This is a genomic window from Sorangium sp. So ce1036, from assembly GCF_051369805.1.
GTDB lineage: Bacteria > Myxococcota_A > Polyangia > Polyangiales > Polyangiaceae > Sorangium > Sorangium cellulosum_F.
This window is the reverse complement of the sequence record NZ_JBBMOX010000001.1, coordinates 9374759-9431403: the sequence shown is the minus strand read 5'-3', so window position 1 is coordinate 9431403 and position 56645 is coordinate 9374759. Positions and strand designations below refer to the sequence as shown.

Annotated in this window: 52 protein-coding genes and 1 pseudogene (2 of these 53 running past the window's edge); 31 read left to right on the top strand and 22 right to left on the bottom strand. The window is 71.2% G+C overall.

The window, feature by feature from the left end; translation table 11 throughout:
• A protein-coding gene (locus tag WMF31_RS35465) for an ATP-binding protein (protein WP_436606176.1) crosses the window boundary here: on the top strand, nucleotides 1-1490 show its 3' portion. 304 nt of this gene lie to the left of the window's left edge; the window shows 1490 of its 1794 coding nt (coding positions 305-1794); its start codon lies beyond the left edge, outside the window; the stop codon is at nucleotides 1488-1490.
• Nucleotides 1491-1714: 224 nt separating this feature from the next.
• Here the strand turns inward: WMF31_RS35465 and WMF31_RS35460 are convergent, their stop codons facing one another.
• The 3 genes from WMF31_RS35460 to WMF31_RS35450 form a co-directional block, all read right to left on the bottom strand.
• Entirely contained in the window at nucleotides 1715-2365 is a 651-nt protein-coding gene (locus tag WMF31_RS35460) for a YIP1 family protein (RefSeq protein ID WP_436606175.1), read from the bottom strand.
• The gene (locus tag WMF31_RS35455) at nucleotides 2365-2730 is read right to left on the bottom strand and encodes a DUF2089 domain-containing protein (RefSeq protein ID WP_129344472.1); all 366 of its coding nucleotides are present in this window, start codon (nucleotides 2728-2730) and stop codon (nucleotides 2365-2367) included. Before WMF31_RS35455 ends, WMF31_RS35460 begins: the two co-directional genes overlap by 1 nt.
• Nucleotides 2731-2909: 179 nt before the next feature.
• Nucleotides 2910-4514, bottom strand: coding sequence for a hypothetical protein (locus WMF31_RS35450; protein WP_436606174.1), 1605 nt, complete (start codon nucleotides 4512-4514; stop codon nucleotides 2910-2912).
• 596 nt (nucleotides 4515-5110) lie between these two features.
• On the opposite strand from WMF31_RS35450, the gene WMF31_RS35445 reads away from it, so the two are divergent.
• A complete protein-coding gene (locus tag WMF31_RS35445; protein ID WP_436606173.1) occupies nucleotides 5111-6937 on the top strand; it encodes an ABC transporter ATP-binding protein in 1827 nt (608 codons plus the stop codon).
• A 475-nt stretch (nucleotides 6938-7412) separates the two neighbouring features.
• On the top strand, nucleotides 7413-8543 hold the full coding sequence (locus WMF31_RS35440) for a hypothetical protein (RefSeq protein WP_436606172.1): 1131 nt from the start codon (nucleotides 7413-7415) through the stop codon (nucleotides 8541-8543).
• A gap of 204 nt (nucleotides 8544-8747) precedes the next feature.
• Here WMF31_RS35440 and glgC read toward each other — a convergent pair whose 3' ends face one another.
• From glgC to WMF31_RS35425, 3 genes are all read right to left on the bottom strand, one after another.
• Nucleotides 8748-10010 (bottom strand): glucose-1-phosphate adenylyltransferase, encoded by a 1263-nt coding sequence (glgC, locus tag WMF31_RS35435; RefSeq protein WP_436606171.1) that lies wholly within the window; start codon nucleotides 10008-10010, stop codon nucleotides 8748-8750.
• Between the two features lie 321 nt (nucleotides 10011-10331).
• Nucleotides 10332-13889, bottom strand: coding sequence for a PD-(D/E)XK nuclease family protein (locus tag WMF31_RS35430; protein WP_436606170.1), 3558 nt, complete (start codon nucleotides 13887-13889; stop codon nucleotides 10332-10334).
• A gap of 432 nt (nucleotides 13890-14321) precedes the next feature.
• Nucleotides 14322-15011, bottom strand: a complete 690-nt coding sequence (locus WMF31_RS35425; protein ID WP_436606169.1) for a hypothetical protein — start codon at nucleotides 15009-15011, stop codon at nucleotides 14322-14324.
• Nucleotides 15012-15493: 482 nt separating this feature from the next.
• Between WMF31_RS35425 and WMF31_RS35420 the strand changes: the two genes are divergently transcribed.
• The 12 genes from WMF31_RS35420 (at nucleotide 15494) to WMF31_RS35365 (ending at nucleotide 22300) form a co-directional block, all read left to right on the top strand.
• Entirely contained in the window at nucleotides 15494-15730 is a 237-nt protein-coding gene (locus tag WMF31_RS35420) for a hypothetical protein (protein ID WP_436606168.1), read from the top strand.
• Nucleotides 15731-16049: 319 nt separating this feature from the next.
• Nucleotides 16050-16346: a BrnT family toxin gene (locus tag WMF31_RS35415; RefSeq protein WP_436606167.1), complete on the top strand. Its 297-nt coding sequence runs from the start codon at nucleotides 16050-16052 to the stop codon at nucleotides 16344-16346.
• Nucleotides 16343-16579 (top strand): BrnA antitoxin family protein, encoded by a 237-nt coding sequence (locus tag WMF31_RS35410; RefSeq protein ID WP_129344484.1) that lies wholly within the window; start codon nucleotides 16343-16345, stop codon nucleotides 16577-16579. The genes WMF31_RS35415 and WMF31_RS35410 overlap by 4 nt, the downstream gene beginning before the upstream one ends.
• 192 nt (nucleotides 16580-16771) lie before the next feature.
• Nucleotides 16772-17068: a hypothetical protein gene (locus WMF31_RS35405; protein WP_436606166.1), complete on the top strand. Its 297-nt coding sequence runs from the start codon at nucleotides 16772-16774 to the stop codon at nucleotides 17066-17068.
• Nucleotides 17069-17273: 205 nt separating this feature from the next.
• Complete coding sequence (locus tag WMF31_RS35400) at nucleotides 17274-17765, top strand: hypothetical protein (protein WP_436606165.1); 492 nt, start codon at nucleotides 17274-17276, stop codon at nucleotides 17763-17765.
• A gap of 11 nt (nucleotides 17766-17776) precedes the next feature.
• Entirely contained in the window at nucleotides 17777-18091 is a 315-nt protein-coding gene (locus WMF31_RS35395) for a hypothetical protein (RefSeq protein WP_129344488.1), read from the top strand.
• Nucleotides 18092-18432: 341 nt separating this feature from the next.
• On the top strand, nucleotides 18433-18729 hold the full coding sequence (locus tag WMF31_RS35390; protein WP_129344492.1) for a type II toxin-antitoxin system HigB family toxin: 297 nt from the start codon (nucleotides 18433-18435) through the stop codon (nucleotides 18727-18729).
• Between the two features lie 10 nt (nucleotides 18730-18739).
• Nucleotides 18740-19243, top strand: a complete 504-nt coding sequence (locus tag WMF31_RS35385) for a helix-turn-helix domain-containing protein (RefSeq protein ID WP_436606164.1) — start codon at nucleotides 18740-18742, stop codon at nucleotides 19241-19243.
• Between the two features lie 99 nt (nucleotides 19244-19342).
• Complete coding sequence (locus WMF31_RS35380; RefSeq protein WP_129344495.1) at nucleotides 19343-19765, top strand: hypothetical protein; 423 nt, start codon at nucleotides 19343-19345, stop codon at nucleotides 19763-19765.
• Complete coding sequence (locus WMF31_RS35375) at nucleotides 19728-20183, top strand: HNH endonuclease (RefSeq protein ID WP_436606163.1); 456 nt, start codon at nucleotides 19728-19730, stop codon at nucleotides 20181-20183. Before WMF31_RS35380 ends, WMF31_RS35375 begins: the two co-directional genes overlap by 38 nt.
• 329 nt (nucleotides 20184-20512) lie before the next feature.
• Nucleotides 20513-20986 carry a bifunctional diaminohydroxyphosphoribosylaminopyrimidine deaminase/5-amino-6-(5-phosphoribosylamino)uracil reductase RibD gene (gene ribD, locus WMF31_RS35370; protein WP_436606162.1) on the top strand — a complete coding sequence of 158 codons (474 nt, stop codon included), beginning with the start codon at nucleotides 20513-20515 and terminating at the stop codon, nucleotides 20984-20986.
• A gap of 360 nt (nucleotides 20987-21346) precedes the next feature.
• Entirely contained in the window at nucleotides 21347-22300 is a 954-nt protein-coding gene (locus WMF31_RS35365) for a S1 family peptidase (RefSeq protein WP_436606161.1), read from the top strand.
• A gap of 15 nt (nucleotides 22301-22315) precedes the next feature.
• On the opposite strand, the gene WMF31_RS35360 is transcribed toward WMF31_RS35365, so the two are convergent.
• Entirely contained in the window at nucleotides 22316-22942 is a 627-nt protein-coding gene (locus WMF31_RS35360) for an L-2-amino-thiazoline-4-carboxylic acid hydrolase (protein WP_436606160.1), read from the bottom strand.
• A gap of 645 nt (nucleotides 22943-23587) precedes the next feature.
• On the opposite strand from WMF31_RS35360, the gene WMF31_RS35355 reads away from it, so the two are divergent.
• The gene (locus WMF31_RS35355; RefSeq protein ID WP_436606159.1) at nucleotides 23588-24559 is read left to right on the top strand and encodes a glycoside hydrolase family 43 protein; all 972 of its coding nucleotides are present in this window, start codon (nucleotides 23588-23590) and stop codon (nucleotides 24557-24559) included.
• Nucleotides 24560-24617: 58 nt separating this feature from the next.
• Here the strand turns inward: WMF31_RS35355 and WMF31_RS35350 are convergent, their stop codons facing one another.
• From WMF31_RS35350 to WMF31_RS35340, 3 genes are all read right to left on the bottom strand, one after another.
• Entirely contained in the window at nucleotides 24618-25919 is a 1302-nt protein-coding gene (locus WMF31_RS35350) for a radical SAM protein (RefSeq protein ID WP_436606158.1), read from the bottom strand.
• An 89-nt stretch (nucleotides 25920-26008) separates the two neighbouring features.
• The gene (locus tag WMF31_RS35345) at nucleotides 26009-26437 is read right to left on the bottom strand and encodes a GAF domain-containing protein (RefSeq protein WP_436606157.1); all 429 of its coding nucleotides are present in this window, start codon (nucleotides 26435-26437) and stop codon (nucleotides 26009-26011) included.
• 93 nt (nucleotides 26438-26530) lie between these two features.
• Nucleotides 26531-27520 carry a C-type lectin domain-containing protein gene (locus WMF31_RS35340; RefSeq protein WP_165372981.1) on the bottom strand — a complete coding sequence of 330 codons (990 nt, stop codon included), beginning with the start codon at nucleotides 27518-27520 and terminating at the stop codon, nucleotides 26531-26533.
• A 625-nt stretch (nucleotides 27521-28145) separates the two neighbouring features.
• Between WMF31_RS35340 and WMF31_RS35335 the strand changes: the two genes are divergently transcribed.
• Nucleotides 28146-29747 carry a PAS domain-containing protein gene (locus WMF31_RS35335; RefSeq protein ID WP_436606156.1) on the top strand — a complete coding sequence of 534 codons (1602 nt, stop codon included), beginning with the start codon at nucleotides 28146-28148 and terminating at the stop codon, nucleotides 29745-29747.
• A gap of 38 nt (nucleotides 29748-29785) precedes the next feature.
• On the opposite strand, the gene WMF31_RS35330 is transcribed toward WMF31_RS35335, so the two are convergent.
• The 6 genes from WMF31_RS35330 to WMF31_RS35305 form a co-directional block, all read right to left on the bottom strand.
• On the bottom strand, nucleotides 29786-30460 hold the full coding sequence (locus tag WMF31_RS35330; RefSeq protein WP_436606155.1) for a regulatory protein RecX: 675 nt from the start codon (nucleotides 30458-30460) through the stop codon (nucleotides 29786-29788).
• Nucleotides 30461-30609: 149 nt separating this feature from the next.
• Nucleotides 30610-31656, bottom strand: a complete 1047-nt coding sequence (locus WMF31_RS35325) for a hypothetical protein (RefSeq protein ID WP_436606154.1) — start codon at nucleotides 31654-31656, stop codon at nucleotides 30610-30612.
• A gap of 603 nt (nucleotides 31657-32259) precedes the next feature.
• Entirely contained in the window at nucleotides 32260-32781 is a 522-nt protein-coding gene (locus WMF31_RS35320) for a hypothetical protein (RefSeq protein WP_436606153.1), read from the bottom strand.
• Nucleotides 32782-33212: 431 nt separating this feature from the next.
• Nucleotides 33213-34367, bottom strand: coding sequence for a hypothetical protein (locus tag WMF31_RS35315; protein ID WP_436606152.1), 1155 nt, complete (start codon nucleotides 34365-34367; stop codon nucleotides 33213-33215).
• Between the two features lie 141 nt (nucleotides 34368-34508).
• A complete protein-coding gene (locus WMF31_RS35310; RefSeq protein ID WP_436606151.1) occupies nucleotides 34509-35537 on the bottom strand; it encodes a hypothetical protein in 1029 nt (342 codons plus the stop codon).
• Between the two features lie 104 nt (nucleotides 35538-35641).
• Nucleotides 35642-36916 (bottom strand): RNA polymerase sigma factor, encoded by a 1275-nt coding sequence (locus tag WMF31_RS35305; RefSeq protein ID WP_436606150.1) that lies wholly within the window; start codon nucleotides 36914-36916, stop codon nucleotides 35642-35644.
• A gap of 106 nt (nucleotides 36917-37022) precedes the next feature.
• On the opposite strand from WMF31_RS35305, the gene WMF31_RS35300 reads away from it, so the two are divergent.
• From WMF31_RS35300 to WMF31_RS35275, 6 genes are all read left to right on the top strand, one after another.
• On the top strand, nucleotides 37023-37319 hold the full coding sequence (locus WMF31_RS35300) for a hypothetical protein (protein ID WP_436606149.1): 297 nt from the start codon (nucleotides 37023-37025) through the stop codon (nucleotides 37317-37319).
• Nucleotides 37320-37471: 152 nt separating this feature from the next.
• A complete protein-coding gene (locus tag WMF31_RS35295) occupies nucleotides 37472-37813 on the top strand; it encodes a transcriptional regulator (RefSeq protein ID WP_436606148.1) in 342 nt (113 codons plus the stop codon).
• The gene (locus tag WMF31_RS35290; protein ID WP_436606147.1) at nucleotides 37810-38355 is read left to right on the top strand and encodes an RNA polymerase sigma factor; all 546 of its coding nucleotides are present in this window, start codon (nucleotides 37810-37812) and stop codon (nucleotides 38353-38355) included. The genes WMF31_RS35295 and WMF31_RS35290 overlap by 4 nt, the downstream gene beginning before the upstream one ends.
• 11 nt (nucleotides 38356-38366) lie before the next feature.
• Nucleotides 38367-38630: a hypothetical protein gene (locus WMF31_RS35285; protein ID WP_436606146.1), complete on the top strand. Its 264-nt coding sequence runs from the start codon at nucleotides 38367-38369 to the stop codon at nucleotides 38628-38630.
• 179 nt (nucleotides 38631-38809) lie between these two features.
• Nucleotides 38810-39739, top strand: coding sequence for an STAS domain-containing protein (locus WMF31_RS35280; RefSeq protein WP_436606145.1), 930 nt, complete (start codon nucleotides 38810-38812; stop codon nucleotides 39737-39739).
• A gap of 2 nt (nucleotides 39740-39741) precedes the next feature.
• Nucleotides 39742-40047 (top strand): STAS-like domain-containing protein, encoded by a 306-nt coding sequence (locus WMF31_RS35275; protein ID WP_436606144.1) that lies wholly within the window; start codon nucleotides 39742-39744, stop codon nucleotides 40045-40047.
• Nucleotides 40048-40381: 334 nt separating this feature from the next.
• On the opposite strand, the gene WMF31_RS35270 is transcribed toward WMF31_RS35275, so the two are convergent.
• The gene (locus WMF31_RS35270) at nucleotides 40382-41215 is read right to left on the bottom strand and encodes a DUF3800 domain-containing protein (protein ID WP_436606143.1); all 834 of its coding nucleotides are present in this window, start codon (nucleotides 41213-41215) and stop codon (nucleotides 40382-40384) included.
• A gap of 104 nt (nucleotides 41216-41319) precedes the next feature.
• On the bottom strand, nucleotides 41320-42381 hold the full coding sequence (locus WMF31_RS35265) for an IS1 family transposase (RefSeq protein ID WP_436606142.1): 1062 nt from the start codon (nucleotides 42379-42381) through the stop codon (nucleotides 41320-41322).
• A 980-nt stretch (nucleotides 42382-43361) separates the two neighbouring features.
• Between WMF31_RS35265 and WMF31_RS35260 the strand changes: the two genes are divergently transcribed.
• From WMF31_RS35260 to WMF31_RS35250, 3 genes are all read left to right on the top strand, one after another.
• Nucleotides 43362-44378, top strand: a complete 1017-nt coding sequence (locus tag WMF31_RS35260; protein ID WP_436606141.1) for a hypothetical protein — start codon at nucleotides 43362-43364, stop codon at nucleotides 44376-44378.
• 288 nt (nucleotides 44379-44666) lie between these two features.
• Nucleotides 44667-44906, top strand: coding sequence for a hypothetical protein (locus WMF31_RS35255; RefSeq protein ID WP_165372982.1), 240 nt, complete (start codon nucleotides 44667-44669; stop codon nucleotides 44904-44906).
• A 32-nt stretch (nucleotides 44907-44938) separates the two neighbouring features.
• Nucleotides 44939-48841 carry an RHS repeat-associated core domain-containing protein gene (locus WMF31_RS35250; protein WP_436606140.1) on the top strand — a complete coding sequence of 1301 codons (3903 nt, stop codon included), beginning with the start codon at nucleotides 44939-44941 and terminating at the stop codon, nucleotides 48839-48841.
• A gap of 25 nt (nucleotides 48842-48866) precedes the next feature.
• Here the strand turns inward: WMF31_RS35250 and WMF31_RS35245 are convergent, their stop codons facing one another.
• Nucleotides 48867-49700, bottom strand: coding sequence for a formylglycine-generating enzyme family protein (locus WMF31_RS35245; RefSeq protein ID WP_436606139.1), 834 nt, complete (start codon nucleotides 49698-49700; stop codon nucleotides 48867-48869).
• 121 nt (nucleotides 49701-49821) lie between these two features.
• On the opposite strand from WMF31_RS35245, the gene WMF31_RS35240 reads away from it, so the two are divergent.
• Nucleotides 49822-51603 carry a hypothetical protein gene (locus WMF31_RS35240; RefSeq protein ID WP_436606138.1) on the top strand — a complete coding sequence of 594 codons (1782 nt, stop codon included), beginning with the start codon at nucleotides 49822-49824 and terminating at the stop codon, nucleotides 51601-51603.
• A 64-nt stretch (nucleotides 51604-51667) separates the two neighbouring features.
• Here the strand turns inward: WMF31_RS35240 and WMF31_RS35235 are convergent, their stop codons facing one another.
• The 3 genes from WMF31_RS35235 to WMF31_RS35225 form a co-directional block, all read right to left on the bottom strand.
• Complete coding sequence (locus WMF31_RS35235) at nucleotides 51668-52729, bottom strand: DUF1835 domain-containing protein (protein ID WP_436606137.1); 1062 nt, start codon at nucleotides 52727-52729, stop codon at nucleotides 51668-51670.
• A 165-nt stretch (nucleotides 52730-52894) separates the two neighbouring features.
• Nucleotides 52895-53086 (bottom strand): YgiT-type zinc finger protein, encoded by a 192-nt coding sequence (locus tag WMF31_RS35230; protein ID WP_436606136.1) that lies wholly within the window; start codon nucleotides 53084-53086, stop codon nucleotides 52895-52897.
• A gap of 11 nt (nucleotides 53087-53097) precedes the next feature.
• Nucleotides 53098-53415, bottom strand: coding sequence for a DUF4258 domain-containing protein (locus tag WMF31_RS35225; protein ID WP_436606135.1), 318 nt, complete (start codon nucleotides 53413-53415; stop codon nucleotides 53098-53100).
• A 781-nt stretch (nucleotides 53416-54196) separates the two neighbouring features.
• On the opposite strand from WMF31_RS35225, the pseudogene WMF31_RS35220 reads away from it, so the two are divergent.
• The 4 genes and pseudogenes from WMF31_RS35220 to WMF31_RS35205 all read left to right on the top strand — a co-directional run.
• Nucleotides 54197-54586 (top strand): annotated as a pseudogene (locus tag WMF31_RS35220) (type I restriction-modification system subunit M N-terminal domain-containing protein); the annotation flags it as partial.
• On the top strand, nucleotides 54510-54983 hold the full coding sequence (locus WMF31_RS35215; protein ID WP_436606635.1) for a M48 family metallopeptidase: 474 nt from the start codon (nucleotides 54510-54512) through the stop codon (nucleotides 54981-54983). The pseudogene WMF31_RS35220 and the gene WMF31_RS35215, both read left to right, overlap by 77 nt.
• 304 nt (nucleotides 54984-55287) lie before the next feature.
• Nucleotides 55288-56517 (top strand): AAA family ATPase, encoded by a 1230-nt coding sequence (locus WMF31_RS35210; RefSeq protein ID WP_436606134.1) that lies wholly within the window; start codon nucleotides 55288-55290, stop codon nucleotides 56515-56517.
• Nucleotides 56514-56645, top strand: the 5' portion of a protein-coding gene (locus tag WMF31_RS35205) for a hypothetical protein (protein WP_436606133.1). The gene runs 606 nt beyond the window's last position; the window shows 132 of its 738 coding nt (coding positions 1-132); it begins with the start codon at nucleotides 56514-56516; the stop codon falls past the right edge of the window. The genes WMF31_RS35210 and WMF31_RS35205 overlap by 4 nt, the downstream gene beginning before the upstream one ends.

Genomic DNA, 56645 nt, shown 5'->3' with positions numbered 1-56645 from the left:
CGGACTGGGCCATGGCCCGCGCCATGGCCTCCGGGCAGACCATCGAGAACGAGGAGACCCGGATCGTGCGGTTCGACGGCACGGAGGGCGTGCTCCTCGGCAGCGCCGCGCCGATCGTCGGGCCCTTGGGCGAGCTGGAGGGCGGGATCTCGGTGTTCGTCGACATCTCTCGCCTGAAGCAGGTCGAGGCGGAGCGCGTCGAGCTCGCCGAGCAGCTCAGGAGGCAGGTCGAGGAGCTCGATCGGGGCGCCCGCGTCATGCAGGCGCTGCTCGCGGTCAGCACGGCGCTGAGCGGCGCGGTCACGGTCGACCAGGTGGCCCACGCGGCCCTCCGCGACATCCACCGCGTCCTCGGCGCCTCGACGACGATGATGTACACGGCCGACGAGGCGGCGGGGGTCGCGACGCTGACAGGCCACCTCGGGCTGGAGGCGCAGCGCACGAGCGCTTACCTGACCGTGCGCCTCGACGCGCGATTGCCCCTCTCGGAGGCGCTCCGGGAGCGCCGCGCCATCTGGGTGAGCGACAAGCGGGGCTTGCACGCTGCGTATCCGGAGCTCGCGGCGCTCAGGCCGCCGCGCGACGACATCCAGGCGCTCGCGGTCCTGCCGATCATCGCCCACGCCCAGCTCCTCGGCGGGCTCGCGATCTCGTTCGCCGGCGAGCGGGCGTGGGGCGCGGAGGACCGCGAGCTCCTGCTGAGCGTGGCGGCGCAGTGCGCCTCGGCGCTGGACAGGGCGCGCCTCCTCGACCGCGAGCGCGAGGCGCGGGCGCGCGCGGAGACGCTGGCGGCCGAGCTCGAGCGGCAGCACGCCGAGCTCGACAAGTTCGCGTACGTGGCGAGCCATGATCTGAAGGCGCCGCTCCGCGGGATCGCGAACCTGGCCCAGTGGATCGAGGACGACCTGTCGGACAGGCTCACCGAGGGCACGCGCCACCAGATGGAGCTCTTGCGCGGGCGCGTGCGGCGCATGGAGGCCTTGATCGAGGGGATCCTGGCCTACTCCCGGGCGACGAGGCACCGGGAGGAGCCGGAGAGCGTGAGCCTCGAGAGGCTCGCGCGGGAGGTGGTGGAGCTCATCGCGCCGAGGCCTCCGGCGACGGTCGCGATCGACGTGCCGCCCGCGGTCCTGTGGACGCACAGGGTGCCGCTGCAGCAGGTGGTGATGAACCTGGTCACGAACGCGCTGAAGCACGCGGGCCGCGACGACGCGGCGGTGATCCTCTCCGCGCGCGAGCAGGGCGACTGGTACGAGGTCTCCGTGGCGGACAACGGGCCTGGCATCGCGCCGGCGTTTCAGGAGAAGGTGTGGGGCATGTTCCAGACGCTGCAGGCGAGGGACAAGGTGGAGAACACCGGGATCGGGCTCGCGATCGTGCGGAAGATCGTCGAGAGCCGCGGCGGGCGCGCTTGGGTGGAGTCGGACGGCAAGAGCGGGGCGACCTTCCGGTTCACGTGGCCCAGGCGGGAGGCGCAGGCGGCTGGCTGATCGCCGGCGCGGCGCGCCGGGACCAGGAGACATGATCGCAACGACATGACGGTCCTCCGATGCCAAGAAGTCCGACGCCAGGAAGCCAAGGAGAAGAAGGAGACAGGCGCACAAGAAAAGGAGACAGGCGCGCCGCGGCCCGGGCGTACCGGCGCGCGCCCGCGGCCTGGCGAGCAGGGATGAGCGCGCGCCCGCGCGGGCGGGCGGCCCGCCCGGGAGACCGATCAGCCGAGGAGCGCGAGCGCGACCTTCGAGACGATCTCCGAGGCGAGCACGAGGCCGATGAACCCCGCGATCAGGGCGGGGCCGCGCAGGCCCGAGGCGCTCTTGAACCCGTGATAGAGGAGCGCCAGGAACCACGCGAGGCACAGCGCCGCGACGACGGCGAAGACGGCCAGCTCGGGCGTGAGCGTGGGCACGCCCTGCGGCAGCTCCGGGGCCATGAGGCCGAGCACGAGCCCCGCGAGCGCGAGCGGCGCGCGCGAGAGCCCCGTGCCGCCGAGGAAATCGATGAGCCGCACGCGGCGCCCGAGGAGCCGCGCGTACGCAAAGAAGAGCAGGGCGGGCAGGGGCCACACGAGGACCTGCTCGGCGATCGCCGTCGCGTACGGGGCGACGTGCGGCGCCGTGTGCAGGTCGAGGAAGCCGTCGAAGCGAACGCCGAACCGCGTGATCGCGACGGAGAGCGCGGCGACGGCGAGCCCCGCCGCGGCGGCGACCCCCCCGCCGAAGCGCTCGAACGGGTCCAGCGCGAGCCGGAGGCCGCGCTGGGGGGCGCGCGGCGTCATCGTGGCCAGCAGCCGCTCGCCTTCCGCGGGGTTGATGACCTTGTCGCGCACCAGCGCGCGCACCCTCTCGTCGGGCGTGCTCATCATCACAATCCCACCTTTCGCAGCGCCTCCTCGGCCTCTCTCGCGGTGAGCCGTCCGTTCTCGAGCGCGTCCAGGATCTCGTGCCGGCGCTTCTGGACCCCCTGTTCCAGCGCCTCGATCCGGCCGATGATCTCGTCCAGCCGGTTGCGCACCGTCGGGTAGCTGGCCTGGAGGAGCTGGGCCATGGCCTTCAAGCTCCCCGACGAGCGCACGAACGCGGTCACGAAGGCGAGATCCTCCGGCGGAAGCTGGAGCAGCGCGGGGATCTCGAACTGCCCGTCCAGGTGGGTCCCGCACGCCGGGCAGCCGAGCCGCGTCGCGCGCAGCTCGCCGTCACAGCTCGGGCATCGAACGACAAATCTTGCCACGGGGATGATCGAATTATCGATCCCGCGCGAAATTTGTCAACGCGAGCTTGATGAAAATTGATCTATGAATCAATTTTATTGAGCCAGCAGGCCCAAGCGCCTCCCCGACCGGTGGATCGGGCGGTGCGAGCTCCTCGCGGGCGGCGAGGTCGCGGCGACCTCGCGGGCCCGCGCCGCGCTCAGTACATCAGGTTGCCCTGGCCGAGCACGAACGTGATGTTCTGGCCGAGCTCGGCCCGGGCGGTCGCCACCCGCGCGAGGGCGTTCACGATGCGGTTGCGGCGCTCGCTCACCGAGCCCGCCGCGAGGCCCTGGGCGATCTCGGCGCGCGCGAGGTCGAGCTGATCCTGCGCCGCGGGGTACAGCGGGGGCGTGTTGCTCGGGTCCCCCATCACGTCGATGGCGTCGTCGATCTCGACGCGGGCGAGCTCCATCAACCGCTGCTGGACGTCGGCGCGCGTGTCCGCGAACTGGTCGACGAGCGTCCGCGCGGCGTCCAGCCGTTGCCTGGCGATGTCGATGTTGAAGGCGGCGTTCAGCGCGCGCAGGAAGCGAGAGATGGCGCTGGAGTCCAGCGGCACGAGGTCGAGCGGCGTCCCGAAGCGCTGCTCGAGCTCCTGGGCGGCGGGAGAGAAGTTGAACGGCGCCGAGGCGTAGAACGTGACGGCATCGTTGATGCCCGGAGCTGCCTTGTCGTTGACCTGGAGGTTGTTGTGGAAGAAGGGCGGCGTGTCCGCGGCCTCGATCAGGGGCGGCGGGTTGAAGGTGCCGTTGCCGAAGGAGTTGGCGAAGCCGATGCCCGTGGCGTCGAAGTCGGGCTCCTCCAGGTCTCGCCCGCCGAAGCCGCCGTCCGCGAGGAACCCGCCCTCGAAGCTGCCCCCGTTGAGCGGCGAGCCCCCTGACGCGCGCGTCCCCGTGTCGAAGTTGCGGTTGTTGCCGGTGTCCTGGAAGTTCGCGCCGGCGTTGTGGTGGCACACGTTGCAGCGGCCGCGGTCCGGGTCCATGAACGCGAGCCGGCCGTCCTCGGCCCCCGCGTCGAACAGGCGAACGCTCGCCAGATCGAGCTCGTTCAGCCGGCCCAGGCTGAGCTGGAAGGCCAGGGCCACGTCCTCTTCCTCCGGCGTCGGCAGGCGGAAATCGACGCCCGGCTCGCGATCGAGCCGCTTCGGGAAGTGCTGGACGACCGCGTCCCGGAGGAAGCCGCGCAGCGTGCCGTCGCTCGAGCCGTCCCCACCCCAGCCCGTCCGCTCCGCGGGCGGGTTGGTGGTGCCATCCCCCGCGTCCGCCCGGATGCTGGTGCTGAGCGAGAGGACGTGGTTCACCCCGCGCGAGACGAACCGGTGCGTCGGATCGCTGAAGCCGTCCACGTTCTCGAGGATGGCCGCGTCGTCCAGCAGATCCGAGGTCTCGAGCGCGGCGAGCTCCGGCACGTTCCTGAAGACGAAGAGCGGATCATCGGGGTTGGTCTGGTCCAGGGCCGTGATGAACTCCACGTCGAGCGTCGTGTTGTTGTCCACGGGGTGGCACGTGCCGCAGGTGCGGCCGTTGCCGTCGAACGTCTCGTGGAAGAAGACGCCCGCGCCCGCGCAGACGTCCTGCGAGACGAGCCCGGCGACGACGCGCGGATCCTGCGCGCACTGGGCGAGCCGATCCGCCAGGGTGAGAGATTGCGCGACCTCGTCGAGGCGCTCCGGACTCTCCTCCTCCGCATCCGAGCACCCCGCGGCGAACAGGGCCACCCCGACCCCGCACGCCAGTAGCAGCCCCATCTTCGAGCTTCTCATCGACGTTTTCTCCATTGCAAGCGCGTGCGAGCGCGGCGCCCGACACGCGTGAGCGGCCACGAGCCGCCGGCGGCGCGCTCAATCCATCCTTCAGCATGGTCGCGGAGCGGCCCGAGCCGCCGGGCGGCGCCGCCCGGGCCTCGCGCTCCACTCCCCCGCGGGGACACCGCAAGGGAGGCCGCCTTCGCCGCTCCGCGCGCGACGCCCGCGCCCAGGTGGGTGCTCATGCGATGCTCGGAGCGGCCTCAGGCGAGCGATGATGTAGCGGAGCCAGGGGCCATGTTCAATCGTCCGCGCGGCGCGGGGCGTCATTTTAAATATTCTTTACAAACAAGCCCCGCTGGCGACATCGACACCCGCCGCCCCGGCGGCGCCGCCGCGGCAGGGGAGAGGGCGCCGGCGCCCCGGGATGGTTGGAGCCCACCTCACGTCGCGCGCTGTTCGCCGCGATCCACCGCGACTCCGCGCTCTCTCGGAGATATCGAATTCGCGGGAGCGCGCGGCCGACTTGACGGTTGCGCCTCAGGCGGTTCCCTGTTCCTATCGGGCCGCGCCCGGGCGCAGCCTGCGCTGGCGGCGTGATTCGAGCATTGGCAGTGAAGCGACATCTGTGGCGCGACCTGCGCCGAAGTCTGAATTACCTCTCTCCCCACCGCGGTCGAATCGCCCTTTGCGTCGGGCTCACGCTGGCGGCGAGCGTCCTGCCGGCGCTCGAGCCGCTCGCGCACCGCGCGATCTTCGATCGCATCGCGCAGGGCTCCGCCGCCCCCGTCGGCGAGGGCGTCCGCGCCGTCGCCCACGCGGCGCTCGCCCTCGGCGCGCTCGTCGTGGCGCGCCAGGTCCTCGAGGGCGCCGCCGCGGTCGTGCTCTGGCAGGTGCGGCTCCGCGTGAACCGCGCGCTGCTCGGGGACACGACCGAGCGCCTGCGCGCGCTCCCCATCGCCTACCACCAGGGGCACGGCGTCGGCGAGCTGATGACCCGCCTGGATCGGGGCATCACCTCGCTCATGGACGGCCTCTCGTCCGTCGCCTTTCAGCTCATCCCCGCCGCGGTGTACCTCCTCGCCTCGCTCGGGGTCATGCTGGCGCTGAGCCCCCTGCTCGCGCTCGTCGCGATCGCGTTCATCGTGCCGCCGCTCCTCCTCGGCAGGGCCACGGCGGCGCGCCTGCTCGCGCGCGAGCGCGACGTGCTCGACCGGTGGTGCGAGATCTACAACCGGTTTCACCAGGTGCTCTCCGGGATCAAGACGGTGAAGGTCTTTGGCCGCGAGGCGGACGAGCACGACCGGTTCATGACCTCGGTCGCCGGGGCGCAGGGCGAGGTGCTGGAGAGCGTCCGGCTCCAGACGCGCCTCTCGGTGGCGCGGGGTGTCTGCATCAACGCAGGCCGCGTGGCGCTGCTCGGCGTGGGCGGCGTCCTCGTGCTGCGCGGGCAGATCGGGGTCGGCACCCTCGTGGCGTTCCTCGGCTATGTCGGCGGGCTCTACGGCCCGGCGCAGACGCTGCTCGGCCTGTACGAGACCGCGCGCCGCGCCGAGCTCGGCCTGGAGGCCGTCTTCGACGTGCTCGACGCCGAGGACGACGTCCCCGATCCGCCCGGCGCCTCGGCCCCGGCGCGCGTCGAGGGCGCGATCGAGGTCGACCGGGTGAGCTTCTCGTACGCCCGCGCGGCCGACCGGGCCGTGCTGGAGGACGTCTCGCTCTCCATCCTTCCGGGGGAGCTCGTCGCCATCGTCGGGCCGAGCGGCGCGGGGAAGACCACGCTCGCCGACCTGCTCCTGCGCCTCTACGATCCCACGTGCGGGAGCATCCGGATCGACGGGCGCGACCTCCGGACGCTGCCGAAGCAGGCGCTCCGCCGGCACGTCGGGATCGTGACCCAGGAGGCGTTCCTCTTCGAGGACACGCTGGAGGCCAACATCCGTTACGGCTCCCCGGGCGCGACGCTCGACGAGGTCCGCGCGGCGGCCGGCGCCGCGAACGCCGCCCCGTTCATCGAGCGGCTGCCGCTCGGCTACGCGACGCGGGTCGGCCGCGGCGGCGTGCACCTCTCCGGCGGCGAGCGCCAGCGCGTCGCCATCGCGCGGACGCTGCTCAAGGAGCCCTCGATCGTGATCCTCGACGAGCCCACGAGCAGCCTCGACGTCGAGGGCGAGGCGGCCGTGCAGCGCGCCATCGAGCGGCTCGTCCGGGGCCGCACCACGCTGCTCATCGCGCACCGCCTCTCCACGACCGCGCGCGCCGATCGCGTGGTCGTGCTCGACCAGGGCCGCGTCGTCGAGCAGGGGCCGCCGGACGCGCTGCTCCGCCGCGGCGGCGCTTATCGTCGCATGATGGATCTCTGGCGCGCCCAGGCGGCTGCCCAGAAGGGGCACGACCGCGCGGCGGCGCTCGCCGCGCAACCGTCGCCCGAGTGCGCGTAGCGCAGCGCGCCAGGTACGTTGTCCCTCAGGGACGGAGTCGCGGGTGCGAACCGGGCCCCGAGGAGTCGTCCCTTCATGAGCTCGCTGGAGAGAGCCTGGAGTCGCGCCCCGCGCACGCCCGCGAGGCCAGCGAGCGGCCGCTGCCTCGGCACATGGAACAGGCATGTCGACAGGCATTTCGCGCCTCCCTGCGCTGCGGCGTCTGCGCACACGGCTCTCTCCGGTTTCATTGCGATGCGTGCGGTCAGGACCTCCTGTTCGCTCTCTCCTGCAAGGGCGCGGTGGGCCCCTGACGCGCCGGCCCGTGTGAAACGGCGCGGGATAACTACATGAATGCGGGAATATGGGATCAGATCGAGTCCCGTCTTTCGCGCTCCGGGCCTTCGTGCTTTAATCCCGCCGTTCTTGGGAAGGTGCTTCCTGTTCGGCGCCTTTTCGGACGGACGGGACATCGACCACCTCAGGAGAGCTGCTTATGAGCAAGGAACGAGATACCGAGACCCAGGGCCCGTCGTTGAGGGGCGTCGATCGGCGGCAGGCCCTCCTGGGGCTGGGGGCGATCGCCGTCACCGTGTCGTGCGGAGATGGCGGCGAGTCGGGGCCGAACACCGATCCCAGCGGTACCGGAGGCTTTGGGGGCTCCGGGGGCAGCGGGACCACCGGCTCGGGCACGGGCGGCTCCGGCGTTGGGGGCTCGGGGACGGGAGGCGGGGGGGCCGACCCCGCCACGACCACGACGGGCGCGGGCGGCTCGGGACCGGACGCCGCCACGGCGGGCTCGGGCGGCTCAGGCACGGGGGGCACCGATCCGGGCACGGGAGGCGCGGGAGGTGGTGGCAACGGCAACGCCCTCACGCCGCCGCCGTTCGACGACGTGCCGACGTGCAGGGCGCTCAACAAGACGGACGGCGCCGGTCAGGGCCCCTTCTTCATTCACGAGCTCGAGAAGGACGACGACATCTCCCTGTTCCGGCAGGACATCCGTGGTCGCTACAATGAAGATGCGGCGCCCGGCGTGGAGATGCACCTCCACCTGCGCGTGCTCGACATGAGCAAGCCCGACTGCGATGGCAAAGGCGTGGGCCTGCCCGACGTGGACGTCTACATCTGGCACACGGACGGGCAGGGGTACTACAGCGGCTTCGGGGTCGAGGGGACCGCCACCGAGCAGAACCCCGACGCGCCGTACCGGGGCACGCCGAATCAGAACCATCTCGAAAACACCGACCGTTTCTGTCGCGGCATGCAGACCACGGACGAGAACGGTGTCGTCTCGTTCCGGAGCATCTTCCCCGGCTGGTACAACGGCCGCGACGTCCACATCCACTTCGTCTGCATGAAGAAGGGATCGGCGTCGAGGGGTCGCATGACGTACCAGGGGGGCGACCACATCTTCACGACGCAGTTCTACTTCGAGCCCGAGTTCACCGACTCCGTTCATACCAAGTACGAGCCGTACAAGGCGCGCACCACCGGCAGCCTGGCGCAGACGTACCAGGGATCCATCAAGGCCGACGAGCCCGGCAACAGCGGCCTCCGCGCCAAGGCATGGATGGAGGGGGAGGTCGTGATCGCTCAGATGCAGATCGCGGTGAACCCGACGTAGCGCTGATTCGAGGTCTCGTCCCTCGAATCGCCGGCGCCCCGCCCTTCACCAGGCGGGGCGCTTCTGTTTTGTCACCAAGCTCGTTCGGTCGCGATCAGGGCACACCCCATGCGCGTCGGCGCGGCCGCGTCGGCCATGGCGGTGGAGAAGAGCGCGGGGGGGCCTCGCTGCCCGAGCTCGCCGGGGAGCTCGGGCAGCGGGCGGTCAGATCACCGTGCCGGCGGGGACGACCGCGTCCTTCGGGATGACCACGACGCCCTCCCGGGCCGCGTAGTACTCGGCGTCGGTGTCCGGCCGATCGGGGAGGTTGCGGATCACCACCCCCTCGCCGATGCGCGCGTTCTTGTCGATGATCGCGCCGTCGATCGCGCACCCGCGGCCGATCCCGATGGGCGGGAGATCCCCCGAGCCCTCGGGGGGGTTGGCGTGGAACAAGGCCTCGTAGTCCGCCCCCATCATGACGGTGTTCGACATCCGGACGTCGGGCCCGATCGAGGAGAGCTGCCCCACGACCGATCTCGTGATCCTCGAATCGACGATCCGGCTGCCCTCGGCGAGGATCACCTGGTCGAGGACCGAGCCGGCGGTGACGTGGGCCGGCGGGAAGAACTGCGGACGGGTGTAGATGGGCCGCTGCGGGTCGTAGAACGAGAACGGAGGGTTGGAGTCGGTGAGCGCGAGGCTCGCCTCGTAGAAGCTCCGGATCGTGCCGATGTCCTCCCAGTACCCGTCGAACGTGTACGTCACCATCCGGTGGGTGTCGAGCGCCCGCGGCAGGATGTGCTTGCCGAAGTCGGACGCGTCGTCGCGCTCGAGCATCTCGTAGAGCGCCTTCGCCCTGAAGATGTAGACGCCCATCGAGGCGAGCCACGGGTTCTTCGGGTCGGCGCTCTGCCGGACGCCGTCGAGCAGCTTCATGTCCTTCGGCTTCTCGACGAACTTGCGCACCCGCCCCCCGTCGTCCGTGTCCACGATGCCGAGCCGGGACACCTCGGCGGTCGGGACGGGGCGCACGGCGAGCGTGACGTCGGCCTGCATCCTGCGGTGGTGCTCGAGGAACGGCTCGTAGTCCATGCGGTAGAGGTGGTCGCCGGAGAGGATCATCACGTCGCGCGGGTTCGGCGACTTGACCTCGCCGAGCTGCTTGCGGACCGCGTCGGCGGTGCCCTGGTACCAGTCGCTGTGGGTCGGCGTCTGCTCGGCGGCGAGGATCTGCACCGCGCCGGCGGAGAAGACGTCGAATCGATACGTCTGCGTGATGTGGTTGTGCAGCGAGACGGAGTTGTACTGCGTGAGGATGTGGATGCGGTGGAAGCCCGAGTTGAGGCAGTTGCTGATCGGGATGTCGACCAGGCGGTACTTGCCGCCCGTCGGCACGGCTGGCTTCGAGCGCAGCTTGGTCAGCGGGTAGAGTCGGCTCCCGACGCCTCCGCCCAGGATCAAGACCACCACGTCGTTATGCTTCACGCGGACCTCCGCAAGATGATAGGGGGGGATGGCTCGACGCCCCCCGGCGAGGGGCACCGCAAGACTAGCCGAGCATCGCAACGGGTCGAGGCGATTGCAACCGGTTCGGCGGCGGCGCGCGCCCCGCCTCCTCGGCGATCACAGCAGCCGCAGCAGCGGCGCAGTCCCCAGGGCTCGGGGCGGCGAGCAGGCCGGGGCGCGCGTGCTGCGGAGTTCGCCCCGCGCCGCGAGCATGGCTGTCCGGGAAAACGGCCCGATCGACGAGCTCGTCGCGCGCCGCGCTCGATCCGGAGACGGCGTCGGGCTCGACCGTGCCGCCGCTCACGCGAGCCGGCGGAGCTGCTCCAGCCGACGCCGTGGCTCGACGTCGCGCCGCTTGATCTTGCCGGTCCTGAGCTCCTCGTACGGCCCGCACACCGGCCGGTAGTCGCACTGCGCGCACGCGCCCTCGGCCGGCAGCGGCAGGAGCGCCGCCCTGTCGATCGCCTCGCCGATGATCCCGGCCACCTGCGCGGCCGCCTCCCGCGCCCGCGCGTCCAGGTAGATCGGCACCTCGGTGAACCCGCCGGCCGAGGTGCAGTAGTAGAGCCGCCCGGACTCGACCTGCGTGCCCGGCGGCATCAGCTTCTCCAGCGCGAGCGCGTAGAGCACCGGCTGGAGCGCCCCGCCGCCGCTCACCACCGCGTCGCGCGGGGCGCGGGCCTTGCCGGTCTTGTAATCGGTCGCCCGCATCGCGCCCCACACGCTCCGCTCGACCAGATCGATCGACCCCCGGAGCTTCACGCCGCAGTCGAGCTCGACCGGCTCGTCCGAGCTCGCCGGATCGCGGGCGAGGCGGCGCGGCAGCCCGAACGACATCTCGAAGTGGATCGGCTCCCAGTCGCGGTCCTCGGCCGCCCGCCGCAGCCACTCGCGCAGGTCGGCCCGCACCGAGGCGATGCCGTCGTCCCACACGCGCTGGATCGCCGGGGCGAGCTCGTCCGCGTAGCGGGCGGCGACCCGGTCGAGGGCCCGGTCGAGCTCGGTCCGCGCCCGGTCGAGCGACGACGGGCCGAGCGGCAGCTCGCCCGCGTCGCGCAGCGCGACCAGCACCTCGTAGAGCACGTCGTGCACGAGCCGGCCGCGCTGGAGCGGGTCGAGCTCCTCGATCGCCTCGGGCTCCGGGCGCGGCGCGAGCCGGTGCACGGCGTAGAGGAAGAACCGGTACGGGCACGCGGCGAAGTGCTGGAGCGCGGTCGGCGAGAACGAGCGCCGCGCGAACGCGTGCTTCGCGAGCGCCTCGCGCGCGGCCGCGACCGGCTTGAACAGCCCGTCGGCGCTCGTCCAGCCCGGGATCCAGCGCCGCGCCCGGAACCGGAGCGCGCGCGCCAGGTGGGGGTTCGCGCCGAGCAGGTAGCGCGCGGTGCCGACGGTCCGCTCCTCGGGCAGGCTGAAGAGCGTCTCGAGGAGCGCGAGGTCGTGCTCGGCCGCGTCGATGGCGTCCTCGGGCCGCGCGGGCGCGGGCCAGCCGATGCGCGCGGCGCCGCCCTGCTCGGCGCGGCGCTCGAGCTCGCCGAAGCCGGGCAGCCGCCCCTCGGCCGCGCGCAGCAGCTCGAGCCCGTAGAACGACGGCACCCGCGGCCGCGACTGGTCCATGTCGACGCGCGGGTACGACACGACGAGCCTCTGCCGGGCGGCGCCCACGGCGAGCCGGAGGGCGAGCCGCTCGCGCGCCACCCGGTCGTCGCTCGTGTCGAGCCGGGCCGCGCCCGCCGAGATCGCCCGGCGGAGCGCGTCGCGGAGGATCGGGTCCTCGGTGACCTTCTGCGGGAAGATGCGCTCGGCGAGCCCGGGCACGAAGACCACGTCGAAGGCGCGCCCGCGGGCGGCCTCGATCGGCGCCACGAACAGGCGCCCGTCGCGGCGGGCGCCCGGGGGCAGCACGAGGTTCGTGAGCCGGTGCGCGAGGCAGAGGCGCACCTCGCCGAGGTCCACCGGGCCGACGTCGGCCATCGGCGAGAGCTCCGCGAGCACGGCGAGCACCCGCTCCGGGCGCCGGAGCGCGCGCGTCGCGAGCGCCGAGAGCTTGCGCTGCCACGCGCCCCAGGTGGCGCGCTCCCCCGGGGCCGGCAGCGCCGCGAGCAGCGGCAGCGCGAAGCCGCGGAGCGCCGCGAGGTCGGCGAGCGTGCGCGTGATGCGCGCGAGGTCGCGCTCCTCCGAGGCGCGGGCGAGGGCCTGCCGGAGGTCGCGCTCGAAGCCCGAGAGCCGCGCCTCCCAGCGATCGATGCCGCCGATCACCGCGGCGTCGACGAGGATGCGCTCCCAGCGCCGCGGGGCGCGCAGGGTGCCGTCGTGCACCGGGGCCACGGGGTCCGGATTCTCGGGATCGGGGTGCATTTCAGCGGGATCGGGGGGCATGGCCGCGGGATCGGGGCGTATTCCCGCGGGATCGGGGGGCATGTCCGCGGGATCGGGGCCCCCGCTCGCCGCGCCGGGCGGGGCGCCCTCCGGGAGCGCGTCGCGACGGCCGAGCGCGTCGTCTCCGTCGAGCGCCTCGTCGCCGGGCAGGCCGCCGCGCAGGAGCTCGGGGAAGAAGTCGTCGTCCGGCGGCACCCAGCGGTCGGCCTCGGGCGCGGCGGGCGGCGGCTCGCCGGCGGGCGTCGCGTCGGGCACCTGCCCGAGCGAGAGGTACTCGGCGAAGCGCGACGCCGAGAGGTGCTCGGCCGCGCACGCGAGCAGCGCGAGCAGCGCGCGGCCCGCCGGATCGGGCTGGACCGTGCCCTGCGCGAAGTACGCCGGGATCCCCGCCCGGCGCAGCGCCTCGACGAGGTGCGCGCGGTACTGCTCGGGCGCGCGCAGGAGGATCGCCATCCGCTCGAACGGCACGCCGCGGCCGGCCTCGCGCAGCGCGATGCGCGCGATCTCGACGCACTCGCGGCTCTCTCCGGGCGCGGAGAGCATCTCGACCTCGTCGCCGAGCCCGGGCGCCTCGTCGGCCAGCGGGTCGAACAGGTGCTCCTGCAGGCGCGCCAGCGAGGTGCTGGGCGCGGCCGGCGGCGGCCCGTCGTCCTCCGCGCCGTCGGCCGCGTCCGCGTCGCCGGTGTCGGCCGCGTCGCCCGCGTCGCCCGCGCCGCCGCCGTCGTGGGCGGCCGAGACCGCGGTGAGCGCGATGCGCCGCGGCGGCGACCGGAGCGCGGCCTCGAGGTGGCGCAGCGACGCGGCGTCGCCCGCGGGGACGGTGGCGAGCGCGTCGGGCGAGCGCGCGGCCACGGCCTCGAGGAGCTCGCGCTCCAGCTCGCACTGCACCGGCACGTCGAGCAGGAGCAGCGGCAACCCGAGCAGCGGGTGGGCGTTCCGCGGGTCGCCGTCGTCCTCGGCGCGGGCGCGCTCGGCCGCGAGGCGCAGGACGAGCGCGCGGTCGGCGAGGCCGGCCTCGTCGAGGGCGGCCTCGAAGGCGTGACCGATGCGGTCGAGGCCGGCGGGTGCGAGGGCGTCGGGGGCGACGCCCGCGAGCCGCACCTCCTCGAGCGTGCGCGCGACGGCGCGCGGCAGCCCGGGCCGGTCCGCGACGCGGGCGAAGCGGCCGAGCAGCCCGTCCTCCGCGAGGCCGTCGATGGCGCGCGCGCAGAGCGCCTCGATCGCGAGCGCGCTGGCCGGGACGAGGCCGCGCGCGGCGAGCCCGGGCATGGCGAGCGCGGCGGCGAGGCGCGGCAGGGTGAGCCTGTGCCAGCCGAAGACGGCGCGGCGGCCGCGGATGGCCGAGCGGGCAAGCTCGTTCACGGCCTCGACCGAGGCGCCGACGAGGAGCACGCGCTCCGCGGGGCGCCGGCGGCGCAGCCAGGCCACGGCCCGATCGAGGCGGGCGGCGGCGCTGGGGGAGGTGATGAGGGCGTGGGGCACGAGGTCGCGGAGGCGGAAGCGGCGGAGGCCGGAGGGGCCGGGGGAGGCCGCTGCACCAGGGTGCAGTCCGGCGGAGGTGAGGTGGAGTGTGAAGCAGAACGGAGGGGGAGGGAACCCGCCGCCGAGCAGGACGGCGCTGGCGCGGGGCCGGCCGAGGCCGCCGGGTCCGGGGCAGTCGAGGCTACCGGGCGGAGGGCCGCGAGCTGCTTGGCCGCGACGACCGCTCCGCGTACGCTACCACGCGCGGGATCCCCACCACCTCGTCGAGCGAGCATGCACACGCGAGCTTCGCCCTGGTTCCGGCCGCACGGGCGCGGTGTCCTGGATGCAGTCCGCGCGGCTCGGCGGACCGGAGCGCCGGCGGCCGAACGGCCGGAGTACGTGCTCATGCAGCAGCCTATCCATGGAGATGCGCTGATAGGACGCAGAAGGTCACGGCCTATCCACGGGAATACGGACATGAGCCGCGAGGAGATGCGCCCCATCTGTGGGAATACGGAGCGTGAGTTGCGGTGGCTCGCGGCGCACATGCTGGAATGCGCGGATAGACCGTGTGTCCGGGTCGGTCGCGAGGACCGACTCCTCGACGCCATCTGGGCGGCCTTGTCCGGCTCGCAGCGCGAGGTCCTCGGGCTCCTCGCAATCCATGGCCGCCCGCTGCCAGACGAGGTCTGGCAGGCCCTCCCTTCCCCGCTCTCCCCGTCGGAGATCTCCCAGGTCCGCTCCCTGACGGCAATCATCGGCAGCGACGGGCGCTCCCTCTGGCTCGAGGGGCCGGCGCGGCGGTTCGCAGAGGCGCGTCTCTCTCCCGAGGAGCGGGTCGACGCCCACCTCCGCGTCGCCGCCGCGTTCGCCGGCGAGCTCCGGGGCGACGAGCCCAATGGTTGGTCGAAGGCCGCATCCCTCATCGAAGCCGAGCGGCACTACGCTGCCGCCGGGCAGCCCGACCCAGCCCTCCTCTTCGCATGCTATGGCGTGGCGCTCCTGCTCGACCTCGCCCGCGAGCGCTCCCTCGTGGGCCGCTTCCAGCAAAGCGAATATGGTGCCGCCGCGGCCATCTACGAGAGCATCCTGAACCTGCCCGAGCGCCGGATCGGCCCACGGGCGTGGGCCTATTGCCAAGCACCACCTCCACGACAACCGCTACAAGGCCAAGCCGGCCCCGGTGGAGCCCATCTCCGAGACGGAGGGAGGCGGGGTATCGCGCCTCCGTCGAGCGGTGGCCCGAAAACGCGCTCTTCTGGTCCCGGCTCGCGCTCACGCAGTTCCTCCAGGGGGAGCGCGGCCGCGCCCTGTCGACCCTGAAAAAGGCGAGGGAGAAGGTGCCAGCGCACCGGCGCAAGGAGTGATACCTCCGCTGCTGCACCGTCCAGCACCTCCTCCGATTCGAGCCGCCGCACGTCGTCGATGCGCTCCACGTCTGGGACCACTACGAAGCGAGGGACCACAGCGAGGAGGAGGCCGAGGATACGCTGGATCCCGCCGCCCGCGCCCAGAAGCAACGCCTCCTTGGTAGCGTCGACATCGCGGCCTCGCGCCTCCTGGGAGAGGTCCCCGAGACCACCTGGATTCTCGGAAAGGTCGTCGCCGAACAGGACGGATCGATGGTCGTCCGCGAGGTGGGTTCGAGCGCCCGCACCTTCGCGCTCGGCATTGCAGACGCCCTCGATCCATCGCTCGTGCCCGACACCCATCCCCGGCTCGTCCGTGTCCGCACGGGCGCCGCCGGCGAGCCCGTCGGCCCCGTCGTCGAGCTCGGCAAGCTCCTGGGTCGCGATCCGGAGCGGCTCTGGGCCGAGTGGCGCAAGCGCCTCGGCGAGGCCGGGCCTTCCCATGGGTAGCCCGCTCGGCGTCTACTTCCTAGACGTCGGGCAGGGCGACTGCTCGTTCGTCGTGCCCCCCGGGCGGCGGCGCTGTTTCTTCCGAAGCGCGGCTCGGGTGCGCGCCGCCGGTTCGAGCCGGCGCGCCTGCTCGCCGTGTCCGTGCGGGGAGCACGCATCGACGGGTCTAGCCCAGGGCTCGGCCGTGACGCCGGAGAGCCCTGCCACGAGCTGAGCGGGCGGGATCGAGCGGCAGGGCGAGCAGGGTCTCGTGCGGCTGCGGCTCGTGCAGCCGCCCTGCCTGCTTGCGCGTGCACTACATCGTAGGTACAATGTTGTGGTGGCTGGCCTCCGGTTCGAGTGGGACGCACGGAAGAGCGCAGTCAACAAGCGCAAGCATGGCGTCTCGTTCGACGAGGCTCGCACCGTCTTCACCGACGACCGAGCGCTGTTGCTGGATGACCCTGACCACTCCGAAAGCGAAGACCGCTTCATCCTCCTCGGACTGAGTGCCACGACCCGCATCCTTGTTGTGTGTCACTGTTATCGCCAAGGTGGCAATGTGATCAGGATCATATCCGCCCGTCGGGCAACCCCCTCCGAGCGTGCAACCTATACCAGTCGGTGGAAGCCATGAGAAAGAACTACGACTTCTCCAAGGCCCGCGCGAATCCGTATGCAAAGCGGCTCAAGAAGCAGGTTACGATTCGCCTCGACGAGGAAACGATCAGCTATTTCAAGTCTCTCGCAGAGGGGACGGAGATACCGTATCAAACCCTGATCAATCTGTACCTCCGGGACTGTGCCCGCAGCGGAAAGCGGCTTCGGCTCGAATGGATCGACGAAGAGCCAAAAAAAGGCGCCGCTTGACATGCCGCGCAGCCGGGGCCTGCAACCGACGGCGCTGCGCGCCGCGGCTGAGGCCCAAGGTTGGGCAGCATCCCATGCACGCCGGCCGCTCGCACGAGCACGAGGGACTCCCGCAGCCCCCTCTCGCTGCTACTTGATCGCGCGAGCGGCACGCCGGCGCGGGCCTCGCGCAGCGCGATGCGCGCGATCGCGATGCACTCGCGACTCTCGCCGGGCGCGGAGAGGATCTCGACCTCGTCGCCGAGGCCCGGGGCGCCGTCGGATGGCCGAGCGGACGAGCTCGTTCACGGCTTCGATCGAGGCGCCGACGAGGAGCACGCGCTCCGCGGGGCGCCGGCGGCGCAGCCAGGCCACGGCCCGATCGAGGCGGGCGGCGGCGCTGGGGGAGGTGATGAGGGCGTGGGGCACGAGGTCGCGGAGGCGGAAGCGGCGGAGGCCGGAGGGGCCGGGGGGAGGCCGCTGCACGAGGGTGCAGTCCGGCGGAGGTGAGGTGGAGTGTGAAGCAGAACGGAGGGGGAGGGAACCCGCCGCCGAGCAGGGCGGCGCCCGCGCGGGGCCGGTTGAGGCGGCCGGCTCCGGGCCGGTCGAGGCGACCGGGCGGGGCGGAGGCCCGCGAGCTGCTGGGCCGCGACGGCTGCTCCGCGTACGGTCCCACGCACCACGCGCGAGATCCCCACCACCCGACGAAAGCGAGATGAGGGATGCGATCAAGCAACTCGCGGAGAGCCGCTCCGAATGCACTACGGGACAGACTTGGTACTCGGCCCTCTTCTCCTACAACTATCCGAACAGCTCGGAAACGCTGAGGACGGTGCTGGACCTCCTGATCACGGCTCGCAATGAGAAGACCACCCAGCTCCAGGATACGGGCTTGGATCCCGCAGTCCGAGCGAGGCTACAGGACGAGGTGTCGCCGCTCATCCACGCGCACCTCCCCGATCCGATCGTGTCGGAGAAGGGCGCCATCGGCATCAAGGCCGAAAGCGTCTATCAGTTCTACGAATGTGACGCGGGGCGAGCGGCGGTCGTGTTCGTGTCCGAGATCCTCACCGCGGTCACGACCGAACTGACACGCACCGGGTCGATCGGTTACCCGCTGACTACGGTTCTCGCTTCCGCGGTTGGTGTCCATTCGAGATTCCTCCAGGCAAGCAAGAAGCAGGTCCTGGACGACTTGCCGATCTGAGGAGGTCCGCGATGTACGTGCTGCAGATCCGTGACGATGCGAAATTCATCGAGGCCGCTCGAAAGTCCGGGCAGCCCGTGAGGGTCAGCGAGCGGGCTGTCGCGGTTCCGGTGCGAGAGCAGGGGGCGGTCGTCGTTCGCCCGGCGCTGGAGCGGCACTACACCGTCGAGGTGAAGGACGAGCTCCAGGGTGACACGCGGCTCATCTTCACCGAGCATCTCATCGAGCAGGACGGCAAGCTCCCGTTCGACGCCTCTCTCTATGAGCAGCTCAAGAGGAGCCAGCTTCGCGTCATCGAGATCGGTCGCATCTCCCGAGCGGCATGAACGACGGGCCCCGGGGAGGAGCTACGTCGACTTCATCGTCGTGCGCCCGGGCGGCGGCGGCGCCGTCTCGCCGTCACCCCGTCGTCCTCGGCGCGGGCGCGCTCGGCCGCGAGGCGCAGGACGAGCGCGCGGTCGGCGAGGCCGGCCTCGTCGAGGGCGGCCTCGAAGGCGTCGGGCGGGCCCCGTACCGTGGCAATGGGCCGCCGAACCCGGCGCTGGACCCGACGGGGCGAGCGCCAGTGCGTTCGGCGGGCGACAGCGGAGAGCCTGGTTCAGCCGCCACTGGAGGCTGCACTCGAAGGGGGGCTCCCGCCGTGGGAGCATGATATACTTTCCACTCCGTGAGGATCTTCAGCCGCAGCGCTCTCGCTGAGTTCTGGACTCGGCACGCCGATGCCGAGATTCCGCTGCGGCTCTGGTTCTCCATCGTCCAAAGTGCCTCGTGGACGGGGCCCGCTGACATCAAAGCCGCCTTCGGAAGCGTCGACTTCCTTCCGAACAACCTGGTCGTGTTCGATATCAAGGGCAACAACTACCGCTTGATCGCGCAAGTCAAGTGCGGTTCATCGTATCTGGTCTACATCCGATTCATCGGCACCCATGCCGAGTACGACAGAATTGATGCGACGAGCGTATGAGGGTACCGCGATGATTGAGCCTGTTGTGGATAAGGAGAGTCACGGTCGGGCGCTTCGCAGGATCGAAGAGCTCTGGGACGCCGAGCCAGGCTCGCCCGAGGCGCAAGAGCTTGATGCGCTCGCGACGCTGGTCGACGCGTACGAGCGCAAGCAGTTCCCCATTGCGCCGCCAGACCCGATCGCAGCGATCGAGGCGCGCTGCGAGCAGCTCGGGTGGACTCGCAAGCAGCTCGAACCGCTGATCGGTTCCAGGGCACGGGTCTCGGAGGTCTTGGGCCGCAAACGGGCGCTCACGCTCCCGATGATCCGAAAGATCCACGAATCGATGCAGATCCCAGCCGAAGTGCTGATCGCGCATCCGCCTCGTTCGCGTGGAGATCCGCCGCCGCGGCGAACGTTCCTTCCACATCCAAACCATCACGGACCGAGGAAGTTCAGCGCGGCGTACTCCGCCGAACAAATGAACGCCGCGAGAAACCAGATCGCATCGCATTCACCACATCTTTTCGTCTAGATCGGCCGGCGTGCAGCGGAGGAGATCGGCCGGCCGCGCGTCGGCGGCGCCGTGCGCCGCCGAGCTTGCCTGCCTCGGCGGCCCATCGTAAACTAGGACATGGCCGTTCAAGCCGTTACGGTGAACCTGCCCGAGCCGCTGTACGAGCGCCTGGCTCGCCGCGCGCAGAAGACGCAACGTACCGTCGAGGCCGAGCTCGTCGATGCGGTGGCAACCTCCCTCCCGGACGAGCCCGACGAGCTGCCGGTCGACATGGCGGAGGCCATCGCGGCGCTGCACTTGCTAGATGACGAGGATCTATGGCGGGCCGCCAGGCAGAGCCTCGCCCCGGAGAAGGCCGCGGACCTCGAGGAACTGCACATCAAGCGCCAGAGCGAAGGGCTCTCCGCGTCGGACATCGAGGCGCTCGCGACGCTCATGAAGGAGTACACGCGCATCATGCTGGTTCGTTCCCGATCTGCCGCCCTGCTCAAACAGCGAGGTCATGACGTCTCGTGGCTTCACCAAGGACATGAGCCGTAGCTACATCGGGAGGGCGCTGCGTGAGCAGGTCTCCAGTGAGGCGCGCCATCGCTGCGGCTACTGCCTGACCTCTGCGCGTATCATCGTTACGCCGATGGAGATCGATCACATTATCCCTGAGTCGCTGGGCGGACCTACCGCCAGGGAAAACCTCTGGCTCGCGTGCTCGATGTGCAACGATCCCAAGGGCAATCGAATCGCTGCTCCCGACCCGCACACCGGGGAAGTCGTGCGTCTCTTCAACCCACGACAGCAGGTCTGGTTGGATCATTTCGGATGGAGCGCGGAGGGATCTCTTATCATCGGCAAGACGCCAACTGGCCGAGCTACGATCGCTGCGGTTCGCCTGAACCGCGCCGAGCTCGTGGAAGCCCGGCGAGGCTGGGTCATTGCGGGTTGGCATCCGCCCGAGGACTGAGCCATGAAGCCGCCCAACCAGCCGCTGCTGCTGGCGGCGCTGCGCGCCGCGGCAGACCGGCGAATCGTTGGGCAGCATCATGGAGGATCCGCGCACTCCGGGAGGACCGGCGGCCCGCGGGAGATCGCGGAGTGTGAAGCAGAACGGAGGCGGAGGAACCCGAGGCGGAGGAGAGACCCGAGGCGGAGGAGACCGCGCCGCCGCGCGGGGCGGGCGAGGGAGGCGCGCCGTTCCCGGTTTCTTCGCTATACTGGCGGCGTGGTGCAGTGCGACATCGCGGCGGGACAGCCCCTCCGCCCCCCCATGGACGGCCGAGGCCCGAGGCCGGCATGAACGACGACCTTCGCTGGATGGAGCGCTGCCTTGAGCTGGCCGCGCTCGCCGCGGGGCGCACCGCCCCGAACCCGATGGTCGGCGCGGTCGTCGTGCGCGACGGCGTGCTCCTCGCGGAGGGGTTCCACGAGCGCGCCGGGCTGGCCCACGCCGAGGTCAGCGCGCTCCGCAAGCTCGACGGCCGCGCCGAGGGCGCCACGCTCTACGTGAGCCTCGAGCCGTGCTGCCACCACGGCCGGACGCCGCCGTGCACCGACGCGCTGCTGCGCGCCGGCGTCCGCCGCGTGGTGATCGGCATGATCGACCCGAACCCCCTCGTGTGCGGGCGGGGCGTGGCCATCCTGCGGAGCGCCGGGCTCGAGGTGGTCGTCGGCGTCCACGAGCGCGCCTGTCGCGAGCTCAACCGCGTCTACATCGCCGGCGTCGCGGAGCGCGGCGCCCTGTCCGAGCGCGCGACGCCGACGTCGTGACGCCCCCTCCGGGCCGCGGAGCGCCCCTGTCGCGCCCCGGCCCGGCGACGGTGGACCGACCCGGGGCGATTCTCCCGCTCGCGCGCCCTTCCAGGACCCGCGCAGCGCGCAGGGCCGCCCCGGAGGTGCGCGCGCAGGGCGCTGGCACCTCGCTCGTCAGGTGCGCGCGCAGGGCGCTGGCACCTCGCTCGTCAGGTGCGCGCGCAGGGCGCTGGCACCTCGCTCGTCAGGTGCGCGCGCAGGGCGCTGGCACCTCGCTTGTTAAGGGCTCCGCTCACCAGCGGACTCGAGCGGCGCCACCGGCGCGCGCCCTACCGCAGCGCCGCTCTGGACATCATTCCTGGACGGAGAGATGGCAGTATGCGGAATGGACTCCTGATCGCGATCCTGGTCCTCGGCGGGCCTGGCTGCGCGGATACGCTGGCCAGCGATGACGGCGAGCAGCCGCTGCTCACGTCCCGACAGCCGATCGTGGGCGGCACCGCGGACGCAGCGCACGCCTACGTCGTGGGCGTGGGCAACACGCGAAAGGCCTACTGCAGCGGGACGCTCATCTCGGCGCGCACCGTGATCACGGCGGGGCACTGCCACGGCAACATCACCCGGGTCTATTTCGGCGCGAGCCTCGGGCGCCGCTCCACGAGCGTGCGGGTCGAAATCTCGCGGCGACACCCCGGCTTCAGGTCGGCCACCCTCGAGAACGATCTCACGCTCCTGAAGCTGGAGAGCGACGCGCCCGTGCAGCCCGCGCCGCTCCTGCGCGAATCGATGGTGAACAGCGGCCAGTACATCGGGCCGGAGTACACCTTCGTCGGGTATGGAGTCTCCGACGGCGTCGCGGGGACGGGGTTCGGCACGCGCCGTGTCGCGGCGTTCCCCATCGTGGCGGTCGGCCCCGCCCGGGTCGGCGGGACGCCGGGGACGATCGATGCCACCCAGTTCTATTACCAGGTCCCCAGCATGAACACGTGCGCCGGCGACTCCGGAGGGCCGGCGTTCCTCGTGCGGTGGGGCGTCGAGCGCCACGCCGGCGTCACGTCGTTCGGCGACGACCCGTGCACCCTCGACGGCGTGCAGGCGCGCACCGACGCGCTCCAGATCGCCGCGTTCATCCAGCCGACCATCGACGAGTTCGAGCCGGACAACCCGTGCCGCGCCGACGGCGTCTGCGCGCCGTCGTGCGATGTCGGCCCGGAGGTCGTCGACCCCGACTGCGCCGAGCTCCATTGCGGGGCGGACGGCGTCTGCGCGCTCGCCTGCGCGCTCCCGGCCGACCCGGACTGCGCGGGCCGGCACGACGGCCTGGGGGGGTGAGGGGAGGGCGGGGCGCTACTTCCTGCTGTCGACGTAGCGGAAATCGCACCGCTCGGCGCCGGTGCCGAGCGTGCCCGTGCGGCGCAGCTCGAGGCCGTGGAGCTCTTTTGCGACGAGGTCGTCGACGCGGCAGATTATCGGGACGATCTCCGGCGCGCCGTGCCGCCGCGCGAAGCGCACGAGGGCGCACTCGCGCACGTCGAAGGCCCACAGCGCGCCCGGGTCGCTCGCCTCCTCGAAGCGGAAGCCGTCCGGCTCCTCCTTGCGCAGGCTCCGCATGAGCAGGCTCCGCGCGGGCTTGAGCCGGAGCGCGACGCGCATCGCGGCGTTGAGCAGCGGGCTCCTCGTGAGCTGCTTGCGAACGAACGCCTGCAGCATCTCCTCGGCGAGCTCGAGCGCCGGCTCCCGGTCGACCCCGAGGTCGTGCAGGAGCGCCTGGTAGAGCGCGAGCACGGGCGGCCCGTACGAGAAGAGCTCGCGATTCATGCTGCTCCGGAACGGGGGAATCGTCGGCTCCAGCGCGACGAACCTCTCCATCGCGTGCAGGTGGAGCTCCGCCGCGCCCGCCTCGCCGAGCGTGCGGCTCGCGCAATAGCGGCCTTCATCGAGGATCCGGGCCAGGCACTCTCCAGGTGACGGCATGGCGCGACGGTACCATGTCGCATTGCCGGCGCGCTCGGTTCTCCACGCATCGCACGAAAGAGACGCGCAGGGCGTCACGAGGGCCCACCGCAGCGGGGGCCGATTTTTACCAGGGGCGCACGTGCGCGCCGCCTGGGGTGATTTCGTCCATGGCCCGGCCCGGGCACATGGCCCGGCCCGGGGGGCGGAGGTGGCTCCGGGCATCGCCTCCGGGGCCGGCGCTCCGGCGGGTCCCTTTTGTGACCCGCCTCCGCTCTGGCCCCTCCGGCAATGCCCGGAGCCACCCCCGCCCCCCGGGCCTACGGTGGCTCGAGGGCGTGCGCCCTTCTGGCATGCTCATCGATGCGAGCACGCGGGGAAACTCCGCACGTGCTGCTCACCAGGCGCCGCGGCAATGTCGATGACCGAGCGTGTCGACCGCCGTCGAGGCGCTCTGCGCGATCCCGGGCCCGACCGGGGGCGCTGTACCAGGTAGCGCGGATCGGGTACACTGGCGCCCCGAGACGACAGAAGATGCCTTGCGCGATCCGCCCGCCTGAGAGCACCTCTCGGAACCTCTCGTCGCCAGGCGGACGCTTCCTCCTTCCCGCCGCCGCATGAGCGGCGTTCGGGACCTGATCCACGGTTCACACGACACGGAGCAGCATGTTGCGACCGAAGCCCCTGGTCTCCCATCTCTTCACCGCGGACCCGCGCGCCCACGTCTTCGAGGGCCGCATCTACATCTACCCGTCGCACGACATCGAGTCTGGCATCCCGGAGAACGACAACGGGGACCACTTCGACATGCGGGACTACCACGTCCTCTCCATGGGGAGCATCCCCGGCGAGGCGACGGACCACGGGGTGGCGCTCGACGTCAAGGACATCCCCTGGGCGGGGCGGCAGCTCTGGTCCGGTGACGCGGCGCACAAGAACGGGACCTACTACCTGTACTTCCCGCTCAAGGACCGGAACGGCGTCTTCCGCATCGGGGTGGCCACCAGCAAGCGCCCGGAGGGGCCCTTCAAGGCGGAGCCCGAGCCCATGAGGGGCAGCTACAGCATCGATTGCGCCACCTTCCAGGACGACGACGGCGCGCACTACCTGGTCTTCGGCGGCATCTGGGGCGGGCAGCTCCAGCGCTGGCAGCGCGGGGAGTACGACCCCACCGTGCCGCCCGAGCCGACGGAGGCCAGGCCCGCCATCGGGCCGCGCGTGGCGCGCCTCAGCGACGACATGCTGCAGTACGGCGAGACGCCGCGCGAGATCCGCATCCTGGACAAGAACGGCGCGCCCATCCTGCAGACGGATCACGAGCGCCGCTTCTTCGAGGCGCCGTGGATCCACAAGCACGACGGCAAGTACTACCTGTCGTACTCCACCGGCGACACGCACCTCGTGGTGTATGCCACGGGCGACAACCCGTATGGTCCCTTCACCTACCAGGGCGTCGTGCTCACCCCCGTGCTGGGATGGACGACGCACCATTCCATCGTGAAGTTCGAGGGCAGGTGGTGGCTCTTCTACCACGACTGCGAGCTCTCCGGCGGCAAGACGCACCTGCGCAACGTGAAGGTGACGGAGCTCCACCACCGGCCGGATGGATCCATCGTGACGATCGACGGCAGCCGGTAAGAGCGCACCTCCGGCGCGCGCGCCGACCCGGCCCCGACGGACGTGTTGCTCGGGCCCGCTAGGCGGCGCGCTGCCGCCAGAGGCCCGGCACGCGCGCCCCGCACGAGGGGCACGCGCCGTCAGCGAGCAGGACCTCCTGCGTCTCGTAATTGAACCGCCGCACCACGACCTCCAGGCAGTCCGGGCAGCGGGTGTGAGAGAGCTCGCGCACCCGGTCGGCCATGTTGCTGACGTAAACGTATTTCATCCCGCGCGCATAGGCGACGCCGGCGATGTCCACGAGGAACGCCGGATCGGTGGCCATGCGATCGCGCATCCTGTAACGCGGGTAAAAGGCGTTGAGGTGCCACGGGATGTCGGGGTCGACCTTCGCGATCTCGGCGCCGAGGGCGCGCAGGCCAGCGGGGTTGTCGTTGAAGCCGGGGACGACGAGCGTCACGACCTCGACCCAGTAGCCGAGGCGCCGGGCCTCGCCGATCGACGCGAGCACGGGCTCCACGCGGCCGCCGAGCGTCCGGTACTGGTCGGCGCTCCACCCCTTCAGGTCGACGCGGAACACGTCCGCGACCGGGCGCATGTACGCGAGCGCCTCGGGCGTCGTGTTGCCGTCGGAGATGAGCGCCGTGACGAGCCCTCGGCGCCGCGCCTCGGTGAAGATCGCCCGCGCCCACTCGGCCGTGATCATCGGCTCGTTGTAGGCGCTCGCGATCACCTCGCAGCCCTCGGCGACGGCCAGGTCGACGAGGGCGGCGGCGCTGATGTCGATCGGCTCGCCGTCGATCTCCGGCTCGCGGAGCGCCTGCGACACCTTCCAGTTCTGGCAATAGGGGCAGCGCAGGTCGCACCCGAACATGCCGAAGGTGAGCGCCCGCGCGCCGGGCCGCACGTGGAAGATCGTGTTCGTCTCGACCGAGCGCACGTAATGGCGAGCGACATACCCGAAGGGGACGCGCAGCTCCCCGTCCTGCTCGAAGCGGATCCCGCACGCGCCCGCGCGCCCCGGCGAGAGGACGCAGCGGTGCGCGCACGCGGTGCACCGCAGGTAGCCCTCCTCGGGGCCCCGCTCGTAGAGCACGCCGGGCGCGGTGCGGCGGGCGAGCCTCGCCGTGAGGGGCTCGCGCGCGGCGCTGTCCGCGCCGGGCCCCTCGGCGCTGTCCGCGCCGGGCCCCTCGGCGCTGTCCGCGCCGGGCCCCTCGGGCGCGGGCTCATCCGGGGCGCCGCGCGAGACACAGGAGGCGCCGCGCGAGGCGCCGCGCGCGAGGTCCTCGAGGCGGACGTGCGGCCGGGAGTCCGGCTCGCGCGGAGCCTCGCGCGGATCGTCGATGGGGGGCTCCGGCGCGTTGATGCCGTTCGTCGCCATGGGAAGGCGCGCATCGTTGCATCGCCGCCGCGAAAAACAAGAGCTTGCCGGCGTCGGGTGAGCGGCCGCTCAGGAGCGTGGGCGGTCGATCACGCCGGCAGCGTGGCCGCGCGCTCGGCGAGGCGGGCGAGCTCCTCGCGGCCGAGCTCGCGCTCGCCGGCGAACGCGATCCCCACGACGGCGCGGACGTTCGCCGACGCGTCGCGCACGGGCAGGGCCACCGCGGCCTGCGCCGAGACGGCCCTGGCGCCCGGCCGCACGTCCCCGGACGTGTCCGTCTGCAGGTTGCAGGTCTGCACCGGCACCCCGCGCTCCCACGCGAGCCCAGCCATCCCCTTGCCCCGCGGCACCGTGCGCGTGATCTCCTGCACCTTCTCCGGGATGTTCACCGCCGCCGCCAGCGCGAGCGCGCCGCCCTCGACGACGTGCACGGTGCCGGCGATGCCCCCGTGATCGGCGATGAAGCCCTGGAGCCAGGGCCCGATCGCCCCCCGGCGCACCTGCGTGTCCTGCTGCATGCCGTGCACGATCGAGCGTCTCCCCGGCAGCGTCAACCGCTCGCCGCCGTCCTCCACCCCCCGCGGGCGCGGCCGGCGCTGCCAGCCCGTGGGTCAGTCCGTGGACTCGCAGATGTATCGCAGGTGCAGAGAGCAGGGCTCGTCGTTCCAGCCGAGCTCCGGGTAGAACCGGTTCAGCTGCCCGCAGTCCTCGTCCCCGCCGGCGTCGTTCGGCTCGCCGGGGTACCAGTTCGTGTGCGTCACGGGCTCGCCGCTGTCCCAGACGAAGGTGCCCTCGGAGGCCCTGTCGTTGAAGCCCATCCACCACTTCTGGGTCGAGAGCGCCGACGCGATCCCGTGGACCCAGGCCTCCTCCTCGGCGTCGTTGATCGTGAGCAGGCTCTTGCCCTGGCTCGCGCATTGCGCCTTCGCGTCGGCCCACGACTCCTGGCCGTCGCAGAACAGGTATTCGTGCCCGCCGTGGGTGTGCACATCGCACGTCGTCCCGCCGCAGACGAGGATGGTGTGCGCGCACAGGACCGGCTGCATCACCCCGTTGATCTCGATGTCCACGTAGAAATAGATGGTCTGCTCGACGCACTCGTCGCGCGACTGGGGCTGCGCCTTCGGCGTGCTGCCGCCGTGCTCCCGCGCGATCATCCGCTCGGTCTCCAGGGCCGCGATGTCGTCCGCGGTGAGCTCGGGGAAGCTCGCGGGATCCGTCGTGATCACGAATCGTCCATCCCGGGCGTCGAGGGGGCTGTAAGGGTGCGTGAACAGGGGCGCCATCGCCTCGGCCATCGGCGCCTTGCCTCGATCGCCGAAGGCGAGATCGATGCGGTCGAAGTCGAGGCCGTCGAACACGAAATGGACCCTCACGCCGCGCGCGTGGAGGTCGACCGAGAGCCGCTCACCGGCGGACAGACGCGCGATGCTCTCGGCGTCGACCCGCACGTTCGTGACACCCGCTTCCTCGGTGGTGCCCTCGATGGCCACGTCGTCGGCCTCCGCCGCGCTGCAGCCGGCCACACCGAGGGCGGCCAGCGAGGCCGTCGCGAGGGGGAGCACCAGGAAACGGGAGATGCGAGCGAGCTGTTCGAGCATGTTGCCTCCGGATGTGATGAGCGTTCTCGGCGTGCCGAGATGTCGGAAAGAGACGTGAGAAGGAGACGTGAGAAGGAGACGTGAAAAGACGTGCCGCACGATGCGCGGCGCGCGATGCGCCGCGGCCATCCCCGCGACGCTGGCCCGACGCGTCCCATGGACTTGCTGCGCGCCGCGCCAGGGGGTGAGCCCTCCCGGAGAGCCCCGCGGAGTCCGCGAGAGCTCGGTGTCGCCATGGCATCGGCGCGTCCGCGACCCGCCAGATGGGCGCTGCTGCCTGGGCGCGGCCACCGTCGGGCGGAGCACATTCGTCGTCAACTGAGCGAGTCTACCGCCACCCTATCAGATAGAGCGCGAGTATGCAGACATCATGGCCAGAAGCCAAGGAGAAAAGTAGACCCATGGATGATCGAGGGGAAGGTGTCCGGGGGTGTGTGTCCTCACGGGTGCTCTCGCGCACTCACGCCCCCTCCCTCATCGCTTCGATTCCATGCGCTTCGGCCACCCGCTCCGGCGAGCGGAGGGCCGCATGCCGAGCTCGACCAGCAGCATCCGCTATCTGCGGATGCGTCATGGGGTCGTCGAGGCCGACACCCTGAGGCGCTCTTGCTCTACGCTCCGCCCAATGCCTAGCGACGCTCCCGTTGATCTCACCTCGCTCGCCTTCGCCTGCAGCGTCGACCCGCTGCTCTTGCTCGATGAAAGCGGTCGGATCCTGGCGCTGAACCCCGCCGCCGAGCGCCTCTGCTCCGCTCCCGGGGCGACGGCGCGCGGGAGGCCTGTCGATGAGGTCCTGCGGCCCGATCCGCCCCTCGGCGCGCTGCTCGAGCAGGTGCTCCGCGATCGCGCCCCGCGCGCCCTTCCGCCCGACCTCGCCCTCCACCTCGCGAACGAGCGCGTCGTCCTCGCCGAAGGGCACCTCAGCCCGCTCGTCGACCCCGCGGGCGCGTGCGCCGCCGTGCTCCTCGCGCTGCGCGACGTGACCGAGCAACGCCGGGCCGCGCAGGCGGCGCGCGAGCAAGGCGCGCGCCTGCACGCGGCCGTCGAGGCGCTCGACGTCGGATTCGTCATCTATGACGCCGAGGAGCGGCTCTGCTTCTTCAACACGGCCTACAAATCGCTCTACCCCGAATGTGCCGCCGCCATTCAGATTGGCAATACGTTCGAAGACGTCGTCCGCGAGGGTTGCCGGAACGGGATCCACCGCCACAGCGGCCTCAGCGAAGACGAGTGGGTCGCCGGTCGCCTCGCGGAGCATCGCCGCCCCGGAGAGGTCTACGTGCGGCGGTTCGGGGACCGCTGGATCACCCTCAAGGGCTGCCGCCTCGCCGACGGCAGCTTCGTCGGCCTGCGGATCGACACCACCGAGCTCAAGGAGGCAGAGCTCGACCTCGAGCGCGAGCGGCAGTTCATCCGCCTCGTGCTCGACACCATCCCGATCATCGTCACGGTCAAGGACCGGGACGGCAGGATGAAGCTCGTCAGCAAGGGTTACGCCGAGCTGTACGACACCACGCCGGAGGGGGCGGTGGGCAAGACCCTCGGCGATCTGCCGCACTCCCACGCCGAGCTCTCCACCATCGGCGAGATGGACCGGGAGGTGCTCGCGCGCATGCAGCGGGTCTCGAGGGTTCAACCCATCACGCGCCCGAACGGCAACGTGCGGTGGATGTCCATCATCAAGGTGCCGCTCGTCGAGCAGGACGGCACGACGCACATCCTCGCCATCGGCACGGACATCACGGCGCAGCGGGAGCACGAGGAGCACATGGCCGCCACCATCGCCGAGCTCGAGCGGCAGAAGGAGGCCATCGCCGATCAGCTCGCGGTCATCCAGCGCCAGCAGGCGCTCATCCGCGCCCTGTCCACGCCCATCCTCCAGGTCGCCGAGGGCGTGCTCGCCGTGCCCCTCATCGGCGCGCTCGACGACGCGCGCGCGGCCGACGTCACCAGCAAGCTCCTCGACGAGGTCGTGCGCACGGGCGCTCGCTTCGCCATCATCGACGTCACCGGCGTCGAGAGCGTCGATGCCGCGACGGCCGACCACCTCGTCCGCATTGTCCGCGCGATCCGCCTGCTCGGCGCGAGAGGCGTCCTCACCGGCATCGGGCCCGCCGTCGCCCAGTCCATGTGCGGCCTCGGGGTCGACCTCTCCGGCGTCACCACGCACGGCGACCTCCGCGCCGGCATCGAGGTCTGCCTCCGCGCGCCGGGCGCGCGGCGCTGAGCGACGCCGGCGCTGAGCGACGCCGGCGCTCCCCGTCCTCAGCCGCGCTCGTCGTCCGGCGGCGGGGCGTCGAGCACCGCGTGGAGCGTCCGGCGCACCACGTCGGGCGCGTAGCCTTGCCGCGCCAGGAAGGCGTGGAGCTTCTGCCGCTGCTCCCTCGGATCGAGGCGGGCGAGGGCGCGGAGCTTCTTGCGCGCTGCCCGCTCGGCCACGGCGCGCTCGTCCGTCCCCTCGTCGGCCATCACCTGCCGGATGGCCGCGTCGGCCACGTCGCGCGCGACGCCCTTCCTGGCGAGGTCGTGCGCGATCCGCCGGCGCGAGCGGGGCTTGCCCACGATGCCGGAGCGCGCCATGGCCTCGGCGAAGCGCGCGTCGTCGAGGAGCCCGTTCGCGGTGAGGCGCGCGATCGCGGCGGCCACGAGCTCCGGGGGCTCGCCCTTCTCGATCAGGCGCTTCTCGAGCTCCCGGGCCGAGCGCGCCCGGAACGACAGCAGCCGGAGCGCGCGCTCGTAGGTCTTCTGCGCGGCGTCGGCGGTCGGCGCGGGCGGCGAGGCCGGGGGGCGCGGCGAGGCCGCGGCTTCGGGGCTGCCTTGCCCGGGCGCGAGGCCTGCGGCGCGCTCCGCGGGGACGGTGGCGAACGCGACCCCGTCGACCAGGATGACGACGTGCCCGGGCTGGTCGGGGGAGGGGATGATTCCGGTGATGATCGGCATGCGCGAGAGGAGGACGATGGCGCAGGCGGGCCGCGCGGCAAGCGTCCGGCCGCCGGGGGAGCGGACCGGCGGCGGGGGAGAGCGGACGAGCCGGCCCACCGCCGTGGCTCACCCGGCGGGGCACGTCGACGGGGCGACGCCGCGCGCGCTCACGGAGGCGCGCAGAATCCGATGGTCGACGACTTGCAAATGCCGTCCTCGCAGCGGGCCCCGAGGGAGCACTGCGCGTTCACGGAGCAGGGCTCGCCGACGTCGCGATCTTCGAGGCAGGCGCGCTCCGCACAGCTGAGCGTTCCGGATGGGCACGCGCATTTCAAGCCTTCCGCGCAATCGTTGGAATACCGGCAGGACGCCGCGACCGGCAAGCGCGTGGCACAGGTGGGCTCCGTGCTCGCTGTGTCGCAGTAGGCTCCTGGAACGCAAACGTCGGAGCGACACGGCCCGCCGGGAGGTATTCGCGGCGTGCAGATGCCCGCGTCGCACAGGTGGCTCGCCGCGCAGACGGGGATGGTGGAGCCCTCCTCGGTCCGCGCGCAGGCTCCTCCCTCCCCGACCTCGACCATCGGCCGGCAGGTGTTCGCGACACACCCATGGCCCGGGCCGAGCCTGGTCTCGCACGCCTTGTCGCTGTAGCATTCGACGGGCGCTTCTCCCTTGGGGCGGATCACGAGGGCCGACGAGCAAGGCGCGAACCAGGCGAAGGTGGTCTCGCCGGTGAAGACGCACTTGTTCGAGACGGAGCGCGCGACTTCAACACATCGCTCCGCCAGGACTTCGTCGATGTAGAAGTCGAGCTCGCTCGCGTCCTTGGTGCCGAGGTCCGTGCCCTCGACCAGCCGGATGAGGAAGACCTCGCCGCCCATCTGCGTGCAGTCGGTGCGTGGCGTGAGCCCGTAGTCGTCGCAGCAGTTCCGGGCGCGCTCGCAGATGGCGGCGCCCAGCTCGGCCACGAGATCGAGGAAGCGGGCTTCGACGTCGGGCGGCAGCTCGATGTCGATGGTGAAATCGTCGGGATCGCCGGCGCCGGCCGCGCCGCTCGCATCGGGATCGTCGCCGTCGCAGCCGGAAGCCAGGGCAAAGGCCGGCAGCATCGCGGCCAGGAGCGCGAGGAGCGGGCGTGCCCAGGGGATCGCAGAGGAGGTCGAGCGGAGCGCCGGGGGCGCGGGGTCGCAGGTCGTGATGGTCGATTTTCCCATGGAGAACCGCGCGAGATCAGGGCGACCACGCGCGCGTGCTCACGAGCGCGTGGTGCGCGGGTTGAATCGGTGAGCTCGGGGGCGGGCGTAAGGAAGAGCACAGCGGCTCCAGGGGGTCAACGGCGGAGCGCTGCTCGTCTCGGCTGGCAGGAGATCTCCGGGACGAAGCCGCTGCCTCCGGGGTACGTCGGGACGGTCGCGCGATGCCTGACGATTGTGCAGGCCAGGATCGACCCGAAGGAACCTGACAGGGGCGGCCATTGGGGTGGATTCCGAGGGGCGCCGCGCGGCGGGGTTGCTCGTGCCGGAGCAGACCGCCTCGCGCGGGTTCGTCGTGGCTGCCGGGGGGCGCGGGGTGAACCGGCGTGTTCCCTCGGGCGACGTTGCGCCGGCGACCGGACCTGGGCGCCGGCGGCCCAACCTGGGTGCGGTTGCACGGGGCGGCTTTGCCCGGGCGCGAGGCCGGCGGCGCTCGCCCCGGGGACGATGGCGAAGACGGCCCCATCGACTAGGATGTCGGCGTACCCGGGCCGGCACACTCACCTGCATCGCAATCAGCCCGAGCGAGAGCAGCAAGGCGAGTGGCGCCCCTGCCGCGACCGGTCAACGTTGCCCATACTCACGAATTCGATCGCGCTCTTCTCCCTGATTGGACTCCAGATCGACGACGATCCCGAGGCGTGATTCGACGTAGGCTGCCCAGAAGACCCCATGCATCGGAGCGCTGGTCCAAGCATTCATTTCCATTGTCGATATGAGTCCGTCTATGCTTTGATCGAATATTCTTATGTCCCTGAGCCGTGATCCGCACGTGACGCCGAGCTGCGTATTGAGATTGAGGGAATAGATGTCCCCGCCGAGGAACAGATCGACGTGCGTGGTGCGGACAAGGGTCCCCTGCGGCCTCAAGGTCGTGGTGAACATGGGAAGAACGGCTCCGATCAATTGGTAGAGTTGAAGGCTCGTGGCCGCGCTCGCCCGGAACGATCCGGCTTCGAACGTGGCATCGATCCCAAATTGCTTGTCTTCGATCGTCGACATGTTCTCCTTGCCCACTCCAATGCCGATGAAGTACCCAGTGTTGAGCTGCTGGGTGGGACTCGCGGTCTGTCCGAAGCTCACCATGACTGCATGGACGGCCCCCGGAGCTGTTCCTTCGCCATGATTGAGTCCTAGCCTCGCAAGATGGGGGAGCTTTGCCTGAGCAATGCCATCGAGGTGGAGGCCGTACGTGCTGCGGTCATGGGTTCTTGCTCCGAGGGACATCTGAAGGTGGCTCGCGTTCGCCTCGAACAGGAGGCAGGAGGATACAGGAAAGGCTGTCAGCCCTCGATGAATCCGTGCGCGTGGTCGCGATCGGGCCTCGCGAGCGAGCGCGTCGAGCTCACCAACGCACGCGCGTGATGTCTGGGACGTCGCGAGCAACGGATACCTGGTGCGGCCGCTCGCAGGCGTCCTGATCGCGGCCCTCCGCAAGGAGGAGCGCGGAGAGCTCGCGGATCAGGTGGAGTTGCTGCCGAGCGCGAGGCGATGATCGCCTGCGCTTCTCGCGGACCCTAGGCCAGGCAGCAGAACGTCGACGGCTCGGCCGGCAGCATCTCGCCGATCGGCTCGCCGCCGCTCGGGGCGCAGCCGCCGGGATCCACGGCCACGACCTCCGCCGACTTGCTGCCGAGGGCGACGCCGGGCGGCGTGACCCCGCAGAACGGCGTCGTCGAGCTCACGACGTTCGACGCGAGCAGCTCCCCGCACGCCCCGTCGCTGTAGACCGAGGCCATGATGGTGCACGACGCGCCCTCCGGCTCCCCGCAGCCGCACGGCGAGCAGCCGCGCGTGTCGTCGATGCCGCCGTGGAAGACGTGCTTGACCAGGTAGGGCTCGCCGCACGTCACGTCGCCCTCGTGGAAGATGCACGTCAGGAAGCCGCCGGGCGGCGGGACCCCGGGCTGGTCGGGCGACGGCATGCAGGTGCTCCGGTCGCCCGGGCACTCGGTGTAGGCGCCGGGCAGGCAGGCGAGCGCCCGGGTCCGCCAGGGATCGAGGAGCGCCGGCACCGGCGGCTCGTCCACCCTGGGCGTGCATGCGCCGGCCACCGTCACGGTCGGGGCGTCGATGGAGAGCGACTGGACGCACGGCTGTCCCCCGCAGTCCTGGTCCGCGGGGATCGCGTTCGCGGCGGTGCAGGCGCCGTCCCAGGCCTCGGGCGCGGCGAAGGTCGTCGCGAGGGTCTCGGGGGCATCGCCGGGGCACATCGCCGCGTGCGCCGACCAGCCCAGCGGGAGCTGGCACGAGGCCGTCTCCGGTGCCGGCGGGTCGCACAGGCAGGTCGCGCAGGCGAGCGGCTCCGGCACGAGGTCGGCGAACCCCTCGTAGCCGACGTTCGGCGCGGCGGCGGGGCAGTCGGGCGCCTGGTCCGGCGGGCCGTACCAGAGCAGCGCCGGGCCGAACCAGCCGAGCGGCGCCGGTGGGACACAGTCGCCGGCGCAGGCGCGCTCGTCGCCGCCGCCGCCCGCTCCGCCGGCACCTCCGGCGCCGCCTTCCCCGCCACCCCCGCCTTCACCCCCATCCCCGGTGCCCGCGTCGGGATAGGGGCACGCCGGGTAGCCATACTCGCTCGGTTGACAGGGACCGGTGATGATGGCGTCGCCAGAGCAGCCCGCCAGCAAGAACAACGACGATAACCCCACGACCATACGGGAGAAGATGCGCATGCCGGGGAAGCTACCCGACGGTGCGCCGTGCGGACAACATGCATCGATGACGAGAGAGCTGGATTCGTGGCTCATTGCTGATTCCATCTGAAATTTCTCAACAATTGCAGTGAAAGAGGTTCCATGGTTGTACGAGCTCGTTCAGTACGCCGTCGTGACACCGACCCCGATCGCGGCCCCAAGTGGGGGGGACGACCAGGTGAGGGGCCCAGGCGTGTCGCTGCTCTCGACTCGGCGCCGGAGCACCGCGTCGGCCACGATCCAGACCACTTCGGCATACCCGTGCGCGGACCAGCGATCCGAGAGAGGCCACTCGCTGCCGAGCCGTGTGCCAAGCCCGAGCGTCGGCTGGGTGGGTGAAATGATGTTCCATGGGATCTTGGGGACGAACCGGACGACGCCGAGCGTGGCGACTCCGCAGCCGAACAGCCGGCGCCCGCGAAGACAGGCGATGGAAGCCGTCGTGTAGGCCCTCGTGCCGAGGGACACCCCTGCCTCCTCCTGCGCCAGGGAGACGAGCCCCCGCCCCTCCAGCGCGATCGACCAGTCGGACCGGCGGACGCCCACGGCGAGCGTCATCCCGGCCGCGGCCCCGGGCGTGAGCCCGAGTCCGAGGATCGCTCCGAGGCCCGCTTCGAGCCGCAGCCGCTCCGGCGAGGCCGGCGCCTCCGCCGGCCCGGCGGGCGCCTGCGGCAGCTCGGCCGGCAGGGACGGTTTCGGCGCCGCGCGCTGCGCCGACGGCGGTGGCGCGGGCGCCCCGGGAGGCTCGGATCTCGGCGAGGGCACCGGCGGCGGCGAGCGCTCGGGCGGCGCGGAAGCCTGCTCCGGCGCGCTCAGGAGCTGCGCCACCACGGCGAGGGCCACGCCGGAGAGCAGCTCCTCGCAGCCGCTCCGCGTGCTGAACCCCTCGGCCCAGTGGGTCTCTCCCTGGGCGTCACGCAGCGCCATCGAGGCCGTGTGCTCCGGCCCCTCCCGGGCGATGCGGACCGTGAGCGCCCGCGGCGCGTCGTCCTGGAACGGGTCGGCGCCGAGCCCGCGCGCGACCTCCGCGCGCAGGAACGTCTCGTCGGGGCAGCCCTCGGCGCCGGGGCCTCGCACCACCTCGAGGCGCATCCCGGCCCGGGGCGGCTCCGGCGCGGCATGCGTCTCCGCGCCACGAAGCAGGATCACGGCCGCCGCGGCGGCGGCGCGCGCCGGGCGTCCCGCGCCCGTTCGCGAGCGGGCGACACGCGGCGCCGGAGGTGCGCCGGGCCCCTGTCCAGCCCTGAGCCCGCTCATCGCGACGGCGCTCCTCCCGACGCGCTCTGCGCCGGTCCCAGCGTGCTCTGCGCCGGAGGGGCGAGGCGCATCCGGGCGACCGCGCGAAGCTGCTCCCGTACGGACTTCAGCCGGCCCACGGGAAAGCGGGCCTCGTGCGCGGCGAGCTGCCGGAGCGCCGCGGCGGCGTCACCGGCGGAGAGGTGCTCCCGCGCCACGTCGAGCAGCCGCAGCTCCTCGGCGAAGGCGTCGTCCCGCTGGCCGGCCGGCGGCGCCGCCCGCGGAGCGGCAGGGCACGGGCGGTGGAGCGCCTCGGTCGCCGGAGCGACGGGCGCCGGCTCCGTCGTCCGCTGCGGCGGGGTCGCTGCAGGGCAGGCGCTGCGCGCGGGCAGCAGCTCGGGCAGCACCGGCCCGAAGCGGCGAGCCCAGGCCGCTTTCGGCGGCGCGAGGGCGAGCATCACGGCCAGGGTTCCGGCGACGCCCGCCGCGGCAGACCCGAGGGCGACGCCGATCGGGCCAGGCCTCCGCCGCGCCGCCGGCGGCGCGGACGGCGCGGGCGGCGTGGGCGCGGCCAGCGGCGCGGGCGGGGCCGGCGCGGGCGGGACAGGCGGCGCGGGCGCTGGAGGCGGGGAGGCCGCCGGCGCCGAGGGGCTCTCGCCGTCGTCGTGCGCCAGGAAGCCGGACGAAAGCGGGAAGAGGAGCCAGCTCGCGCGCAGCGCCTGCCGCTGCTCCGGGCGCAGCCGCGCGACGGCGGCGCGGTAGTCCTCGCGGGCGAGGCGCAGGCGAGTGCAGGCGGTGTTGTAGTTGATGCCGAGCGCGCGCGCGATCTCGACGATCGGCACCTCGTAGGCCTCGTGCAGGACGAGGAGGATCCGCCGCTCGGGGGCGAGCGTGCCGAGCACCTCGATCGCGAGCTCCAGCCGCTCGCGCGCCGCGATGCGCTCCTCGCTGCTCGGCGCGAGATCGACGGGCTGGCCGTGGGGCGCGGGGTGCAGGCCGCTCGGGACCTCGCGGCGGCGGTAGGCGCGGTTCAGGTGATGGCTGACCTTCCGCCAGGCGATGCCGAACACCCATCGGGCCTCCGCGCTGCGGTGCTGGCAGCGGAGTTCCCGGTGCGGCGGAGGGCCGGCGGAGACGGCCTCGTGCGGCGGCGGCGTCCTGGTGGAGGCGGGGGAGGTGGGATCGAACCGATCCAGGCTCTCGTAGGCCGCGAGCAGGATCTCCTGGACCAGGTCGTCGAGGTCGGGCTCGGCGACTCCCAGGAGCCGAAGTGCGTCGGGGAGGATCTCCACCGCGGCTGCATGAACAGAAGTCCAGATACGGTCGCGGGAAGGGCCTCCGGTGGAGGGAGAGAGTTCGCTCATAACCAGAATTGCGCGGAGCTCTCCGGGTCCGTTTGTGAAATGCACCGCCCGGTGCAGGAAACGGAGACGCGCCGGCTCGCCGCCCGCGGTCGCAGGCCCAGCCGAGCTGCCCAGGCGGTGGGTCGGGCTCTTCGCCCTCATCGGCCCGGTCGAGCCCGAGGAGGCGATCGCGGACGCCATTCGCGGGACCGTCCAGCAGATGCGGGTCTACCTGGAGGAGGTGATCGCGTCCCGCCGCCGCGCGCTGCGGGAGGATCTGGTGAGCGAGCTGCTGCAACTGGGCTGCCCACCGCGGACCGGCAACGGTGTCGCCCAGGCAGCCGAGCGGTGATGCTCAACTTTCAGGCGCAATGCTCAAAATAGCCTGATTTACGTGGCGAACGGCGATCTCGGCCCGTAGGGTCGGCGGCAAGGAAGAGCTCCCCGCGGTGGCTGCAACCACCCGGGGAGCGTGGCCGAACCCCGACCTAACCGGAGTCCGACATGCTCACACTTATCCAGCAGCCAGCCGGGCTGCAAGGCGAAGGTGCGCCCGCGCGCCGCGGTCCCCGTTCCACGTCCCTGACCGATGCGGAGGCGATGCGCCTCCGCGCCGCCCTGCGCCACATGCGCGGGCTCTTCGGCACCTGGGCCTGCCTCGCCGACGCGATGGGCGTCCCCAAGACGACCCTGACCAACTTCGTGCACGGCTCGCACCCGACGACGACGCACGGACTTGCGTTGAAGGCTGCCCGCGTTGCCGGGACCACCGTCGAGCGGCTTCTCGGTCGGCCCGTTGCGGCCGACAAGTGCCCCCACTGCGGCGCTCGCCGGGGTGCCCCATGAGCCGGCGGGGCCACCGCGCTGGCCCCGCTCGCGTCCTGAGCATCGCCGAAATCGCCGAGCAGGCGCCGTTCATCCGCGGCGTCCTGCGCGGTCTCGGTGTGCGCGCCGTCGATGTCGACGATGTGTGCCAGGACGTGATGACCGGGGCGTGGACGAGTTCCGAGGCTGGACGCTACCGGCCGGACCCTGCGCGAGACGCCAGGGACGCGATCCAGCGCTGGCTGTTCGGCGTGTGCCTCAACTACGCGAGCCACTACCGCGACCGCGCCTTCCGTCGCAGGGAGGTGCTCGTCGCCGAACCTTGGAGCGTGGCGTCCGAGCCGCGCGACACGGCCGACCCGGGCGACCGCCTCGACGCCGAGTGCGCGCTGCTCGGGATGTGGGAGCTGCCGTTCTGGGCGCGCGAGGTGCTCATCCTCGCCGCGCTCGGCCACGGGCCGACCGAGATCGCCGCCAAGCTGGGCATCCCGCTCGGCACGGCATCCAGCCGGATGCGGCTCGCGCGGACCCGCCTTGCTCGCAAGCTCCGGAGGCGCCGGTGAGGCCCCGCGCCTTGAAGCGGCGCCCGGATGGCTGTGCGCCGCGCCTCACCCGGGACGACCTTTCCAGCATCGCCGAAGAGAGCGGCGTGCTCGACGGGCTTCCCGGCGTCCGACCGTGGGACCCGCGGGCGCTCTGGCGTGCCGTGCTCGACCTCGGCGTCCGTGCCGCCCGTTCCCGCAAGCGCAAGCCGCGCGCCTGGGAGCACTTCCAGCAGGCGATCGGCGCCATGAAGGTGCTCGACGCGCTGGATGCCGCGCACGTGCGTCGGGAGTAGGCGCACCCGGGCGAGGCCCTGCGGGAGATCGTCGTGATGGCACAGATGGCCGAGGACGGCGGGTAGGGCGACTCGCGGCTCATGAGCGCAGCAGCCGCCGCCGATGACACAGGGGCCCTCGCGGCGCACCGCGTCATCGTTGCCGCGAGCGCACCGTGTGGTACGCCACGATCCACGCCATGGCCGAGATCGTAAAGCCGCCGAGTCAACTAAGGATCCACTCTCTGCGCAGGCTCATCGCGGCGCTGTGGCCACTGCGGTCACATGCCGGCAAGCGCGTCAGCAAAGATGTCGAGGTTGACCTGACGGATGTGGAGTTCGTCACGCCTACCGGGATGGCTGTGCTCGCAGCAGCGCTGTGCGACGCAGGCAACTACGGCGTCCGAGTGACTCTCAAGCGTCCACAGAAGCAAAGCGTGCATGAGTACATGCAGCGCCTCGACTTCTACGCCACCGCGAGATTCCCCGCGCTCGACACGTACAGCTTCAAGCGGCACGACGCCGGCACCAGATTCCGTGAGTTGATTGAAGTCGCATCTGACAAGGATGGGCACGACATATGCAGCGAGATCGCCAACATTATCGGCGCCGGTTGCGGCCTAGCGTCCGATGCTAAGAGTGCGCTGTTTTGTAGCTTGGCGGAGATGGTGGACAATGTCTTTCACCACAGCAGCTCGACTGCGTTGGTGTGTGCACAGAGCTGCCCGCAATTACACGAAATAGAGTTCGCGATCGTAGACTGTGGAGTCGGCTTCTATCAGAGCATGAGGCGAAACCCGAGCCTACACAACAGGTTCGCAGACGCCACCGGCGCTATAACGCTTGCTCTTGAGCCGGAAGTAACGTCCAACCCTTCGTTCAACCGTGGGCTCGGACTATTTGTCACGTCCGAGGCGGTGAGGCACAACGGTGGACTGATGTGGATTTGCTCTGACGACGGGGCGGTCGGAATAATGAACGGCAACTCGTTCGCCGGCGACCCTGGCCCCAGATGGCCTGGCGCAGTCGTCGCCGCTCGCATCAACACAACCAGGCCGTTTGCTACCCAGCACATATACGACAAGTTGCGCGTTGACAACGACAGCGATCTTGATACACTGTTCAGGTGATCGTGAGCTCCGAGACGGTCGTCAAGCTGGCTGACTTCGGCAGCATGCTGGGGACGCGCATTCTTGGAATGCGTATTCGCACGGAGATCGAACGAAAGATCGATGCCGGCGAAGGGCCGGTGGTTCTGGACGCCGCCGGGGTTTCCACGATGTCGCACTCTTTCGCTGACGAGTGTTTCGGGAAGTTGGCGGAGCGGCGCGGCCTGGACGCGTTCATCGGAGCGGTAAGATTCCGGAATGTTCCGCCCGACCTGAACAGTGTGCTGCGCTATGTCATCGGGTCGCGGTCGCGCCGCGCCCATGGGTAGGTTCATCCCTTACTCTCGGGTCCGCCTGTAGGCCGGGCGACCGGACCGCGGCATGGCCATGTCGGGCCCATCGGTCGGTGTTAGCGGGCGCTGGAGGCACGCCGGCTATCTACGCGCGCGGGTAGATTGCCGTCCAGGCCGCCTCTGCGGCACGCGTCCCCGGCGTTCGGCATGCCTCCGCTGCCCGGCGACCTGCACCGCGGTTCAGTTCTACTTGACCGGACAAAATGTCGGTGATAGTACCAGCGATGCAGAATCGGCCTCGCCCCCCGGGGCGAGAATCCGATTTTGCTCGGGCCACCACGTGGCCCTTTTTTTTGGCTTGCGGTTACAATCAGGCTCGAACGATTCCAAGCGGATCGTTCGACGACGCTTTTCGGAAGCACAGCGGCGGCAGGGCCGCGTCGAACATCTTGTGGATGTTGTACTTCTTGATGTGCTTCGTCGGCTCTGTTTCGCGCTTGAGCAAGGCGTATGAAGCGCAGTCAACCAACTGAAGAAGTGGAGATGTTGCCGAGCGACGAAAGATCGGATCCTCGATAATTCGATCTGTGGTGATGCTCTTGAGGCGATCTCCTGTTTCCCACGCACCAAACTTCGATGGGATCGGGTTGTATACATGCATGCGCCTGAGCGCCCCAGTGATGTCTTTCTCGTGTCCCTCGTCCGATATGATCAGCGCTCGGCACGCGAACGCGTCCAAGCGCGCCTTCATTTCGGATAGAACATCTTTCGGAAGGCGCGTCTCAGCGACCATGGCGATCTGCTTGCGGTTGACTGCTTCTTCGTCGTCGATCGCCTTCATGGTCCGCTCGATCCGGTTGACGAGCCTGTCCCAGGCAACCATGTGAGTGGTCGCCCCGTGGCGCTCGACGTCCATGCAGACGTTCATCAGCCGAACCGGCATTTTGCTGAGCAGGCGAAGAACCCCGAGGAAGATGCGTGATCGCTGCCACTTGGTCAAGACGTTGCCGCTGCCGAGGTCCCCTCTGCCTGCGACAAGCTCTCTGGCGTGGAGTTCCTTGCGAACCCGTATGCCGTATGTGTTCTTCAGCTCTATGCGGTACTCTCTGATGGCATCAAAGCAGGCCCTCCACTCGCGATGCTTTATCCACATTGCCGTCAGGCAGAACTTCCGTTCGTCAAATGACTCGTCTACGTAGAACATTTGCAAAGACATCGCGGAGCCTCCAGCCGAGACCAAGCAGCGCCAGGGTAGCATAGCAGCAGGGGGTCTCATGTGGCAGATGGCGGAGCAGTCACCGGGGGGGCTCACGACGTCTCGTCGCCGAACAGGCTGAGCTGCATCATGCGCCTCGGCCCCGGCGCGGGCGGCGGCTCTGACGACGGCGGCTCCGTAGGCGCCACAGGAGCAGCCGGCGCGCTCCCGACGAGCCGGAGGAACCCGCGGCCGTTCGGCAGGGCCCTGGCGGGCGCCGTGGGCGCTCCCGCGGGCGGCTCGGGCAGCTTGAGCGCCTTGGGCTTAGGCGGCTCCGTGGGCGCCTCGGCAAGTGCCGCCGTGACGAGCTCCTCCACGCTCCACACGTGGTCGGCCAGCCCGGCCTCCATGGCGGGCGTGACGCGGAGCGCCTCATGGGGCCGGCAGAAGTTGTAGAACGCCATGTGCAGCGCGACGGCCGCCTTGTGGTGCGGCAGGCGCTTGCTGAAGCCGTTGCATAGCCGGGTGAACCGGCGGATGTGCATCCGGATCGTCAGGTTCTGCCGCTCCACGTGGCTCGTGCTGGCGCGCTTCATGTCGGGCACGCCGAAGACCGGCGTCTTCGTGATGAACGGGTCCCGCGGGGGCTCGTAGCGGTGATCGTCGTCCCGGCGGGGCTTCCGGTTGTAGTGCTTGACGACCTGGGCGTAGTCGACACTGCCCGCGAACGACGACCCGACCGCGGCGACGTAGGGCGCCCATCCGTCGCTGTAGAGCTGCGGGACGGTGACCAGCCGGGCCCGGAGGTCCTCGATGAACGCGGCGGTGTTCTCGTCGTCCCGCTTCCCCACGCGGTAGCTGATGATGAGCTTCGACGCGCTCGCCATGCCGACGAAGACGTACGCCTCGCCGACCTCGGGCGAGTCGCCCGGCTTCACGCGCGCCTGCTTCTTCTGGACGTAGCTCCAGATTTCGTCGACCTGCACCACCCGGCAGTCGACGTCGCGCACGAGCCGGTTGTGCAGCCGCTCGCAGCCCTCGCCGACGCGGAGCAGCAGCGACAGGATCGCCGGCTGGCTCACGCCGGTGAGCCTCGACGTGGGCCGGATGCCCGCTCCCTCGACAAGATGCGCGACGACCTCGACACGCTTCGCCAGCGGCAGCACGTGTGCCATGCAGGGCCTTGCCTTCCCCCGGGCGTGGCCTCATGCTGCGCCTTGCGACGTGCGCTGGACGGGCCACCGTCCGGTGTTCCGCAGCCCCGTCTCGGGTTCCAGCCGAGGCGGGGCGCTTTGCTAAGTACCCTGCAAGATAGCACGAAACACCTAGTTTTCTCGGTGTTTCGACGCAGATAGGACACGCGCTGTCATAGCCGCAGAACGCGATTACGGCTGTTTTAATGGGTCTTTCGTGCTGTCGGTTGCTGGCGCGCACCGCCGCGCGCGGCGCCCGTGGAAGGGCCACCGTGCGCGCGTGCGGCTCATGTGCTGTGGATGGGTGGGACGAGGAGGAGGGGGGCGCGGTACGGGGCGGCTCATGGGCCGGGGCGGCCGTCAAGCTCGTCCGGGGCCCATTGCTCAAAATTGAGCACTACCAGCCGAGCTGCCCACCCCGGACCGGCAACGGTGTCGCCCAGGCAGCCGAGCTGCCCACCGCGGACCGGCAACGGTGTTGCCCAGGCAGCCGAGCTGCCCACCCCGGACCGGCAACGGTGCGCCTCCGAGCAGCTGGGCTGCCCACCGCGGACCGGCAACGGTGTTGCCCAGGCAGCCGAGCTGCCCACCCCGGACCGGCAACGGTGCGCCTCCGAGCAGCTGGGCTGCCCACCGCGGACCGGAAACGGTGTTGTCCGAGCAGCCGAGCTGCCCACCCCGGACCGGGAGCGGTGTTACCCGAGCAGCCGCGCTGCCCTGCCGGGACCGGCAACGGTGTTTCCGTGCAGCCACGCTGCCTCGTCGCACGATCACGACATCCGCCGGCGCCGCGTCGGTTCCTTGCTCGATCCATTGACCCATCAAAATGGCTGACTACTCCTGGCCGGAACGTCCGGCGCGCGCCGGACGCTTTCAACACGTCCAGCGCCGGGGGGCAGGGGAGACGCCGTCTCATGTCCTCTCGCCGTCCGGCGAGGACACCAACGAGAGGTGTTCCCCTCATGGCCAAGCCTTCTGCTCCGATCAAGAAAAAGCCAGCTCCCCAGAAGCCTGCGGCCCCGCCGCAAGCCGCGGAGGCGTTCGACACGATCCTCCCCGAGATCGAGGCGTTGAGCCCGGACCGACTCATCACCATCAACCTCGACATCCCTCGCGCGGTCTCCCAGGTGCTCGGCGTGCTGCCCGGCCTCCTCGCGCTCCGCCCCGCCGTCGCCGAGCAGCTGCAAAAGCACCAGGTCGCGCTGCTCGACCGGCTCGAGATCTACGCGCTCGCGGCCTGGTATGCGCACCTCCTGTGGCTGTCCAGCGAGGGCGCCGAGAGCGCGCTGAAGCCGCTCCTCGCGGAGGCGGTCCCGCTGCGCGAGAACCTGCTCGGCGACGCCGAGGCGCTCGCCCGCCGCGGCCTGCTCGACGCGGAGAGGGTCGCGGAGATCCGCGCGGGCCAGGGGCACATCGACACGGCGAACGACCTCGTGGCGCTCTCGGCGCTGTTCAGCGCGAGCTGGCCCGAGATCGCGGGCAGGACCGCGGCGACCGAGGCCGAGGTGAAGCGCGCCGGGGAGATCGGGCCGCAGATCCTCGCCGCCCTCGGCGTGAGGGAGCATGGCAAGGGGCCCGGCCCGACCGAGGCCGCGGACCGGCGGGCGCGCGCGTTCGCGCTGCTCGTGCACGCCTACGACCAGACCCGCCGCGCCGTCGCCTACCTGCGCTGGGACGAGGGCGACGCCGACGCGATCGCGCCGTCGCTCTACAAGGGCCGCGGCGGCCGCGCGGCGTCGTCCAGCGACACCGCCGCGGCGCCGGAGGACACCGCGGCGCCGGACGGCGCGGCCACGCCAGCGGCGCCGGGCGCGGCCACGCCAGCGGCGCCGGGCGCGGCCACGCCAGCGGCGCCGGGCGCGGCCACGCCAGCGGCGCCGGGCGCGGCCACGCCAGCGAACGCCGCCGGCGCAGCGCCCGTCACCGCACCGAACGGCGCGGGGGCGCAGGCGGCACCGGAGGGAGCGCCCGCCGGCTAGCGTATCGATCGGATTAGGCTCCGACATAACCACAGAGAGGTACAGAGAACACAGAGGAGAGAAAAAAATAAACTCTTCTCTCTGTGCCCTCTGCGCCCCTGTGGTTCAAATCCCTCTCATTCCCTCGTGGTTTTAGAGCGCCGAACAATACCGGACCGAGCCAGGCAGCCGAGGGTGGGGGCAGCGCTAGGCGCGACGAGGAGCCCTACTGAAGCAGGGCGACGAGGAGCAACGACGCGACGCGCCCGCCATCGGCTGCCTGGCGACGGGAGGTCTTGAGAGGCGCTCTTGGCCTGTTCGGTGCTCTGGAACACCGATCTCCCGGGCGCGGCGGGCGAGATCGCGCCGCCGGCCGCGTCGATCCGCGCGGCGCGGGCGCTGCGCGACTGGAGCCTCGTGCGCGCGGCGGCGCCGCGCGGCGAGGTGCTGCCGAGAGCGCGCCGGTCGCGGCGCCGTGGCGGCGACCGCTCCGGGACACATCGAAGTCTGCCGAGCTCGCACAGCGGCCGACCCGATGCCGCGTATTGACGGAGCGCCCCGGCACGGCGATCCTCCACGCCATGGCGCGCACAGCACCCGTGCCGAACATCCCGGCAATCCCCGGCATGAACCCCGGCGTCTTCATCATGGGCGGCGGGGGAGGCGGCGGCGGCGGCGGCAAGGGGAACGGCAACGGCAACGGCGACGGGCAGGGCGGCAACGGCGCCAATGGCGGCGACGGCGCCGACGGCGGCGGCAAGGGGGCCGGCGCATGCGGCCAGGGCCAGAACGGCGGATGCACCAACTGCGGGCACTCCATCGCGCGCGGTGACCCGGTGGACGTCTCCACGGGCCGCGCCTTCACAGTCCCGAAGACAGACCTGTTCCTGCCAGGCCTCTTCAACCTCTCGATCCTCCGCTCTTACAGCTCGGATCGGCGCGCGGTCGACGTCGGCATCGGCTTCGGGTGGACCCACAGCCTGGCCTGGACCCTCGAGGAGCGGCGCTCCTCCGTCGTCGTGCGCACGGGGGATGGGCGGCGCGTGGAGCTACCCCGCCCGGCGAGGCCGGGCGAGGAGGCGCGCCTCGGCCCCTGGGGCGTCTTCCGCGAGGAGGAAGGCTACGCAATCCGACCCGGGAACGAGTTCGTGCACTTCTTTCGGCCCGTCGAGCCGGGCTCGAAGGTCCACGTCCTCCATTCCATCGCGTACCGGGGGCGCGGGCGCATCTGGCTCCAGTACGAGCGGGGGCGGCTCTCGCGCGCCATCGACACCGTCGGCCGAGTCGTCGTCTTCCACGGGAGACCGGGTGGACGCATCGAGAGCATCTCCGTGCCCGATCCGCAGGGCCGGGCCCTCGTCTTCGCTCGTTACGCGTATGACGACCGGGGCGACCTGGTCGCGGCGGCGGACGCGGACGGCCACACCACCCGCTTCGCCTACGACGACGACCACTGCCTCACTCGCCTCGAGTACCCGAACGGTATCGTCTTCCATTTCGTCTACGACCGGCACGGGCGCTGCGTCGAGACCTGGGGCGCCTACCCGGACGGGCGCGATCCCGCCCTCGCGGACGGATTGCCCGAGGTGCTCCGGGACGGCCGCACGCGAGCTCGTGGGATCTATCATTGCCGCTTCGAGTACGACGGCGATTACTCCGAGGTGGTCGACTCGGTGCGCCTCCAGCGCTTCTTCGCCGGGCCCGGGGACACGATCGCCAAGGCCGTCGATGCGCGCGGCGGCGTGACCACGCGCACGTTCGACGGGCTCGGCCGCGTCACATCCCAGACCGATCCCACCGAGGCCACCTGGTCGTACCAGTACGACGAGCTCAACGAGATCGTGGCGGAGATCGATCCCGAGGGACGTCAGACGATCACCCGGCGCGACGGGGCCGGGCGCCCGATCGAGCTCGTCGACCCGGCGGGCGGCGCCGTCACCCTCCGCCGTAACACGGCCGGTGAGATCGAGGCGATCACGGACCAGAACGGCGCGACGACCTCCTTCGTGCTGGATTCGCGCTCGCTCGTCGCCGAGATCATCGATCCCCGCGGCGCCCGCCGCCTCTACGAGCACGACGCGCACGGCAACGTGCTCGCCCACACGACCGCGACGGGGGGCCGGTTCACGTTCACGTACGACTACTGGGGGCGGCGGCTGAGCGAGCGGGACCCGCTCGGCAACACGCGGTGGTACTCCTACTCGAGCTCGGGCCGGATCACCGCCATCGCCGACAGCCTGGGACGCAGGACCACGCGCGAGTACGACGCGATGGGGAACCTGGTCCGCGAGATCTACCCCGATGGAACCAGCGAGTCGGCCGAGTACGGCGGGCTCAACTGGCTCTGCCGCATCGTCCGCCCGGACCGGAGCGAGGTGCGTGTCCTCTACAACCGCGAGGGCTGGCCGCTCGTCCTCCAGAACGAGCTCGGAGAGGAGCATCGGTTCGAGTACGGCCCGAGCGGGCTCGTCATCGCCGAGACCGATTTCCTCGGCCGGGAGACCAGGTATGGACACGACCGGCTCGGGCGCGTGGTGTGGATCGACGAGGGGGACGGGAAGCGGGAGCTCACGCTCGACCGGCTCGGCCAGATCGTCAAGGAAGAGGCGCCGGACGGCTCGACGCGCACCTACGAGTACAACGCGCGCGGCGAGCTCGAGCGCGCGACCTCGGACGGCGTCGCGTTCACGTGGCGCCGCGACCCGACGGGCAAGATCCTCCGGGAGGAGCTGCAGGTCGGCGGCGCGACCTACGTCGTCTCCTCCACGCGCGATCGGGCCGGGGCTCGCGACGGCGTCCAGACGTCGCTCGGTCACGCGCTCCGCGTGCGCCGCGACGCCGCGGGCGCGGTGACCGAGCTGTGGACGAAGGACGAGCGCGTCGTGGCCATAGGGCGTGACCCGCTGGGAATGGCGGTCCGACGCGACTTCTCGGGCGGCGGCGCCGTGCTCTTCTCCTACGATGCGGAGCGCCGGCTGCGCGGTCAGAGGATCGTGGGGCCCGCTGATCCCCCCCCGGCGGTCGGTCCCGGGGAGCCGGCGTGGGTCGGGCGCAGCCCGCCCGGCGCCCTGGAGCGACAGTTCGATTACACGCCGGTCGACGAGGTCTGCAAGGTGATCTCCTCGGACGGCGAGGACCTCGAAATCACGTACGATACCCGGCGGCACGTCGTGAGGCAGACGGCGGGCGGAGCGCGCCTCACGTTCCAGGTCGACGCCTGCGAGAGCTATCATGAGGCCGGTCCGACGGCGCCGCGCCGTGTGTACGGCCGGGGAGGGCAGCTCCTCCAGCGCGGGGAGCTCAGCTACGTTTACGACAGCCGCGGTCGCCTCGTCGAGAAGCGCCGCGCCGCGCAGGGCGCCTCGCCGCCCGAGGTCACCCGGTTCGAGTGGGACGCGTGGAGCCTGCTCCGGGCGGTGGTGCGGCCGGACGGTACCCGCGTCGAGTTCGCGTACGATGCGTTCGCGCGGCGCCTCGCGAAGCGCACCCTGCGTGACGGACAGGTCGTCGAGCAGCACCACTACGTGTGGGACCTCCTCGCGATGGTCCACGACGTGAAGATCGACAGCAGCGGCAGGCCCGAGCAGACGCGGACCTACCTGTTCGACGAGAATGACGGCCTCCCGCCGGCAGGTCACCGGGAGGACGGGGGCTGGGTCCACTACGTGACCGACGTGAACGGGGCCCCGCTCGATCTCGTCCACCCGTCCGGCCGCCGCGTGGGGAAGGTCGAGCGGACCCTCTTCGGGCGGGCCCGCGCGACGCGCGGGGCGGCGGCGACCCCGTTCCGCTTCCTGGGCCAGGTGGAGGACCCGGAGACCGGCCTTCACTACAACCGCTACCGCTACTACGACCCCGACACGGGGCGCTACATCAGCCCGGATCCGACGCTCCTCGAGGGGGGCCTGCGCCTGTATGCGTACGGCCCCAACCCTGTCGCGTGGGTCGACCCCATGGGGTGGACGCACTTCACCACCGTGACAGGTTTTCCTGCCGGGAGCGCCACGCACGCGACGAACAGGAGCCCGGTCCAGTACGATTCGAAGTGCTCGCAGAACTGCCCGACGGAGCTCTCGCACTCCTCTGGCCACCTGGGTCACAGCGAGCAGAAATGGTGCTACGACCTGCTCAACAGCGGGGCGAAGGGCGGCACCTACAGCCTCTCAGGCAGCCTCCCACCTTGCCCGAACTGCCATGGCGCGATGATGCGCACCGCCCAGGAGACGGGATCCAAGATCACCTACGACTGGGGGAACGGGAACTCGATCACGTATGACGGGAAGACCAGGCCAGGAAGCGTGGGGCTGGAGTTCTCGTCGGGGGCGTCCGCGCAGCACCTCCGGCAGGGCGGGTACGCGAACTACGGGCTCACACCCGGCTTCTCGCCGCAGGCCGGGCAGGTGTACACGGATCCGTCGACCTACTGGGGCGTGAACAAGCCTGCCGGCGCGCACAAGACCTACACGCAGGCAAAGAGCAGATAGCCGGCTCCGCGCGTCACGGACGGCCTCAACCGCGGCTGGGTAGATCCCGCGCGAAGCGGACGCACGCCTCTTTCTGCGTCTCGTTCGTGCGCAGCGCCGCCAGCAGGCCCGTGATCTGGTGTGGCTCTTCCACGTACTCGGGCCGGGAGAGCCCGCGTGCGACGCCCGTGCCGGCGCCGTTCATCCACGGGACGGAGGTGTCCGGCGCCCCTTCGTAGGACGGGTGGTAGTCGTCCTCCGCCCACTGCGTCTCGAACAGGTCGAGCACGCCGAACCGGGATCGCAGCAGCTCCGAGTCGCCCTCGATCTCCTCGAGCTTGCGCGCGGCGTCGAGCGTGAACCGCGAGCGCCCGCCGTCGCGCGCCAGCCACTCGAGCTCGGCCTCCGAGGCCAGGCGGAACCCTTGCGAGGCCGCGAGCTGCCGGGCGTCGCCCCATCCCAGGCGATAGCAGTAGTCGCCCTGGAATCGTCCTCCAGAGAGCCGCTCGACCTCCTCTGCCTGCAAGTAGCCCCGCGCGACGAGGAACGGCCTCACCTGGACGCGACGGACCGGGCGCAGCCGCGCGGCGTCGCGCTCCAGGCTCGCGGCGATGTCGTCGTCCCACGCCTCGCCCATGGTGGTGCGCAGCTCGGCGAGGTCGTCCTCGGTCAATCCCATCTCGAAGGCGCCCCCCGGCACCACCACGAACGAAAGGCCCGTGGGCTGGTGCGCGAGGGGCAGCGCGTCGAGATCCTCCGCCGGGTCATCGGCGCTCCACCCGTCGCCGAGGGCGGCGGCGATGGATCGGCCAAGGCTCTTCCGCTCCTCGATGCCGAGGCGCGCAAACGCGGTGACGTCCTCCAGCAATTCCTTGATCATGGTCATTTCTTTATGAGAAACGTGCCGCGGTGTCCAGGTGCGCATTGCTTCCGTCCTAACCGTGGATGTGATACGCGGTCGGCGCGATGCGTGCCATTCCCCTCACGGGCTCGTTCTTCTCATGAAACGCTCGCTCGGTGGCCCCGGCGGCCCGCCTCAAGAGTGGGGCGACACCATCGACGATCCGAGCGACGAGGACTTCGCCGTCGCGGCGCGCTGGGCGCTGAGGCAGAAGGATTATCGCCAGGCCGCGCAGCAGGCGTCCGTGGCCGTGGCGCTGCGCCCGCTCCACGAGCCGCACCTCCGCCTGCTCGACGAGGTGATCGCGAAGGCGCGCGCGCCCCTCGAGGTGTTCGCGCTGCCGGCGGAGGGCGCCTTCTTCGGCCTGTGCGCGGCGCGGGCGCGGGCGCTCGCGCGCCTCGAGCGCTTCGACGAGGCCCTCCGCGCGCTGTTCAATGCGGCCGCGTTCAGCCCTGACACGCCGTTCGTGCCGTGGGCCCCGGCGTGGCTCGCGACCGCGAAGGCCGCGCGTCGCGTCGCCCCGGAGACGGTCGTGGAGGCCTTGCTCTCGCTCGCGGAGGCCACGCGCGGTCGCCCGCTCTCCCCGGGAGCGCGCGGGAACCTCGAGGCCGCGCTCGTCGTCGCGGAGCGGGTGCAGGCGCGGCATCCGCCGAGCGAGCGCCTGCTCGCCGCGCAGTCCCGCGTGCTGCGCGCGCTCGGTCGGGGCGAGGACGCGGCGGCGCGCCTCGCCGAAGCGGGGGAGAGCCCGGGCTGGGAGCTCGCCGTCGAGCGGGCCTCGATCTGCGGAGATCGCGGCGATCTCGGCGCGCGCGCGCGGTGGCTCGAGCGCGCCCGCGACGCGCGGCCTCGCGAGCCGGCGATCCTCCTCGATCTCGGCGACACGCACCTCGCGGACGGGCGCGTCGACGCGGCCGCCGACGCGTACGCGCGCGCGCTCGCGCTGGACGCCTCGTCGGTCTGGGCGGAGGTCTCCCTCGCGTATGCCCGGGCGCTGGCCGCCGGGACCCCCTGCGGCGCGGACCTCCTGGCGAATGCGCGGTCCCTGGCCGAGCACCCGCGGGCGCGCGCGCTGCAGGCGGATCTGTCGGCGTATGGGACACGCCTCGCCGATCCGGTGGATCCGGTGGTCCGGGTCATCCGGAGCGCCGCTGAGCAGGCCGCGAGCTCGCCGGCCAGGCTCCGCGTCCGCGTGCGCGCGGACCGACCGCTGGCCCCGTCGGCGCGCATCGCGTTTTCGCAGCAACTCGCGATCTCTGGCCGCGACGGCCAGCTCCTCGTCGACCATGACGGCGCGCCTCTGCGGCCCGGTCCGCTCTGGCGGTCGGACGCCGGCGGGCTGGTCCCGGCCGTACCCCGCCCTCCAGACGCGGTGATCGACGGCGTGCGCGAGCTCGCCTGCAGCGCGTTCGCGTGGGACGCGTGGTGCGCGCGAGCGCTCGAGATCTCCTCCACGTTCGACCTGGCCAGCGCAGCGCGCCTGGTCGATGCCATGGCGCACCCGCCTGCGCCGCCGTCTCGCGATCACGAGCCGGTGTTGTGGGTCCATGCGTTCCAGGTCGCGGCGGCCGTCCTGACCGCCCTTGGGCCCGAGCCGCCCCTCGTGCGAAAGGAACGCCTCTGCTCGCTGCTCGCCGGCACGGACGACTGGAGCGCGGCCGCGGCGCTGCTCGGCCTGCGCGCGCTGGCCAGCGCATGCACGGAGCTTCGCGGAGCGGTGCTGGAGCGGGCAGCGCTGTTGCTCCCCTCCGAGGGGGAGCCCCTGCCGCCGTCCTCGCGCGCGCTCGCCGTCCTCGGCTGCGAGCTCGCCGCTGGTGAAGAGCGGCGAAGATTCCTCCGTCTGCGGGCCAGGGTCGTCGCCGAGCTCCTGGCGTCGAACGGGTGAGCGCCGAAGGCGAGCCTTGCAGACATCCAGCCGGTGCCGCCCCGGCAGGCGACACAGACGGGCCTTACAAACGAGCGAGCCGTCCCTCGTCGAGCAGCACCCAGGGGGCTGAAGCCGAGTATGCCTCGGTCCCGGCGACCGGCAGGCCCGGCGCGTCCGTGAGCTGATCGAGCCCCTCGTCTCGGAGCCGCGTCCCACGCTCGGTGAGACGATACACCTCCGAGAGCAAGGGGTAACCAGAATTGCGCGGCTTCGGACCGGGCGCGCGCTCCACGGCCGCGCTCGAATCATGGTCTGCCCAGCGTTCCAGCCGCTGTGGCAAGAACAGATCGCCCGTGCAGGAGAGGAGATGCCACAGGTGCATTCGCGTCTCCGATTCATGGACCGCCAAGGCCAAGGCGGTCTGCCACTCAGACGAGAGGAGCGTGAAGACGATCTCGTCAAGTCTGCTGAGACGAAGCCCTCCTTGTGCCGTCTTCCTCGGGAAGAAGCGCGATAGGAGCGTCCACAAGGGGGCCAGCTCCACGAATCCTTCGACACCAGCGATGCAGCGCTCGACGAACGGCAGGGGGTCCTCATCGACGTAGCCATCCCAGAGGCGGACGGCATGATCGTAGCGTTCGGCCGACCATGGTTGCGCCTCGTCGAGACGGGCCAGCAGGATCTCGTCCGGGTGGTCCGACACCGACTCGGAACAGGTAAACGGACGAGCCAAGACCTCCTGGCTGGCCGCGCTCGAGGGTGGAGCTGGCTCAAGATCGAGGACGAGGACGTCGTGGTGCGCGATCCCGAGATGGCGCAACCAGCTACATGCCCTCCACAGGTTCACCCGTTCGTGAAGGCTCGATGATACCCACAAGACGACCGGCGGCTTCCAGGAGACGTCCGACGAGGTGAGCCGATCCCACTTCTCGCCGGAATCATCGACATCCGAAGGTCCTTCGAACGAGGAACGCCACACCTCACGCGCCCGGGTGTGCTCGTTCGGATCCCGGCGGCTCGGTCCGATGATCAGGCAGTCGGACGCACGCACGACGCTCATCGCGCCGAGTTGCACCAGACGCTCTGTCGTGGGCGTGTCGAAGGCAACATGAGTCGCCGCGCGGAGGAGGTTGGATTTTGCCATGGTCAATGATGTCCCCCCAGGCTCGTCGCCGGGTCGTCGCTCAGGGGGCCTGCGCTCCGGCGGGCCCGCCGGCCCGGGTCTTCCGGGGAACATCCTCGGGATGCAGGAACCTCACCGCAAGCTCGGCCGGCTCACGCCCCTCGCAAGCCGCCCCGGGAGGGCCGATCACGCCGCCTCGGTCTCGCGATCGAGGGCGTCGAGGGCGCGCTGGATGCGCGCGACCTCGGCCGCCTCGAAGCAGGGCTCGCCGCATTGCTCGCACACCCATGCGGGGATCGCGTCCCAGCGCACGTGATAGCCGTTGCGGTCCACGCTGAACGGAGCGTGGGAGCGCCTCATCTCGCCTCGACAGCGCATGCACTGCATGATCACTTCCTCTGCCTGAAGCCGGTGGACCACTGATCGGGATGGGGGATGTAGGCCGTGAGGATGGCCAGGTAATCCGGCTTGGGCGCGCAGACGACGTGAACGGGACGGCCGCTGTCCCCGGAGCCCAGCAGCAGGCAGCTATGGCCGCGCACGTCCTCCGGGTAGTCCTCGATCAGCTCGCCCGCCATGATCGCAGCGTGGAGCTCGGCAGGCGAGATCATCCGGCCGGACGGGCTCATCTGGCGCACCGCGTGCGGGAGAAAGAGAAGCCTCTTCGCCGCCGCCGCTCGGACCTGGTCGAGAACGCTGGTATCCACCACGCTGGACCCCCTTCCTGCGGTAGTATGCCCGAAGCCTCGTGGATGCTCCACGCCGAGGTCGTCCGGGGCCCGCACGCTGCACACGGCCGACGTTCCGGATGCCTGCCGGGGCCGCGGGGCCGATCGAGGACGCCGCGGCGCGGCGGGGGGCGTGGCCGGCGGGCGTGGCCGGCAACGACCCGATCCAGGTCGGGGTACCCGGCGCCGCGCCCGCCGGCGTGCGCCTCGACGCCACCCGCCGGCGTGCGCCTCGACGCCACCCGCCGGCGTGCGCCTCGACGCCACCGGCCAGGCCCCGCTGACCCGGGCGGGGCATCCCACGGGCAGCGGCCCCGGCGCACATCGTCCGCCGCCCGCCGCCCGCCGCCCGTGACCCGCGGTCGTCGACGCCCGCCGCCGCGCCGTCGGCTTGATCCGTTCCGTCCAGCCCGCGTAACGTCGCATCGTGCCGATGGTGCAGAAGCGAACCGTTCTCGAACACCTCACCCGCGACGAGCTGATCGCGATCGCCGCCGCGTTCGATGTCCAGGTCACGGACCGGCGGAGCAAGGAGAAGCTGGTGGAGGCCGTGGCGGGCTCCAGGAAGGCCACGCTGGCCGCGGTGCTGCCGTCGTACTCGCGGGACCGGCTGAAGGAGCTCTGCCGGGCGCTGCGCCTCGACGACGGCGGCCGCGAGAAGGCCGTGCTGGTCGCGCGGCTCGCCGGGGGGAAGGCGTCGGAGCCGCCGGCGCCCGCGCGGGCGAACGGGGCGGGGCGGGCGGCGCCCGAGCAGGTCGAGCTGGCCCTCGGGGAGAAGCTGACGATCGACCGGCTCGAACGGCATCTCTGGTCGGCCGCGGACATCCTGCGGGGGTCGATCGACTCGAGCGATTACAAGAACTTCATCTTCGGGCTCCTCTTCCTGAAGCGCCTGAGCGACCGGTTCGACGAGGAGGTCGCGGCGCCCAGGGGCGTGCCGAACGCGAACCCCGAGGACCCCGACGAGCACGACTTCTTCGTGCCGAAGCGGGCCCGGTGGTCGGAGCTGCAGAAGGTCGCGAACCACGTCGGGGAGGCGCTCAACAAGGCGGCGTCGGCGCTGGAAGAGGCGAATCCGCAGCTCGAAGGGGTGCTCAAAGGGATCGACTTCAACGACGAGCGGAAGCTCGGCGACACGGGGCACCGGGAGCTGGCTGGAGCTGCCGCTCCCGCGGGGCCTCGCGCCCGAGCACCGCGGCGCGTACGCGCGGGCGGCGCTGCTCGACTGGTACCGGCGGCGGGCGACGGAGCGCCTGCCCGGGTGGGCGGCGCCCTGGGCGCAGAAGCTCGGCGTGTCGTTCCAGCGCCTCGTCGTGACCGACCAGGCGAAGCGCTGGGGGAGCTGCTCCCGCGGCGTCCTCCGGATCAACTGGCGCATCGTGCAGGCGCCGAGGACGCTTGTCGATTACGTGCTCGCCCACGAGCTCGCGCACCTGATTCACGATCACCACGGGCGGGAGTTCTGGGCCGCGCTCGGCCGGGTGATGCCCGACTACGAGGCGCGGCGGGCCCGCCTGGCGGAGCTCGGGCCAGCGCTGCTGTGGTGACGCCAGAGCGGGCCAGCGCTGCTGTGCTGACGCGGTCGCGCCCGGTGGTCGACCCCTCTCGCCCCGGCGCGCTGCCCCGGGCAGCCCCGCCTGCCTGGGACGATGTGCCCCAGGCGTTCAGCGAGCTCCAGCCTGGGTCGGGCCGCTACGGGGATGGCCTCACCGCATCCGCTGCCTACGCCGCAGGGAGGCCGTCACGCACCGCTGCGGCGCTCTGGCGCCTGCCAGGAAACCCGGACCTGGGCCCATCGAGACGCGCTTGCATCTGGCCACGCCGTCCGAGCGCGCGGTAGTCTTCGCCGCGATGCGGCCCCTGGCCACAGTCCGCGCCAAGAACTTCCGCAGCCTTCGGGATGTGGAGGTGGAGCTCCAGCCGCTGAACGTCCTCGTCGGGCCCAACGCCAGCGGCAAGTCGAACTTTCTCGACCTCATCGCGTTCCTCGGCGATGCCGTTCGCGAGGATCTCCGTCCGGCCATCAAGAGGCGTGGAGGCTTCGAGCATGTCGCCTTCCGAGGCGGTGCGCGTCAGACACAGGCGCGCACGGTCGAGATCACGGTCGAGGCGATCGTCACCCGATATGCGAGCGACAAGGCCCGGGACGCCTACACGCTGCGATTCAGCGAGGGCAAGGTCTTGCGGCGACCGAGTGGCCGGGCGATGGCCGTCCTCCGTCGCGACGAGGAGTTCCGATTCAAAAGGACGCAGGGCAGCGGCCGCCGGCTGACCATCAACGGGACCAAATTCACCGTCTACGACACATCGAAGGACGCACCGCGGAAGGGGAAGCAAAAATCGGAGAACCTGCTCCAGAAGGAGTCGCTCGGCCTCTCCACGCTGCCGCGCCTGGCGCCGGAGCGGGGCGGTGAGCAGGTGGGCAAGATTGCCGACCTCTTCTCGACCTTTCGCGTCTTCGACGTCGATGTGCCGGCAGCTCGGTTGCCGTCAGCGCTCGGACATGGCGAGAAGCTCCAGCCCGACGCCGGCAACCTCGCGGCCTTCCTCCACGAGCTCTCTCGAGATGCGGACCTCTTCCGCGACCTCGAGGACGACGCGCGCGCGATGATCCCGGGGCTCGAGCGCATCCACTTCCGCCCGGTGGGCGGAGCCGAGGAGGCCGTCGCCGTCGAGCTCGAGGAGCGCGCGCTCCGTGGCCGCACCTCGCTCGCCGACGCGTCGTATGGATCCATCCGGGCGCTCGCGCTGCTGGCCATGATCTACGATCCTGCCCCTCCGCGCCTCACCTGCGTCGAGGAGATCGATCACGGGCTCCACCCCTACGTCTTCGACCGGCTGGTCGAGCGGCTGCGTGACGCCTCCTCGCGGACGCAGTTTCTCGTGGTCACCCACTCGCCGGCCCTCGTGAACCGGCTGCGTGCCTCCGAGCTCATCATCTGCGAGCGAGACCAGGAGAGCGGTGAAACGTTGATCCCTGCCGCGGACCCGGAGGAGGTTCGGAAGATCGAGAAGAAGCTGGCGGGGAAGATGGGCCTCGGGGAGCTCTGGTTCAGCGGGACGCTGGGGGGGACGCCTTGAGCCGGCGCACCCGGGACCAGCCCGGGCGTGGCGGCAAGAAGGCTGCGAAGCGCCCTTCTGTCGTGCTGGTCTTCGGGGAGGACGAGAATGATCGGGAGAGCATCAAGATCCTGCTCGAGGCGCTCTGC

Coding starts and splice junctions, on each gene's coding strand:
- WMF31_RS35460 (WP_436606175.1), bottom strand. CDS start 2,365: ATGATGAGCACGCCCGACGAGAGGGTGCGCGCGCTGGTGCGCGACAAG.
- WMF31_RS35450 (WP_436606174.1), bottom strand. CDS start 4,514: ATGAGAAGCTCGAAGATGGGGCTGCTACTGGCGTGCGGGGTCGGGGTG.
- WMF31_RS35440 (WP_436606172.1), top strand. CDS start 7,413: ATGAGCAAGGAACGAGATACCGAGACCCAGGGCCCGTCGTTGAGGGGC.
- WMF31_RS35420 (WP_436606168.1), top strand. CDS start 15,494: ATGGTCGTCCGCGAGGTGGGTTCGAGCGCCCGCACCTTCGCGCTCGGC.
- WMF31_RS35410 (WP_129344484.1), top strand. CDS start 16,343: ATGAGAAAGAACTACGACTTCTCCAAGGCCCGCGCGAATCCGTATGCA.
- WMF31_RS35405 (WP_436606166.1), top strand. CDS start 16,772: ATGCACTCGCGACTCTCGCCGGGCGCGGAGAGGATCTCGACCTCGTCG.
- WMF31_RS35400 (WP_436606165.1), top strand. CDS start 17,274: ATGAGGGATGCGATCAAGCAACTCGCGGAGAGCCGCTCCGAATGCACT.
- WMF31_RS35395 (WP_129344488.1), top strand. CDS start 17,777: ATGTACGTGCTGCAGATCCGTGACGATGCGAAATTCATCGAGGCCGCT.
- WMF31_RS35385 (WP_436606164.1), top strand. CDS start 18,740: ATGATTGAGCCTGTTGTGGATAAGGAGAGTCACGGTCGGGCGCTTCGC.
- WMF31_RS35380 (WP_129344495.1), top strand. CDS start 19,343: ATGGCCGTTCAAGCCGTTACGGTGAACCTGCCCGAGCCGCTGTACGAG.
- WMF31_RS35375 (WP_436606163.1), top strand. CDS start 19,728: ATGACGTCTCGTGGCTTCACCAAGGACATGAGCCGTAGCTACATCGGG.
- ribD (WP_436606162.1), top strand. CDS start 20,513: ATGAACGACGACCTTCGCTGGATGGAGCGCTGCCTTGAGCTGGCCGCG.
- WMF31_RS35365 (WP_436606161.1), top strand. CDS start 21,347: ATGCGGAATGGACTCCTGATCGCGATCCTGGTCCTCGGCGGGCCTGGC.
- WMF31_RS35360 (WP_436606160.1), bottom strand. CDS start 22,942: ATGCCGTCACCTGGAGAGTGCCTGGCCCGGATCCTCGATGAAGGCCGC.
- WMF31_RS35355 (WP_436606159.1), top strand. CDS start 23,588: ATGTTGCGACCGAAGCCCCTGGTCTCCCATCTCTTCACCGCGGACCCG.
- WMF31_RS35350 (WP_436606158.1), bottom strand. CDS start 25,919: ATGGCGACGAACGGCATCAACGCGCCGGAGCCCCCCATCGACGATCCG.
- WMF31_RS35345 (WP_436606157.1), bottom strand. CDS start 26,437: ATGCAGCAGGACACGCAGGTGCGCCGGGGGGCGATCGGGCCCTGGCTC.
- WMF31_RS35340 (WP_165372981.1), bottom strand. CDS start 27,520: ATGCTCGAACAGCTCGCTCGCATCTCCCGTTTCCTGGTGCTCCCCCTC.
- WMF31_RS35335 (WP_436606156.1), top strand. CDS start 28,146: ATGCCTAGCGACGCTCCCGTTGATCTCACCTCGCTCGCCTTCGCCTGC.
- WMF31_RS35330 (WP_436606155.1), bottom strand. CDS start 30,460: ATGCCGATCATCACCGGAATCATCCCCTCCCCCGACCAGCCCGGGCAC.
- WMF31_RS35325 (WP_436606154.1), bottom strand. CDS start 31,656: ATGGGAAAATCGACCATCACGACCTGCGACCCCGCGCCCCCGGCGCTC.
- WMF31_RS35320 (WP_436606153.1), bottom strand. CDS start 32,781: ATGGTGAGCTTCGGACAGACCGCGAGTCCCACCCAGCAGCTCAACACT.
- WMF31_RS35315 (WP_436606152.1), bottom strand. CDS start 34,367: ATGCGCATCTTCTCCCGTATGGTCGTGGGGTTATCGTCGTTGTTCTTG.
- WMF31_RS35295 (WP_436606148.1), top strand. CDS start 37,472: ATGCTCACACTTATCCAGCAGCCAGCCGGGCTGCAAGGCGAAGGTGCG.
- WMF31_RS35290 (WP_436606147.1), top strand. CDS start 37,810: ATGAGCCGGCGGGGCCACCGCGCTGGCCCCGCTCGCGTCCTGAGCATC.
- WMF31_RS35280 (WP_436606145.1), top strand. CDS start 38,810: ATGGCCGAGATCGTAAAGCCGCCGAGTCAACTAAGGATCCACTCTCTG.
- WMF31_RS35270 (WP_436606143.1), bottom strand. CDS start 41,215: ATGTTCTACGTAGACGAGTCATTTGACGAACGGAAGTTCTGCCTGACG.
- WMF31_RS35265 (WP_436606142.1), bottom strand. CDS start 42,381: ATGGCACACGTGCTGCCGCTGGCGAAGCGTGTCGAGGTCGTCGCGCAT.
- WMF31_RS35260 (WP_436606141.1), top strand. CDS start 43,362: ATGGCCAAGCCTTCTGCTCCGATCAAGAAAAAGCCAGCTCCCCAGAAG.
- WMF31_RS35250 (WP_436606140.1), top strand. CDS start 44,939: ATGGCGCGCACAGCACCCGTGCCGAACATCCCGGCAATCCCCGGCATG.
- WMF31_RS35245 (WP_436606139.1), bottom strand. CDS start 49,700: ATGATCAAGGAATTGCTGGAGGACGTCACCGCGTTTGCGCGCCTCGGC.
- WMF31_RS35240 (WP_436606138.1), top strand. CDS start 49,822: ATGAAACGCTCGCTCGGTGGCCCCGGCGGCCCGCCTCAAGAGTGGGGC.
- WMF31_RS35235 (WP_436606137.1), bottom strand. CDS start 52,729: ATGGCAAAATCCAACCTCCTCCGCGCGGCGACTCATGTTGCCTTCGAC.
- WMF31_RS35230 (WP_436606136.1), bottom strand. CDS start 53,086: ATGCGCTGTCGAGGCGAGATGAGGCGCTCCCACGCTCCGTTCAGCGTG.
- WMF31_RS35210 (WP_436606134.1), top strand. CDS start 55,288: ATGCGGCCCCTGGCCACAGTCCGCGCCAAGAACTTCCGCAGCCTTCGG.